Source organism: Modestobacter sp. KNN46-3 (assembly GCF_011039295.1).
Genome location: NZ_JAAKGN010000024.1, coordinates 1 through 43,550, shown reverse-complemented (window position 1 = coordinate 43,550; position 43,550 = coordinate 1). Strand labels below are relative to the sequence as shown.

General features: G+C 74.7%; 50 protein-coding genes and 1 riboswitch. Of the genes, 26 read left to right on the top strand and 24 right to left on the bottom strand.

All coding sequences use genetic code 11. The features are described 5' to 3' along the window. Together G5C62_RS08130 and G5C62_RS08125 are read right to left on the bottom strand one after the other, a co-directional pair. On the bottom strand, positions 1-766 hold a 766-nt coding region (locus G5C62_RS08130), incomplete at its 3' end, for an amidohydrolase family protein (protein WP_206330522.1). Next, positions 763-2,055, bottom strand: coding sequence for a PTS transporter subunit EIIC (locus G5C62_RS08125; RefSeq protein WP_164700593.1), 1,293 nt, complete (start codon positions 2,053-2,055; stop codon positions 763-765). The genes G5C62_RS08130 and G5C62_RS08125, both read right to left, overlap by 4 nt. Positions 2,056-2,267: 212 nt before the next feature. On the opposite strand from G5C62_RS08125, the gene G5C62_RS08120 reads away from it, so the two are divergent. Genes G5C62_RS08120 through G5C62_RS08110 form a run of 3 tightly spaced genes read left to right on the top strand, consistent with a single transcriptional unit; the run spans position 2,268 to position 3,485 of the window. Next, positions 2,268-2,498 (top strand): PTS transporter subunit EIIB, encoded by a 231-nt coding sequence (locus G5C62_RS08120; protein ID WP_164700592.1) that lies wholly within the window; start codon positions 2,268-2,270, stop codon positions 2,496-2,498. Beyond that, positions 2,495-2,971 (top strand): glucose PTS transporter subunit IIA, encoded by a 477-nt coding sequence (locus tag G5C62_RS08115; protein ID WP_241175778.1) that lies wholly within the window; start codon positions 2,495-2,497, stop codon positions 2,969-2,971. Before G5C62_RS08120 ends, G5C62_RS08115 begins: the two co-directional genes overlap by 4 nt. Positions 2,972-2,987: 16 nt before the next feature. Then, positions 2,988-3,485 (top strand): PaaI family thioesterase, encoded by a 498-nt coding sequence (locus tag G5C62_RS08110; RefSeq protein ID WP_241175777.1) that lies wholly within the window; start codon positions 2,988-2,990, stop codon positions 3,483-3,485. Positions 3,486-3,577: 92 nt separating this feature from the next. Here G5C62_RS08110 and G5C62_RS08105 read toward each other — a convergent pair whose 3' ends face one another. After that, complete coding sequence (locus G5C62_RS08105) at positions 3,578-4,090, bottom strand: VOC family protein (RefSeq protein WP_164700591.1); 513 nt, start codon at positions 4,088-4,090, stop codon at positions 3,578-3,580. A 55-nt stretch (positions 4,091-4,145) separates the two neighbouring features. Beyond that, on the bottom strand, positions 4,146-4,754 hold the full coding sequence (locus G5C62_RS08100; protein WP_164700590.1) for an ATP-dependent Clp protease proteolytic subunit: 609 nt from the start codon (positions 4,752-4,754) through the stop codon (positions 4,146-4,148). Positions 4,755-4,927: 173 nt separating this feature from the next. Here G5C62_RS08100 and G5C62_RS08095 point away from each other — a divergent pair, with 173 nt between their 5' ends. Both G5C62_RS08095 and G5C62_RS08090 read left to right on the top strand, forming a co-directional pair. Further along, entirely contained in the window at positions 4,928-5,536 is a 609-nt protein-coding gene (locus tag G5C62_RS08095) for a GNAT family N-acetyltransferase (protein ID WP_164700589.1), read from the top strand. A 125-nt stretch (positions 5,537-5,661) separates the two neighbouring features. Beyond that, positions 5,662-6,960 (top strand): Nramp family divalent metal transporter, encoded by a 1,299-nt coding sequence (locus G5C62_RS08090; protein WP_036335991.1) that lies wholly within the window; start codon positions 5,662-5,664, stop codon positions 6,958-6,960. Between the two features lie 3 nt (positions 6,961-6,963). On the opposite strand, the gene G5C62_RS08085 is transcribed toward G5C62_RS08090, so the two are convergent. Next, positions 6,964-7,347 (bottom strand): VOC family protein, encoded by a 384-nt coding sequence (locus G5C62_RS08085; RefSeq protein WP_241175776.1) that lies wholly within the window; start codon positions 7,345-7,347, stop codon positions 6,964-6,966. A gap of 107 nt (positions 7,348-7,454) precedes the next feature. On the opposite strand from G5C62_RS08085, the gene G5C62_RS08080 reads away from it, so the two are divergent. The 3 genes from G5C62_RS08080 to G5C62_RS08075 are packed head-to-tail and all read left to right on the top strand — an operon-like array spanning position 7,455 to position 8,732. After that, complete coding sequence (locus tag G5C62_RS08080; protein WP_241175775.1) at positions 7,455-7,964, top strand: DUF5701 family protein; 510 nt, start codon at positions 7,455-7,457, stop codon at positions 7,962-7,964. Continuing rightward, entirely contained in the window at positions 7,850-8,131 is a 282-nt protein-coding gene (locus tag G5C62_RS27990; protein ID WP_241175779.1) for a DUF5701 family protein, read from the top strand. Before G5C62_RS08080 ends, G5C62_RS27990 begins: the two co-directional genes overlap by 115 nt. Positions 8,132-8,177: 46 nt before the next feature. Further along, positions 8,178-8,732, top strand: coding sequence for a dihydrofolate reductase family protein (locus tag G5C62_RS08075; RefSeq protein ID WP_164700588.1), 555 nt, complete (start codon positions 8,178-8,180; stop codon positions 8,730-8,732). A 91-nt stretch (positions 8,733-8,823) separates the two neighbouring features. On the opposite strand, the gene G5C62_RS08070 is transcribed toward G5C62_RS08075, so the two are convergent. Next, the gene (locus G5C62_RS08070) at positions 8,824-9,303 is read right to left on the bottom strand and encodes a hypothetical protein (RefSeq protein ID WP_164700587.1); all 480 of its coding nucleotides are present in this window, start codon (positions 9,301-9,303) and stop codon (positions 8,824-8,826) included. Between the two features lie 60 nt (positions 9,304-9,363). Further along, the gene (locus tag G5C62_RS08065; RefSeq protein WP_164700586.1) at positions 9,364-10,959 is read right to left on the bottom strand and encodes a methyl-accepting chemotaxis protein; all 1,596 of its coding nucleotides are present in this window, start codon (positions 10,957-10,959) and stop codon (positions 9,364-9,366) included. Positions 10,960-11,245: 286 nt separating this feature from the next. Between G5C62_RS08065 and G5C62_RS08060 the strand changes: the two genes are divergently transcribed. After that, positions 11,246-12,025 carry an SDR family oxidoreductase gene (locus G5C62_RS08060; protein WP_164700585.1) on the top strand — a complete coding sequence of 260 codons (780 nt, stop codon included), beginning with the start codon at positions 11,246-11,248 and terminating at the stop codon, positions 12,023-12,025. 167 nt (positions 12,026-12,192) lie between these two features. On the opposite strand, the gene fabG is transcribed toward G5C62_RS08060, so the two are convergent. The 5 genes from fabG to G5C62_RS08035 form a co-directional block, all read right to left on the bottom strand. Further along, a complete protein-coding gene (gene fabG, locus G5C62_RS08055) occupies positions 12,193-12,948 on the bottom strand; it encodes a 3-oxoacyl-ACP reductase FabG (protein ID WP_164700584.1) in 756 nt (251 codons plus the stop codon). Between the two features lie 101 nt (positions 12,949-13,049). Continuing rightward, positions 13,050-14,459: a DUF6297 family protein gene (locus G5C62_RS08050; RefSeq protein WP_164700583.1), complete on the bottom strand. Its 1,410-nt coding sequence runs from the start codon at positions 14,457-14,459 to the stop codon at positions 13,050-13,052. A gap of 162 nt (positions 14,460-14,621) precedes the next feature. Continuing rightward, positions 14,622-15,299 (bottom strand): ABC transporter ATP-binding protein, encoded by a 678-nt coding sequence (locus G5C62_RS08045; protein ID WP_164700582.1) that lies wholly within the window; start codon positions 15,297-15,299, stop codon positions 14,622-14,624. Next, the gene (locus G5C62_RS08040; RefSeq protein WP_164700581.1) at positions 15,299-15,928 is read right to left on the bottom strand and encodes a TenA family protein; all 630 of its coding nucleotides are present in this window, start codon (positions 15,926-15,928) and stop codon (positions 15,299-15,301) included. Before G5C62_RS08040 ends, G5C62_RS08045 begins: the two co-directional genes overlap by 1 nt. Further along, positions 15,925-16,533, bottom strand: coding sequence for a TenA family transcriptional regulator (locus G5C62_RS08035; protein WP_164700580.1), 609 nt, complete (start codon positions 16,531-16,533; stop codon positions 15,925-15,927). The genes G5C62_RS08040 and G5C62_RS08035 overlap by 4 nt, the downstream gene beginning before the upstream one ends. 59 nt (positions 16,534-16,592) lie before the next feature. Beyond that, positions 16,593-16,703: riboswitch (TPP riboswitch) on the top strand. Here G5C62_RS08035 and G5C62_RS08030 point away from each other — a divergent pair. From G5C62_RS08030 to G5C62_RS08000, 7 genes are all read left to right on the top strand, one after another. Next, a complete protein-coding gene (locus G5C62_RS08030) occupies positions 16,694-18,037 on the top strand; it encodes a cytosine permease (protein WP_164700579.1) in 1,344 nt (447 codons plus the stop codon). It overlaps the preceding riboswitch by 10 nt. Then, the gene (thiE, locus tag G5C62_RS08025) at positions 18,034-18,660 is read left to right on the top strand and encodes a thiamine phosphate synthase (RefSeq protein WP_164700578.1); all 627 of its coding nucleotides are present in this window, start codon (positions 18,034-18,036) and stop codon (positions 18,658-18,660) included. Before G5C62_RS08030 ends, thiE begins: the two co-directional genes overlap by 4 nt. Then, on the top strand, positions 18,657-19,769 hold the full coding sequence (gene thiO / locus G5C62_RS08020; protein WP_164700577.1) for a glycine oxidase ThiO: 1,113 nt from the start codon (positions 18,657-18,659) through the stop codon (positions 19,767-19,769). The genes thiE and thiO overlap by 4 nt, the downstream gene beginning before the upstream one ends. After that, a complete protein-coding gene (gene thiS / locus G5C62_RS08015) occupies positions 19,766-19,972 on the top strand; it encodes a sulfur carrier protein ThiS (RefSeq protein ID WP_164700576.1) in 207 nt (68 codons plus the stop codon). The genes thiO and thiS overlap by 4 nt, the downstream gene beginning before the upstream one ends. Positions 19,973-20,012: 40 nt before the next feature. After that, positions 20,013-20,798 carry a thiazole synthase gene (locus G5C62_RS08010; protein WP_036335966.1) on the top strand — a complete coding sequence of 262 codons (786 nt, stop codon included), beginning with the start codon at positions 20,013-20,015 and terminating at the stop codon, positions 20,796-20,798. Then, complete coding sequence (locus G5C62_RS08005) at positions 20,795-21,373, top strand: thiamine phosphate synthase (RefSeq protein WP_036335952.1); 579 nt, start codon at positions 20,795-20,797, stop codon at positions 21,371-21,373. The genes G5C62_RS08010 and G5C62_RS08005 overlap by 4 nt, the downstream gene beginning before the upstream one ends. A 146-nt stretch (positions 21,374-21,519) precedes the next feature. Beyond that, positions 21,520-21,960 carry an ATP-binding protein gene (locus G5C62_RS08000; RefSeq protein WP_036335953.1) on the top strand — a complete coding sequence of 147 codons (441 nt, stop codon included), beginning with the start codon at positions 21,520-21,522 and terminating at the stop codon, positions 21,958-21,960. A 6-nt stretch (positions 21,961-21,966) separates the two neighbouring features. Here the strand turns inward: G5C62_RS08000 and G5C62_RS07995 are convergent, their stop codons facing one another. Beyond that, entirely contained in the window at positions 21,967-24,525 is a 2,559-nt protein-coding gene (locus tag G5C62_RS07995; RefSeq protein WP_164700575.1) for a SpoIIE family protein phosphatase, read from the bottom strand. Positions 24,526-24,663: 138 nt separating this feature from the next. Here G5C62_RS07995 and G5C62_RS07990 point away from each other — a divergent pair, with 138 nt between their 5' ends. Beyond that, positions 24,664-25,803, top strand: coding sequence for a hypothetical protein (locus tag G5C62_RS07990; RefSeq protein WP_164700574.1), 1,140 nt, complete (start codon positions 24,664-24,666; stop codon positions 25,801-25,803). Between the two features lie 13 nt (positions 25,804-25,816). On the opposite strand, the gene G5C62_RS07985 is transcribed toward G5C62_RS07990, so the two are convergent. Next, positions 25,817-27,628: a gamma-glutamyltransferase family protein gene (locus G5C62_RS07985; protein WP_036335957.1), complete on the bottom strand. Its 1,812-nt coding sequence runs from the start codon at positions 27,626-27,628 to the stop codon at positions 25,817-25,819. A gap of 165 nt (positions 27,629-27,793) precedes the next feature. Between G5C62_RS07985 and G5C62_RS07980 the strand changes: the two genes are divergently transcribed. Together G5C62_RS07980 and G5C62_RS07975 are read left to right on the top strand one after the other, a co-directional pair. Further along, on the top strand, positions 27,794-28,168 hold the full coding sequence (locus G5C62_RS07980; protein ID WP_164700573.1) for a hypothetical protein: 375 nt from the start codon (positions 27,794-27,796) through the stop codon (positions 28,166-28,168). Positions 28,169-28,751: 583 nt separating this feature from the next. Then, positions 28,752-29,696, top strand: coding sequence for a nucleoside hydrolase (locus G5C62_RS07975; RefSeq protein ID WP_164700572.1), 945 nt, complete (start codon positions 28,752-28,754; stop codon positions 29,694-29,696). Here the strand turns inward: G5C62_RS07975 and G5C62_RS07970 are convergent, their stop codons facing one another. Genes G5C62_RS07970 through G5C62_RS07955 form a run of 4 tightly spaced genes read right to left on the bottom strand, consistent with a single transcriptional unit; the run spans position 29,697 to position 33,334 of the window. Further along, on the bottom strand, positions 29,697-30,677 hold the full coding sequence (locus tag G5C62_RS07970) for a glycine betaine ABC transporter substrate-binding protein (RefSeq protein WP_164700571.1): 981 nt from the start codon (positions 30,675-30,677) through the stop codon (positions 29,697-29,699). Beyond that, the gene (locus tag G5C62_RS07965; protein ID WP_164700570.1) at positions 30,677-31,504 is read right to left on the bottom strand and encodes an ABC transporter permease; all 828 of its coding nucleotides are present in this window, start codon (positions 31,502-31,504) and stop codon (positions 30,677-30,679) included. The genes G5C62_RS07970 and G5C62_RS07965 overlap by 1 nt, the downstream gene beginning before the upstream one ends. After that, a complete protein-coding gene (locus tag G5C62_RS28650) occupies positions 31,501-32,700 on the bottom strand; it encodes an ABC transporter ATP-binding protein (protein ID WP_164700569.1) in 1,200 nt (399 codons plus the stop codon). The genes G5C62_RS07965 and G5C62_RS28650 overlap by 4 nt, the downstream gene beginning before the upstream one ends. Then, on the bottom strand, positions 32,693-33,334 hold the full coding sequence (locus G5C62_RS07955) for an ABC transporter permease (protein ID WP_036335960.1): 642 nt from the start codon (positions 33,332-33,334) through the stop codon (positions 32,693-32,695). Before G5C62_RS07955 ends, G5C62_RS28650 begins: the two co-directional genes overlap by 8 nt. Before the next feature lie 359 nt (positions 33,335-33,693). On the opposite strand from G5C62_RS07955, the gene G5C62_RS07950 reads away from it, so the two are divergent. Together G5C62_RS07950 and G5C62_RS07945 are read left to right on the top strand one after the other, a co-directional pair. Further along, the gene (locus G5C62_RS07950) at positions 33,694-34,116 is read left to right on the top strand and encodes an STAS domain-containing protein (RefSeq protein WP_164700568.1); all 423 of its coding nucleotides are present in this window, start codon (positions 33,694-33,696) and stop codon (positions 34,114-34,116) included. Positions 34,117-34,213: 97 nt separating this feature from the next. Continuing rightward, positions 34,214-34,699, top strand: a complete 486-nt coding sequence (locus G5C62_RS07945) for an ATP-binding protein (RefSeq protein ID WP_164700567.1) — start codon at positions 34,214-34,216, stop codon at positions 34,697-34,699. Between the two features lie 14 nt (positions 34,700-34,713). On the opposite strand, the gene G5C62_RS07940 is transcribed toward G5C62_RS07945, so the two are convergent. Continuing rightward, positions 34,714-35,139, bottom strand: coding sequence for an AAA family ATPase (locus tag G5C62_RS07940; RefSeq protein ID WP_036335963.1), 426 nt, complete (start codon positions 35,137-35,139; stop codon positions 34,714-34,716). A 103-nt stretch (positions 35,140-35,242) separates the two neighbouring features. On the opposite strand from G5C62_RS07940, the gene G5C62_RS07935 reads away from it, so the two are divergent. After that, a complete protein-coding gene (locus tag G5C62_RS07935) occupies positions 35,243-35,590 on the top strand; it encodes a PRC-barrel domain-containing protein (protein ID WP_036335964.1) in 348 nt (115 codons plus the stop codon). Positions 35,591-35,759: 169 nt separating this feature from the next. Next, positions 35,760-36,605, top strand: coding sequence for a hypothetical protein (locus G5C62_RS07930; RefSeq protein ID WP_052090439.1), 846 nt, complete (start codon positions 35,760-35,762; stop codon positions 36,603-36,605). 10 nt (positions 36,606-36,615) lie between these two features. Here G5C62_RS07930 and G5C62_RS07925 read toward each other — a convergent pair whose 3' ends face one another. Both G5C62_RS07925 and G5C62_RS27485 read right to left on the bottom strand, forming a co-directional pair. After that, positions 36,616-37,314, bottom strand: coding sequence for an NYN domain-containing protein (locus G5C62_RS07925; RefSeq protein WP_036332547.1), 699 nt, complete (start codon positions 37,312-37,314; stop codon positions 36,616-36,618). Between the two features lie 178 nt (positions 37,315-37,492). Continuing rightward, positions 37,493-37,888, bottom strand: coding sequence for an SRPBCC family protein (locus G5C62_RS27485; protein ID WP_206330521.1), 396 nt, complete (start codon positions 37,886-37,888; stop codon positions 37,493-37,495). A gap of 190 nt (positions 37,889-38,078) precedes the next feature. Here G5C62_RS27485 and G5C62_RS07915 point away from each other — a divergent pair, with 190 nt between their 5' ends. Next, positions 38,079-38,618, top strand: coding sequence for a GNAT family N-acetyltransferase (locus G5C62_RS07915; RefSeq protein WP_241175774.1), 540 nt, complete (start codon positions 38,079-38,081; stop codon positions 38,616-38,618). Between the two features lie 7 nt (positions 38,619-38,625). On the opposite strand, the gene G5C62_RS07910 is transcribed toward G5C62_RS07915, so the two are convergent. Beyond that, entirely contained in the window at positions 38,626-39,909 is a 1,284-nt protein-coding gene (locus tag G5C62_RS07910; RefSeq protein WP_164700564.1) for a competence/damage-inducible protein A, read from the bottom strand. Positions 39,910-40,058: 149 nt separating this feature from the next. On the opposite strand from G5C62_RS07910, the gene G5C62_RS07905 reads away from it, so the two are divergent. Then, entirely contained in the window at positions 40,059-40,904 is an 846-nt protein-coding gene (locus G5C62_RS07905) for a hypothetical protein (protein WP_164700563.1), read from the top strand. Then, complete coding sequence (locus G5C62_RS07900; RefSeq protein WP_164700562.1) at positions 40,901-41,236, top strand: hypothetical protein; 336 nt, start codon at positions 40,901-40,903, stop codon at positions 41,234-41,236. Before G5C62_RS07905 ends, G5C62_RS07900 begins: the two co-directional genes overlap by 4 nt. Before the next feature lie 9 nt (positions 41,237-41,245). On the opposite strand, the gene G5C62_RS07895 is transcribed toward G5C62_RS07900, so the two are convergent. Both G5C62_RS07895 and G5C62_RS07890 read right to left on the bottom strand, forming a co-directional pair. Then, a complete protein-coding gene (locus G5C62_RS07895; RefSeq protein ID WP_164700561.1) occupies positions 41,246-43,078 on the bottom strand; it encodes a SpoIIE family protein phosphatase in 1,833 nt (610 codons plus the stop codon). Positions 43,079-43,170: 92 nt separating this feature from the next. Then, positions 43,171-43,550, bottom strand: a 380-nt coding sequence (locus G5C62_RS07890) for a hypothetical protein (protein ID WP_206330520.1), incomplete at its 5' end; no start/stop codon positions are given.

The following is a 43,550-nucleotide window of genomic DNA, read 5'->3' as shown; positions in this document are numbered from 1 at the left end:
CGATCAGCTCGACCACCAGCTCACCGCGCGCCGCGGCGGCCAGGCAGGCAGCCACGGGCCCCGGCGCCCGGGACAGCAGCGGCGGCATGCCGTTGAACAGGTGGGTCGCCAAGAGCGGACCGCCGGGGGCCGCCGACCGGATCGCGGCGGTGACCTCGACGGCGGCGGCGTCGGTGTGCCCGAAGCTGGGCACCGCGCCGTGCGCGCGCAGCAGGTCGACCAGCTCGGCCCGGTGTGCGGTCTCCGGTGCCAGCGTCATCGACACGACCGTCCCTCGCCCGGCGGTCAGCAGCTCGGCCAGCAGCGCCGGGTCGCCGGGGACCAGCGCGGCCGGGTCCTGGGCGCCGCACCGGGCGGCGGAGAGGAACGGCCCCTCAAGGTGCACCCCGGCCAGCTCGCCGGCCGCGACGAGCGGGGCCAGCACGGCCAGCCGCTCGCGCAGCACCGCCGCCGGCGCGGAGACCAGGCTGGCCACCAGGGTCGTCGTCCCGTGCGCCCGGTGGTGGGCGGCTGCGGCGCGGACCCCGGCGGCGTCCGCGTCGGGGAAGCCGTGGCCCGCGGCCCCGTGACAGTGCAGGTCGACCAGTCCGGGCAGCAGCAGCGTCTCGGGCGCGGGCGCGGGCAGCTCACCGGTCCAGTCCCGCGCCGGGCCGGCGAACGCGACCCGGTCGCCGGCGACGGCGAGCACACCGTCGTCGACGACCGAGCCGCCGGTGACCAGCCGGCCCCGCAGCACGGGGCCGGCCGGCGCTGGTTCCAGGGTCAAGACCGCGGGTCCTCCGAGGGCGTACCGGTGCCCGGGGTGGCCGCCGGCCGCGGGCCGTCGTCGGTGCTGCCCACGACGGCCTCGGCGTCGTCCTCACGGCCCGGGGTCTTCAGGTTCCACTTCCGGATCACGAACCGGAACACCACGTAGTAGATCGCCGCGTAGCCCAACCCGATCGGGATCAACCACAGCGGCTTGTCCGCCTGCCCGAAGTTGAGCAGGTAGTCGATGGCACCGGCGGAGAAGATGAAGCCGTCGTGGATGCCCAGGGCGTTGGTCAGCGCCAGCGAGGTGCCGGTCAGCACCGCGTGCACCAGGTAGAGCGGCCAGGCGACGAAGAGGAACGCGAACTCCAGCGGCTCGGTGATGCCGGTGAGGAACGCGGTCAGCGCGGTCGACAGCATCACGCCGCCGACGATCTTCTTCTGCTCCGGCCGGGCCTCGTGCCAGATGGCGATGGCGGCGGCGGGCAGCGCGAACATCATGATCGGGAAGAACCCGGTCATGAAGGTGCCGGCGTCCGGGTCACCGGCGAAGAACCGGGAGATGTCGCCGTTGGCGACGAGGCCGTCGGCGCCTTCGTACTCGCCGAGCTGGAACCAGACCACGGTGTTGAGGATGTGGTGCAGGCCCAGCGGGATCAGCAGCCGGTTGACCGTGCCGAAGATGCCACCGCCGATGACGGTGTTGCCGTCGACCGCCTCGCCCAGATCGGTGAGCACGCTGTCGAACGGCTTGTAGACGAAGGACATCAGCACCGCCAGCAGCAGCATGGCGACCGCGGTGATGATCGGGACGAACCGCCGGCCACCGAAGAACGCCAGGTAGGTGGGCAGCTTGATCCGGTAGTAGCGCTGCCACAGCATCGCGGTGAAGATGCCGACCAGGATGCCGCCGAGCACTCCGAAGTTGATCAGCTCCTGTTCCTCGCCCTCGGCGGCGGCGCCCAGCACGATCGGGCTCATCGCCTCGAAGACCTCGGAGAGCACCAGGTAGCCGACGACCGCGGCCAGCGCCGTGGAGCCGTCGGCCTTCTTCGCCCAGCCGATCGCGATGCCGACGGCGAAGATCAGCGGCAAGTTGCCGAACAGAGCGTTGCCAGCCGCCGCGAGGACGGCGGCGACCTCCTCCAGCGCCTCGTACCGGCCGAGCAGGTCGTCCTGGCCGAGGCGCAGGAGGATGCCCGCCGCCGGCAGCGCGGCGATCGGCAGCATGAGGCTGCGACCCAGGCGTTGCAGGCCGGCGAGGCCCCGGCGTTCCTTCGGTGGCGCGGCGGACAGGGCGGTCATGGCGGGCTCCTCGAGGGGCGGGTCGGGGGCGTTCACCGGCCATCCCCGCAGACGTCGACCAACCGGTAACGTCCGGTTATGACCAGTTGTCCCGGGAGGATGGCGGGCACGACCGAGCCCTGTCAACACCCTGGACGTGAGCCGGTCGAGCCGCTTTCCTGGGCGACTCGACAGCCAGCGCCGCGACCTCCGGGTCGCGGAGAGGAGACCTCATGGGCAAGGCAGAGCAGATCGTCGCCGGACTGGGCGGAGCAGCCAACATCGAGGACGTCGAGGGCTGCATCACCCGGCTGCGCACCGAGGTGAAGGACCCCTCGCTCGTCGACCAGGGGGCGCTGAAGCAGGCCGGGGCGCACGGCGTCCTGGTCGCCGGGTCGATCGTCCAGGTCGTCGTCGGCCCGGAGGCCGACTCGCTGGCCGACGACGTCAACGACCTGCTGTGACCGCCGCGGCCCTCGTCGTCGCGGCGCCGCTGGCCGGCACCGTCGTCCCGATGGCCGAGGTGCCCGACCCGGTCTTCGCCGCCTCGCTGGTCGGGGCGGGCGTGGCGGTCGAGCCAGGGGCGGACGCCGGGTCCGTCGAGGTGGTCGCACCGGTGTCCGGGCGGCTGCTCAAGGTGCACCCGCACGCCTTCATCGTGCTGACCCCGGAGGGCCAGGGCGTGCTGGTGCACGTCGGGCTGGACACGGTGAAGCTGAACGGGGAGCCGTTCACCCTGCACGTCACCGAGGGCGACGAGGTCACCGTCGGGGACCGCGTGATGACCGTGGACCTGGCGGCGGTGCGGGCAGCCGGCCTCTCGCCGGTCAGCCCGGTCGTGGTGATGGACGCGGCCGCGGAGACGGTGCCACCGGTCGCCGCGGGCCGGGGCGTGGTCGCCGGTGAACCCCTGTTCCGCTGGCCCGCGGAGGGCTGAGCGCTACCGTCCGGCCGTGACCGAACGGGAACGGACCTTCGCCTGGGGCGATCCGATGCAGACCGCGACGGCCGCCCGCACCGCCGCCGGGCTGGACGTGCTCCGGGCGGTGGTGGCCGGGGAGCTCCCTGGGCCGCCGATCGCCGACACCCTCGGCTTCGACCTGGTCGAGGTGGAGCCGGGCCGCGTCGTCTTCGCGTTCGACCCGGCCGAGTACCACTACAACCCGATCGGCTCGGTGCACGGCGGCGTCTACGCGACGCTGCTGGACTCGGCCACCGGTTGCGCCGTCCACTCGATGCTGCCCGCCGGCGTCGGTTACACCAGCCTGGACCTGACGGTGAAGTTCCTCCGCCCGATTACCCTGGACACCGGCCGGGTGACCTGTGTCGGCACGGTGACCCACCTGGGCGGCCGGACGGCGCTGGCCGAGGCCCGGCTGCTCGACGCGGCCGACCGGCTGCTCGGCACGGCGAGCAGCAGCATCCTGGTCATCCGCCCCCAGCCCGGCTGAGAGCCTCTCCCGGTGTTGATCATCGGCATGTGGCTGTTCGACACGCCGACACGGGCAGCCGCATGCCGATGATCGACACGGGAGGGGAGAGGTCAGGCCGGGACGCTGACGCCGATGCCGCCCTTCGTGTGCGCGCCGTAGCGGGCGATCTCGGCGTCCAGGTCCAGCGGCCGGGTGGTCGCGCCCTGCGCCTCGACGTCCGGGGTGATCAGGTCGGCCGGCAGCAGCCAGGAGACCTCGAACTCGATGCCGTCGGGGTCCTTGGCGTACAGCGCCTTCGTGGTGGCGTGGTCGGAGGCCCCGGCCAGCGCGCCGGCGTCGGCCAGGGCGCCCCGGATCCGGGCCAACTCGGCGAGCGTGTCGACCTCCCAGGCCAGGTGGTACAGCCCGACGGTGCTGCGCCCGGCACCCGAGGGGCCGGCCTGGGCACCGACCGCGAACAGGCCCAGGTCGTGGTCGTTGGTCGACCCCTCGGCCTGCAGGAACACCGCCCGGCCGGCCATCTCCGTCTTCACCCGGAAGCCGAGGACGTCGCGGTAGAAGGCGGCGCTGCGGTCGACGTCCCGGACGAAGAGGACGGCGTGGTTGAGGCGCTGGACGGGCACGGTGCACCCCTGCTGATCGACGAGGACCTCAGTCTGCGCCCACTTACTTGATTCTTCAAGCATGTGCACCCGGGAGGGCGGCCGCGTCACGGAGCACGTGGTCGATGAGGCCGTGCTCCCGCGCCTCGGCCGCGGTGAACCAGCGGTCGCGGTCAGAGTCCCGCTCGACCTGCTCGACGGTCTGCCCGGAGTGGTGCGCCTGCAGCTCGTTGAGCTGACGCTTGAGCCGCCCGAGCATCTCCGCCTGGATGCCGATGTCGGCCGCGGTGCCGCCCAGGCCGGCCGAGGGCTGGTGCATCATCACCCGCGCGTGCGGCAAGGCGTACCGCTTGCCCGCAGTTCCCGCGGTGAGCAGGAACTGCCCCATCGACGCCACCATGCCCATCCCGTAGGTGGCGACGTCGCAGTCGACGAACTGCATGGTGTCGTAGACGGCCATTCCGCCGGACACGGAGCCACCCGGTGAGTTGATGTAGAGGTGGATGTCCCGTGTCGGGTCCTCGGCGGACAACAACAGCATCTGCGCGGCGAGCTGATTGGCGATCACGTCGTCGACCTCCTGGCCGAGGAAGACGATCCGCTCCCTCAGCAGCCGGTCGTAGACGGCGTCTCCCAAGGTCGACGCGGTGCTGGTCTCTGCTGCGCGGAGCTGTTCGCCGGTCATCGCTGACTCTCCTGCTCGACGTCGGAATGGACGAGACCACTCAAGTGCGCGGCGACCGCGGAAGTCGAGGGAGAATGGCGGATTGCGCAGTCGGCGCAATTCTTGCGCTCTCGGTGAATGGCGGTTGACAGCTCGCCCGGCGGCGGCGCGCCCGCCCGTGGTCTGATCGACCGGTGACCGAACCCCCCGTCGTGCGCAAGGCCACCCGCGCCGACGTCCCCCGGCTGGCCGCCACGCTGGCCGCGGCCTACCCCGACTACCGCTGGACCTCCTGGGCACTGCCCGAGGACGGCCGTACCCAGCGGCTGTCCCGCTGGGCGGAGTTGTGGGGCGCGCTGGTGCCGGTGCTGGCCGGGACGGCGTGGGTCACCGACGGCGTCGACGCGGCCGCCGCCTGGGTGGCCCCCGACGCACCGCCGCACGCCGCGGACGTCCAGGCGGTCGTCGACCGGGACCTGCCCCGGGTGTTCGGTGCCCGCCAGCCCGTCGTGCTGGCCAGCGAGCGACTCGGGGCGCTGGGCCGCCCGGACGAGCCGCACTGGTGGCTGCACGCCGTCGGCACCCGGCCCGCCGCCCGGCACCAGGGGTTGGGTGCGGCGGTGCTGCAGCCGGTGCTCGAGCGGTGCGACGCCGACGGGGTGCCGGCCGCGGCGACGGTCTACACCTCGACCGTCGTCCGCTGGCTGCAGCGGTCCGGCTTCGCCGTCACCCACTCGACCCGCACGGCGGTCGACCACGAGCTGCCGATCTGGACCCTGGTCCGCCAGCCCAAGCGGCGCTGACATCGACGGGGACACCGAGGTGAGCCTGACCTGACCCCCGGGGGCCACAGGTCGGCCCGGTCGGCCCCTGCGGGTCGGGCAGGACAGGAGCGACCACCCAGGCTCCAGCCCCCCGCGAGGTCCCCGTGTACCTGTCGAAGACCGAGGCCGCCGTCCTCACCAGCACGCTGCCGCGCACCCTGCCGCGGCCCACCCCACCGGCGCCGAAGGCGAAGCGGCGGCTGTGGCCGATGCTCGGGCCGGCGTTCGTCGCGGCCGTCGCCTACGTCGACCCGGGGAACTTCGCGACCAACTTCTCCGGCGGCGCCTCGTTCGGCTACACCCTGCTGTGGGTGATCGTCGCGGCCAACCTGATGGCGATGCTCATCCAGACGCTCACCGCCAAGCTGGGGCTGGCGACCGGGCGGGACCTGGCCACCTGCTGCCGCGAGCGGTTCCCCCGGCCGGTCACCTGGGGACTGTGGGCACAGGCCGAGGCGGTCGCGATCGCCACCGACCTGGCCGAGATCGTCGGCGGGGCGGTCGCCCTGAACCTGCTGTTCGGGGTGCCGCTGTGGATGGGCGGGATCATCACCGCGATCGTCGCGTTCATCCTGCTGGCCGCCCAGTCGCGGGGGTTCCGGCCGTTCGAGCGGGTGATCACCGGGCTGCTGCTGGTGATCGGTGGGGGCTTCGTCTACACGCTGATCGGCGCCGGGGTCGACCCGGGCGGCGTCGCCTCCGGCATGGTGCCCAGCTTCGCCGGCACCGACAGCCTGCTGCTGGCCACCGGCATCCTGGGCGCCACGGTCATGCCGCACGTCATCTACGTGCACTCCGCGCTGACGCCGGGCCGGTACGGCGACACCGTCACCGCGGGGAGGTCGCACTCCGGACGGCGCGGGCTGCTGCGCGCCCAGCGGATCGACGTCTTCATCGCGATGGGGCTGGCCGGGCTGGTCAACGCCGCGATGCTGGTGATCGCCGCCCAGCTGTTCACCTCCGGTGACGGCATCGAGTCGCTGGAGAGCGTGCACGCCGGCCTGGGCGACCAGCTCGGCAGCGGCGCGGCCCTGGCCTTCGCGATCGCCCTGCTCGCCGCCGGGTTCGCCAGCTCCTCGGTCGGCACGCACGCCGGCCAGGTGGTGATGGCCGGGTTCCTGCGCAAGCACATCCCGGTGCTGGTCCGCCGGCTGATCACCCTCGCCCCGGCGCTGCTGGTGCTGGGCCTGGGCGGCGACCCGACGACGGCGCTGGTCTGGTCGCAGGTCGTGCTCTGCTTCGGCATCCCGTTCGCGCTGGTGCCGCTGCTGTGGCTGACCTCGCGCAAGGACCTGATGGGCGGCTGGGTCAACCGGCGGGTCACCACGCTCACCGGCTCGGTCGTCGCCGCGCTGATCATCGCGCTGAACGGCTACCTGCTGGTGAGCACCTTCCTGGGTTGACGGTCAGTCCACCTCGACGAGGAGGCAAAAAGGGTGACCGGCTGGGTCGAGCAGCACCCGGACGTGGTCCTGGGGCTGGGACTCCGCCCCGGTCGCCCCCAGCGCTACTGCGTCGGCGACGGCGGCGTCGACGTCGCCCACCTGGAAGTCCAGGTGCACCATCGGCCGCTGCTGCCCCTCGACCGGCGGCCAGACCGGTGGCCGGTAGACCGTCGCCAGCTGGAACACCAGGAAGGTGGGGCCGGGCAGCGCGGCGAGGACCGTCGTGCCCGGCTCCTGGTGGACGACGGGCCAGCCGAGCACCGACGAGCAGGACCGTGCCAGCGCGCCCGGATCGGGGGCCTCGACGGCCGGTCCCCACCACATCCCCTGCGTCCGCGACCTCACCGCCGCAGCGTGGTCGCCGGCCGTTGACCGTCAACCGCCGGCGGGAACCCCGCGCCCGCCCGCCGCGTTGACGCCGGACCGCCCGCTGCCCGCCATGGAGGTCCGCCGTGCTGCCGCTCCCCTCGCTCACCGCCCAGGCCGGACGCCTCGTCGAGCTGGGGGTGCACACGATCGCCGGCCTCACCGCCACCGAGCTCTGCGCCGCTGCGGCCGCGGCGGGGCCCCGGGACGGCGCGCTGCTGGTCGTCCACCCGGAGCGGGCGCCGGCGTCCCGGCTGGCCGAGCTGGTCGAACGGGAGGGCAAGCGGGGCTTCGTCGTCCTGGACATGACCGACGTCGACGCGTTCACCCCGACCGAGCAGGCCCCGCTCCCGGACGCGCCGGTCTACCTGGTCGACGGCGTGGAGCGTGGCGACGAACTGCTGAACTGGAGCCCGGACGAGGCGCTGCCGGCGATCACCGCGCGGGGGCGCACCCCGCTCGCCCTCGGCGAGGGCGTGCACTGGCTGCTGCAACAGCCGGAGGCCCTGCAGCGGAACCGCTGCTTCATGACCATCGGTTCCCGGTTGCGCCGGCCGACGGCCGGCTGGACGCCCGGACGCCCGCGCTCTGGCTGAGCAACGGCACCGGCCGGGACGGGCGCGGACGACGCGGAGCCCCCAAGATCGGCTGGTGCTGGGCCGGCAACCGGCACACCTGGCTCGGCTTCGCCTCTGCCGCTGGACGTGCAGCTGTTCCGGTGCCCACCGATGAGAACCGGCGCAGTCAGGCGTCTGTCGGGTGACACCACCACCCCCGCACCAGCCGGGCGAACACCGAGGAGCACCGCCATGGGCGCCATCAAGGTCCACGAGTTCACCACCGTCGACGGGGTGGTCGACGCCCCGATGTGGACGATGGACTACGGCTTCCCCGACGACCTGGCCGCCTCCATCGGCACGCTGACCGGCTCGTCGACCGGCATCCTGCTCGGCCGGAACACCTTCGAGATGTTCGCCCCGGCCTGGTCGACCCGGACCGCGGAGGACGACGAGGGCGCCCCGTTCTTCAACGACACCGGCAAGTACGTCGTGAGCTCGACGATGACCGACGCCGAGTCGGTCTGGCGGAACTCGACCGTGATCGGCGGCTACTCCGCCGACCGCATCCGCGCGCTCAAGGACGAGTCGGACGGCGGCCTGTACGTCAGCGGCAGCGCCACGCTGGTGCGGGCCCTGCTCGCCGACGGGCTGGTCGACGAACTGCACCTCTACGTCTACCCGCTCGCCGTGGGCACGGGGATCCGACTGTTCCCGGAGGGCACGTCCCAGCCGCTCACCCTGGTCGGCGTCGAGGGCCTGTCCAACGGAGTCGCCCACCTCACCTACGGCCCGGCCGCCGGCTGACACGCGGCTCTCGCGCCGTTCCCCGCGCTGCTGCGCCCGTGCAACGGCGCGGGGGCAGACACAGCGGCGCAAGAGCCGCCCGGCTGGCCCGTCAGGCCGGCGGGGCCTCGCCGACCTGGGCGAACAGCGGGACCTCGCTGTTGATCCCGGCCACCGCCTGGTCCGCGCCACCAGCGGACTCGGCGACGGGCGGAGGGACGAGCACCTCGACGCCGTCGCCCTCCGGGCGGGCGGTGGCGGCGGCGAGGATGCCCGGGTGCTCCCGGAGCAGCCGAGCCGCCTCGGCCCGCAGGTCACCCGGGCGGTAGGGGGTCTGCTGGACGGTCACCTCGAATCCCGGGTCGGCCAGCAGGGCCAGCACCCGCTCGGGCGGCTTGCCGTGCCAGCGGACGGTCAGCCGCTTCCGGTCCAGGCTGATCCCCGGGGTGCCGAAGTCCGGCGAGTCCCCGGCCACCTCGCTCAGCCGCTCCAGCAGGTCGTAGATCGCCGTCGGACCGCCCGGGTAGGCCACGAACTCACCGTGCCCCAGTCGCGGCGCCGGCCCGGCGGACGACTTCTTGCGTGCTGCCATGCCCGCCATCATCCAGCTCGACTCTCCGCAGACACCCACCGCCGCTCCCGGCGGACGCGGTCACCAGGTGAACCGGCCGACGCTGCCCCGCAGGTCGCTGGCCATCCGGGACAGCTCGTCGACCGCCACCCGGGTCTGGCCCAGCGCCTGCGTCGTCGAGATGGCCGCCGCCGACACACCGGTGATGTTCGTGGCGATTTCCGTGGACCCGCCGGCCGCTTCCTGCACCGACCGGGACATCTCGTTGGTGGTCGCCGTCTGCTCCTCCACCGCAGAGGCGATGGTGAGCTGGAAGTCGTTGATCGAGCCGATGATCTCCGAGATCCGGCCGATCGCCGACACCGCACCGGAGGTGTCGCCCTGGATGGCCTCCACCCGGCGCGCGATGTCCTCCGTGGCCCGCGCGGTCTCCTGCGCCAGCTCCTTCACCTCGTTGGCCACCACCGCGAAGCCCTTGCCCGCCTCACCGGCCCGCGCCGCCTCGATCGTGGCGTTGAGCGCCAGCAGGTTCGTCTGCTCCGCGATGCTGGTGATCGCCTTCACGACCGCGCCGATCTCCTGCGACGACGTGCCGAGCTTGGTGATCGTCCGCGTGGTGGTCTCGGCCTCGCTCACGGCCTGGGCGGCGACCCGGGCGGCCTCGTTCGCGTTCTGGCTGATCTCCCGGATCGAGGCACCCATCTGCTCGGCACCCGCCGCCACCGTCGCCACGTTCCGCGACACCTCCTCCGCCGCCGCCGCCACCACGTCCGACTGCGCCGAAGTCTCCTCCGCCGAGGACGAGATCTGCACCGAGGACGCCGACAGCTCCTCCGACGCCGCTGCCACCGCATCAGCGGAGGCAGCCACGCTGGAGATCAAGCCGCGCATGCTCTCCAGCGCCTCGTCCAGTGCCGCCGCCGTCCGGCCCAGCTCGTCCCGCTGCGCCAACCCGGTGCCGACCGTCACGTCGCCGGCCGCCAGCCGCTCCGCGCTGCGCCGGAGGGCACCGAGCCCGCGCATCACCGAGCCCGCGACCAGGAGTCCGACGACCACCGCGAGCAGGACACCGACCGCGCAGACGACGATCGTCGTGCGGGTCGCCGCCGAGACCACCTCCTCGTACCCGGCCCCGGTGGTCAGCTCGGCCTCCGCCTCCTCCCGGCCGGCGTCCAGCACCTCTTCGTAGGCCTTGCGCAGCTCCCGGGTGGTGCCCATGGCGAGGGCGATCGCAGCCTCCCGGTCCGTATCCAGCAGGGCGAACTCCGAGTCGATGCTGGCAGCCCATGCACCCAGCCCGGACTCCAGCTCGACGACGAAGGCCCGCTCGTCGGCGGTGGCGGCGGTCTCACCGGCAGTCGCGACGAGACCATTGATCTTGTCCAGACGCTCGGCCACCTCCTCGCGGAAGGGCTCCTCACCGGTGAGCAGGTAACCACGCTCGTCGTTCGCGGTGGCCTTGGCCGTGACCGCGATGTCGTCGAGGGCGTTGATGTAGGGCAACGAGGTGCTCAGCTCAGCGGCCCGGGCGTCCCGCAGTTCACCGAGCTGCTCGACGCCGAGCGCACCGACGGTGACCGCGGTCAGTGCGGCCAACCCCACCGAGGCGAGGATCTTCTGCCGGACCGAGCGGTCGGCGTACCAGTGGCGGATGGTGCTGCGGTGCGTCACGATCATGGCCCGATCTCCTGTGTGTGGTCCACCCGCCGGTGCACCGGTCCGCCCGCGTCATCGCGGGCCCGACCGGTCCTCCCGATACAGGCGCTGCCCGTCTCGGCAGAGACGTGCAGACGCAGATGGTGACGACGGACCAGAGCACTCCGCGGAACGTGGCAGGCGTGTCGCCGGACCCCAGCGGAAGTCCTCACGTGACCAGCAGGAGAGGTCGTCTTGTCGACGGCACCGGACGTCTCGCGCCGGGCTCGTCGCGTCGCCGGCGGCACCGTCGACCAGGCTGGGCCGCATGGAGATCTCCGGAGCACGGATCTGGGTCACCGGCGCCTCGACCGGCATCGGTGCCGCGCTGGCCAGGGAGCTTGCCGACCGCGGGGCCCGGGTGGCGATCAGCGCCCGCAACGCCGAGCAGCTCGCCGAGGTGGCCGGCAGCCGGATGGTCGTCGTCCCGCTGGACGTCACCGACCGGGCGGCCACCGTGGCAGCCGGCGAGCGGGTGCGGGCGGCGCTGGGCGGGCTGGACGTCGCCGTGCTCAACGCCGGCACCTGGTCCTCGTTCCACGTGGAACCGTGGGACTCGCAGCTGTTCGCCGACCACCTTCAGGTCAACGTGATGGGCGCGGTGCACACCATGGAGGCCGTCGTCCCGCAGATGCTGGCCGCCGGGCGCGGCCGGGTCGTGGGCGTCGCCTCGGTCGCCGGCTACCGCGGGCTGCCCGGCTCGGAGGCCTACAACGCGGGCAAGGCGGCGCTGATCAACCTGCTGGAGGGCCTGCGCGGGTCGCTGGCGCCGCGGGGTGTCGTCATGCAGATCGTCAACCCGGGGTTCGTGACCACCCGGCTGACCGACCGGAACACCTATCCGATGCCGTTCAAGGTCGAGGCCGACGTCGCGGCCCGCACGATCGCCGACGGCATCGCCCGGGACAAGGCCGAGGTCGTCTTCCCGGTGCCGATGATGGTCGCGATGAAGCTGGCCCGGCTGCTGCCGGTGCGGGTGTGGACCGGGCTGACCGCCGAGCTCGCCCGCCGCGGCGTGCACGGCGGCCAAACCCGCCGCGCGGGGTGACCGGCAAGGCGGGCGCAGCCGCCACGTGGCGCCCCGCGACGACCAGGTGACCTGGTCCCGCGGGCACCTACCTCACGGTCTGCCGCCAGGTAGGTCCCCGCACGACCAGGTGACCTGATCGTGCGGGGACCCGGCCGCGCCCGGGGGCTGCAGCGTGGGGAGGGCCGTCAGGCGCGGGGGCCGCCGGCGACGTAGATGACCTGACCGGAGACGAAGCCCGCGCCCTCGCTGCACAGGAACGAGGCGGTGTGCGCGATGTCCTCGGGCTGGCCGACCCGGGCGACCGGGATCTGCTTGGCGGCCATCTCCTTGAACTGCTCGAACGGCACGCCCACCCGCTCGGCCGTCTGCGCGGTCATCTCGGTCTCGATGAAGCCGGGGGCGATCGCGTTGGCGGTCACGTTGTACCGGCCGAGCTCGATGGCGAGGGTCTTGGTGAAGCCCTGCATGCCCGCCTTGGCCGCGGAGTAGTTGGCCTGACCGCGGTTGCCCAGCGCCGAGACGCTGGAGAGGTTCACGATCCGGCCGTACTCGGCCTCGACCATGTGCTTCTGCGCGGCCTTGCTCATCAGGAAGGCGCCCCGCAGGTGCACGCCCATGACGGCGTCCCAGTCGGCGACGGTCATCTTGAACAGCAGGTTGTCGCGGGTGATGCCGGCGTTGTTCACCAGCACGGTCGGCGCCCCGAGCTCGGCGGCGATCCGCTCCACGGCGGCCTCGACCGACTCCTCCTCGGCGACGTTCGCGCCCACCGCGAGCGCCTCGCCACCGGCCTTCTGGATCTCCTCGACCGTGCCCGCGCAGGCCGCCTCGTCCAGGTCGAGCACGGCGACGGCCATCCCGTCCTGGGCGAACCGCCGTGCGATGGCCGCGCCGATCCCGCGCGCCGCTCCTGTGATGATCGCCGTCCGCTGCTGAGCCACTGCATCTCCTCGTCGAGTTCGTCGGCGGGCCCAGTCGTCCGGCCCGCCGTCCTGCCCCACTGCTTAGCACCAGGCACGCAGGGCGCCCGCACCCGGCCGGGTCAGTCCGGGGGCCGGGCCGTCCCCACGGCGAGCGCGCCCAGGGCCAGCGACCACAGCAGCCCGGCGCCGACCAGCCACCAGGGAGCGGTGCCGAGCAGCAGCGCCAGGGCGACCGGCGCGGTGCCCAGCAGCCCGACGTCCGGCCCGCGCACCAGCGTGCTGCTCACCCCGACCGGCACCGCGCCCATCGGCGAGGCGAGCACCGGCCCGGACCAGTCCAGGTCCGGGCGGTAGCCGGCGCGCACGGCCGCTCCCGCCCACGCCGGTGCGGTGACCGCGCCCAGCGCCAGCCACGCCACCGGCGCGCCGGCGCCCTGGCCGACGAGCAGCGCCGAGACGCCGCAGACCCCCACGAGCACCGCGGCCGGCACGACGGCCCGGGCCCAGACGACCGCTGCGCCGCCCAGCGGCAGCCCGCGGTCGGCGGCCGGCGCCGCGGACGCCCGCCGGCTCGGCTCACCCAGCGACGTGGCGGCGGTCCACCAGCCGAGGACGACGGTCACCGCCACCAACGCCGGGAGCTCGGCCAGCCCCTCGGTGCGCGCGGCCAGCACCGGCAGCGCCGCCCCGACCGCCAGCTGCCCCCAGCGCCACGGGGACCGGGCCAGCACCGCCAGGTCGCCGGCGACGACCGCCTGCCAGGGGCGCCGCACCCAGCGCCAGGCCAGCGGGCGCCGGGGCCGGCGCACCGTCGTCCCCAGCGCCCGGCCGAGCTCCCGGGTGTCCAGCGAGAAGACCGACGCGGTGGCGTACTGCGCGGTCTCCCCCGAGGCACGGAGCGCACCGGCGGGCAGGTCGGCCAGCCGGCGGTCGGCCAGGGCCAGGCAGAGGACGACTGCCCCCAGCAGCGCACCGAGCAGCCCCACCGCCACCGGCGCCGGCAGCGACCAGTCCCGACCCGCGACGTCCGGCAGGGCCACCCCCAGCCCGGCGACCACGCACCCGGCGACGGCGGGGCCGACCAGGGCCAGCGCGGTCATCGACCCGGCGACCGCGGGCACCCAGCGGCCGCCACCACCGGCCTGCCGGACGACGAGCACCGCGACGGCGGTCACCGCCAGCAGTGCACCGGCCGCCAGCCCGGCGAGGACGCCGGCCGGTGTCCGGTTCCAGGCCAGCACCACCGGGACGCCGACGGCCAGCGCCGCCGCCACCGCCAGGCCGACCGCCCGGCGCAGCTCGCCGCGGAGCAGTCCGCGGCGACCCGCGGGCAGGGGCAGCCACCACACCACGGCCGCCGGCGTGGCGCTGACCGGTCCCAGCCGGGCGAAGAGCGCGGTCAGCCCGGCCGCCAGGGACAGCGCGACCGCCGCCGCGGTCAGCGAACCGGGGAGCACCGCCGCATCGGCAGCCGGGCGGGCGGCGATCTGCTCCCGGAGGCTGGAGACGGCGCCCCCGCAGAGCGCCACGAAGACCCCGGCGGAGGTGAGGCCGGACAGGGTGTCCCCGACCCGGGTCAGCCAGCTGGTGTCGGCCCGGGAGGCCGTCGCCCGGCGGGTGTACCGGCGGACGGCGGTGCCGCTCCACTCCTCCGCCGGCCGCGCCTGCAGCGGGGTCGTCGCCGCCGTGGCTCAGCCCTCCTGCAACGCCGCGACGGCGTGCTCCGGCGCGACCACCGGGCACTCGTCCTCACCGATCACCAGGGCGTGGTCGGCGAGGGTGCCGATGAACGTCGGGTCGTGGCTGGCGAACAGCACCGCGCCGCCGGCGTCCACCAGTGCCGCGAGCCGGTCGGCCAGCGCCCGGCGCATCGCGGTGTCCAGTCGGCGTTCCGGCTCGTCGAGCACCAGCAGGTCGGCCGGTCGCACCAGCGCCCCGGCCAGCGCCAGCCGCCGGCGCTGACCGGAGGAGAGCGCCGAGGGCAGCGCGCCGGCCCGGTCGGTCAGCCCGAAGGCGGCCAGCTCCGCCTCGACGACCTCCTCGGCGTCGATGACCCCGTGGGCGCGGGCGGTGAGCAGCAGGTGCTCCGCACCGGTCAGCGACGGGAAGAACGCGTCGTCGTCCAGCACCCCGGCGACCGCCCGGCGGAAGCCGGCGTCCCGCTCGTCGACCGGGCCGTCGGCGAAACGCACCGTCCCGGTCAGCGGCGGGAGCAGGCCGACCATCGTCTGCAGCACGGTGGACTTGCCCGCGCCGTTCGGGCCGACCAGCGCGATCGCCGTCCCGGGCACGACCGACACCGTCACCGGGGCGCACACCGGCTCGTCGCCGTAGCCGACCGACAGCTGCTCGGCGGCCAGCAGGGCCATCAGCCGGGCTCCGCACCACCGCGCCACGCGGCGTCGAAGAAGCCGATCTCCAGCTCCATGGCCCGGCGGTAGGCGCGCCGCACCGCGGGGGTGTCGGCCGCCGTGTCGTCCAGCAGCCCTTCCAGCGTCGCCGCCAGCTCCTCGAAGGCCGGGTCGGCGTAGGTGGTGACCCACTCGGTGTACGGGGTGGCGGGCCGGCCGGCCAGCGACTGCCCGAGGTGGGCGTACAGCCGCATGCACGGCGTCATCGCCGCACAGGTCAGCCCTGCCCCGCCCAGGGCCGCCGTGGCGAGCAGGAACTCGGTGTAGGCCAGCGTGGCCGGCAGCGGCTCGACCAGGGTCAGGTCGATGCCCCAGCGCGCCGCGTAGCCCTCGTGCAGCCGCAGCTCCTCGCGGACGCCGGCGAGCAGATCGGCGAAGACGTCCAGGGCCGCCCGGTCGGGGCTGTACGCGGCGCCGAGCGCGTAGGCGCGGGCGAAGGACTCGAGGAAGAACGCGTCCTGGGCGACATAGCCGGCGAACCGCTCGCTCGGCAGGGTCCCGTCGGCGATGCCCTGCACGAACGGGTGCGCCAGCGCGACGGCGGCGAGGTCGGCGTTCTCGGCCCGGAGCCCGGCGGCGAGGCTCATGCCGACTGCACCGACGCGTCCCCGACTGCCATGTCCCAGAAGGCCACCTCGGCGGCGACGACGTCGAGGAAGACCGCGTCCCTGCCCCCGCCGACCGCGTCGGCCGCCGCCTCGAGGCCGGCGACGTAACCGGCGAAGCCCGGCACGGTCCAGTGCTCGACGAACTCGCGGTAGGCCGGGGCCCCGGGCAGCGCGGTGGTCCAGGCGTCGAGGTACGTGCGCTCGATGGTCCACAGCGCCGTCAGCGCGACCGGCACCTCGGCGGCGTCCAGCCGCTGCAGCAGCTCGGCGTAGGCCGTGGTGGCGGGCAGCGCGGGGGCGGTGAGGACCAGGCCGCGGTCGGCCGCCTGCTCCTCGAACCAGGCCAGCTCCTCGACCAGCGCGACCAGGCCCCCGGCCAGCACCGCCTGCGCGGGCCGCGGTGCGCGGGCCAGCAGCCGGGCCTGGAAGCGCAGCAGGTCGGCGACGAAGCGCGCGTCCTGCACCAGCCAGGTGTCGAAGGCGCCGGCGGGCAGCGACCCGTCACGCACCGCGGTCAGGAACGGGTGCGCGGTGGCCCCGCGCCAGATCTCGGGATGGCGTTGCAGCAGCTCGGCGACCGGCACGGCGCGGACTCTACGAGGTGGCGTTGCACACGGTGGTTATGGTGGCCCCGTCATGGCGTCGAGCCATGTGCGGGAGCTCGGAGGACCGGGCTGAGAGGGCGGCTGACGCGCCGCCGACCGCTGGAACCTGACCGGGTAATGCCGGCGTAGGGAGCCCGTGTTGAGCACGTCCGGAACCGTCCACACCAGCGCGTCCCACGGGGACGCACCACTGACCCTGACCGAGCCGCCGGCCCGCACGCTGGGCTTCCGCGAGTCCGCGGGCCTGTGGGGCAACCTGGGCATCAGCCTGCTGCTGCCGGTGGCCGCCGTCTACGTCGTCCTGCCCGGGCAGCCGCTGTCGGTCACGCTCGGCGCGATCGTCGTCGGCGCGGTGATCGGCGCCTCGCTGCTGGGGCTGGCCGCCGCCGCCGGTGCCCGCGAGGGGGTGCCGGGGATGGTGCTGCTGCGCGGCCTCCTCGGCCGGCGGGCCTCCTACCTGCCGACCGCGCTGAACCTGGTGCAGTGCATCGGCTGGGCCACCTTCGAGATCGTGATCATCGCCGAGGCGGCGTCCCGGGTGCTGGACGCGCCACGCTGGCCGTTCGTGCTGGTCGCCGGCGTGCTGGCCACCGCGATGGCGCTGCGGCCATTGGGTGTGGTCCGGGTGCTGTCCCGGTACGCGGTGTGGGCGGCGCTGGCCGCGATCGCCTACCTGTTCGTCGAGGTGCTGTCCGAGCCGCGGGCGGCCCTGGACGGCGGCGGCGCCGCGTCGTTCTGGACGGCGACCGACATCGTGATCGCCCTGCCGATCTCCTGGTTCCCGCTCGCCGCCGACTACACCCGGCACGTGCGCAGCGGCCGGGTCGCCGGCACCAGCGCCGCCCTGGGCTACGGCCTGGCCACCGTCGCGATGTTCACCCTCGGTGTGCTGGCGCTGGCGGCCTACGGCAGCTCCGGGCTGGACGTCATCGACGCGCTGCTGGCCGTGCCGCTGGGGGCGTTGGCGGTGCTGGTGCTCATCACGGTGGAACTCGACGAGGCGTTCGCGAACGTCTACTCCACGGCCGTGTCGGCGCAGAACGTGGTGGCCCGGCTGGACCGCCGGCTGCTCGCGCTGGGCGTCGGTGCCACCGCCACCCTGCTCGCGCTGAGCTTCGACATCGTCGCCTACGAGCCGTTCCTCTTCCTGATCGGCGCGGTTTTCGTGCCGCTGATCGGCGTCTTCCTGGTCGCCTACGCGCTGAGCGCCCCCGGCCGGTGGGACACCTCGGACACCGCCCCGGCCCGGCTGGTGTACCTGCTGCCGTGGCTGGCCGGGTTCGTCGCCTACCAGCTGACCCTGCCGACCTTCTTCTCCGGCGTCGGCGCCGGCTGGACCACCTGGTGGACCGCGCGGCAGGCCGACCTGGGCATCGACCCGGCCAACGGCTGGTCGGCCTCGCTGATCAGCCTGGCCGTGGCGGCGTCCCTCACCGCGGTGATCGCGCTGCTCGGCGCCCGCCGCGGGCGGCAACGGGCATGACCTCCCCGCTGGGCCAGCTGCACGTGCTCACCGACGCCGACGGCGGACCGGCCGCGCTGGCCGCGATCGCCGCCGCGGTGGCCGCCGGTGCGCCGGTGGTGCAGGTGCGGGCGAAGGGCTGCAGCGACCGGGTGCTGCACGACTTCGCCCGGGCCGTGGTCGAGCTCTGCCGGTCCGCGGGCACGACGTGCCTGGTCAACGACCGGGTGGACGTCGCCCTCGCCGTCGGCGCCGACGGGACACACCTCGGCGCCGGCGACCTCCCGCTCGCCGCCGCCCGGCGGGTCGCCGGGCCGGGGCACCTCCTCGGCGGCACGGCGCGCGACCCGGAGCTGGCCCGGCAGCTGGTGGCCGAGGGGGCGGACTACCTGGGCGTCGGCCCGGCCTTCGCCACCACCACCAAGACGGGGCTCCCCGACCCGATCGGGGTCGCCGGGGTCGGCGCCGTGGCCGCCGCGGTGCCGGTGCCGGTGATCGCCATCGGCGGGGTCACCGCGGCGCGGGTCGGCGAGCTGCTGGCCGCTGGCGCGACCGGGGTCGCGGTGGTCGGTGCGGTCACCGCCGCCGCTGACCCGGGAGCCGCGACGGCGGAGCTGCTGCGGGCACTGGCGGACGCCCGGTGATCGACGTGGCGGTGGCCGGCGGTGGGCTGATCGGGCTGTCGGTGGCCTGGCGGGCGGCGCAGCGCGGCCTGTCGGTCGCCGTCGTCGACGACGCCCCCGGCGCCGGCGCCTCGGCGGCCGCCGCCGGGATGCTCGCGCCGGTCACCGAGGCCGCCTACGGGGAGGAGGCGCTCCTGCGGCTGTGCCTGGCCTCCCTGCAGCGCTACCCGGCGTTCGCCGCCGAGGTCGAGGCGGCCAGCGGGCTGCCGGTCGGGCTGCGCACCGTCGGCACCCTGGTGGTCGGCTTCGACGCCGACGACGTGCGGGCGCTGGACGCGCTGCACGGCTACCAGCAGGAGCTGGGGCTGGCCGTCGAGCGGCTGACCCCGCGGGACACCCGCCGCCGGGAGCCCGCGCTCACCCCCCGCCTGCGCGGTGGGCTGGCCGTCGAGGGCGACCACTCGGTCGACGGCCGGGCGCTGCACCGAGCGCTGACCGCAGCCGCCGAGGCCGCCGGGGTGCGTCTCGTGCCCGACCGGGTGGCCGGTGTGCAGGTCACCGGCGGGCGGGCCACCGGGCTGCAGCTGGCCGGCGGCGAGGAGCTGGCCGCCGGCACCGTCGTCCTGGCCCTGGGTGCGCACAGCAACACGCTCCCCGGGGTGCCGCCGCTGCCGATCCGGCCGGTCAAGGGGCAGATCCTGCGGATGGCCGGGGCGGCGGGGCTGCTCACCGGCACGGTGCGCGCGCTCGTCCGCAGCCGGCACGTCTACCTGGTGCCCTACGGCGAGGACGGGTTGATCGTGGGGGCCACCACCGAGGACCGTGGCTTCGACGCCACCGTCACCGCCGGCGGGGTGCACGACCTGCTGCACGACGCGATCGAGGTGGTGCCCGGGGTGACCGAGCTGGAACTGGTCGAGACCCTCGCCCGCTGGCGGCCGGGCACCGACGACAACGCCCCATTGCTGGGGTCCAGCACGCTGCCCGGGCTGGTGCTGGCCACCGGCCACCACCGCAACGGCGTCCTGCTCACCCCGGTGACCGGTGACGTCGTCGCCGAGCTGCTGGCCACCGGCGAGCTGCCCGAGCTCGCCGCACCGTTCACCGTCGAGAGGTTCCCCCACCGATGACCATCTCGTTGACCGTCAACGGCGACCCGGTCGAGCTGGCCGACGGCACGACCGTCGCCGCGCTCGTCGCCGACCGCACCAGCGGGCACGACCGGGTCGCGGTCGCCCGCAACGGCGACGTCGTCCCGCGCAGCAGCTGGACCACGACCGAGCTCTTCCCCGGCGACCGCCTCGAGGTGCTCGCCCCCACCGCAGGAGGCTGAAGTGAACGACGGTGAACTGACCGAGGAGCTGGTCCCCGCGCTGGAGCAGGAGGAGGCCACCGACCCCTTCAGCCTGGGCGGGGAGACGTTCACCTCCCGGCTGATCCTGGGCACCGGTGGCCTGCCCAGCCTGGAGGTGCTGGAGCGGGTGGTGCGCGCCTCGGGCACCCAGCTGGTGACCGTGGCGCTGCGCCGGGTGGAGGCGGCCGCGGGGAGCGCGATGCTCGAGGTGCTCAGCCGCTGCGGGGTGCGGCTGCTGCCCAACACGGCCGGCTGCCAGACCGCCCGGGAGGCGGTGCTGACCGCCCAGCTCTCCCGGGAGGCGTTCGAAACCGACTGGATCAAGCTGGAGGTCATCGGCGACGACCGCACGCTGCTGCCCGACGCCGTCGAGCTGATGGACGCCGCCGAGCAACTGGTCGCCGACGGCTTCACCGTGCTCGCCTACACCACCGACGACCCGATCCTCGGCCGGCGGCTGGCCGACGTCGGCTGCGCCGCCGTCATGCCGCTGGGCTCACCGATCGGCAGCGGTCTGGGCATCCGCAACCCCTACAACATCGCCCTGCTCCGGGAGGAGGTCAGCGTGCCGGTGGTGCTGGACGCCGGCATCGGCACCGCCTCGGACGCCGCGCTGGCGATGGAGCTGGGCTGCGACGCGGTGCTGCTGGCGTCGGCGGTGACCCGGGCCCGGGAGCCGGTGCAGATGGCGCTGGCCATGCGGCAGGCCGTCGAGGGCGGCCGGCTGGCCCGGGGCGCGGGCCGGATCCCGCGGCGCTGGCTCGCCGAGGCATCGACGTCGATGCAGGGGCTGCCGGAGCTGTGAGCCTGCCGCGGCTGCTCGTGCTCACCGACCGCACGCAGTGCCGGGGCAGCCTGACCGCCACCGTGGCCGCCGCCGTCGACGCCGGGGCCCGGGCGGTGGTGCTGCGGGAGAAGGACCTGCCCCTCGCCGAGCGGTCGCGGCTCGCCGGGCAACTGCAGGCCCTGCTGGACCCGGTGGGCGGCGTCCTGGTGTGGGCGGGGGCCGCCGGCAGTGCGGGGCGCACCGCCGTCCACCTGTCGGCGGCCGACCCGCTGCCGGCGCCGCGGCCCGGCTGGCTGGGCCGCTCCTGCCACTCCGCCGCCGAACTGACCCGGGCCCGGGCCGAGGGCGTGGACCACGCCTTCCTGTCCCCGGTCTTCCTGACCACCTCCAAGCCCGGCCACGGCCCGGCCCTCGGGCTCCCGGGCCTGGCCGAGCTGGTCCCGCACGGTCCGCCCGTCTTCGCACTGGGCGGCATCGGCCCGGACGACGTCCCCGGCTGCCTCGCCGCCGGCGCCTGGGGGGTCGCGGTGATGGGCGGGGTGATGCGCGACCCGGCCTCCGTGCGGGACCATCTGGCCGCACTGGCCGGCTGAGCGGGCGACGCGCCACTCGACTGGCGCGCCCCACCCCGGAACGGTGAGGTGTACGTCACGTCGAGTTCATGATTAGACCTGCCTCTGCCGAGACAAGACAGGGGTTCGCCGTGTGACTGTTCGCGGCCAGACAGCGAGGAGACCGGGTGACGGGCGAGGGCATCAGCCTTGCGTGGCCGTCGTCCCCTCCACCACCCGCCGAGGCCGGTTGGGAGTGGGCGCTGAGCAGCGTGGCGGAGCTCCCCAAGGTGCGTGCCCAGTTGCGCCGCGGGCTGGCCGAGGAGTCCGGTGGCGACCGTGCGGCCGCCGAACTCGACGAGGCCGTCGTCCTGGCGTTCGACGAGATGGCCTCCAACGCCCTCCGGCACGGGGGTGGTGGGGTGCTCGCCCGCGTCCAGCGGACGCCGCAGGCGTGGTTGATCGAGGTGCGCGACTCCGCAGCCCAGCGCCCTCCGCAGCCGGCGGTCGGGCGTGATCCCAGCCTGGGCGGGCTGGGCCTCTACCTGATCGCCGAGATGGCCGTCGCGCACGGCTGGCACCTCACCGGGGACCAGAAGAGCGTCTGGGCGTTGCTGCCCCGCCGCTGAGCCGGCTCAGTCCGTCAGCGGCAGGCTCGCCGGCACGGTCCCCGGCCCGCCCTCGGGCCACCGCTGCACGTCCCCCCCGTGCAGCCGGACGGCGACCAGCGCGACGTCGTCCTCGGACCCCTGTGGGCGCAACCGGGCGACGACCTGGTCCACCAGTTCCCCCAACGGCAGCTCCCCCAGCTCGGCGAACAAGCCGGCCAGCCGGTCGACCCCGTCGTCCAGCGGGAGGTCGCGTCCTTCGACGAGTCCATCGGTGTAGAGGAGCACCGTCGCGCCCGCGTCCAGCACCACGGCGTGTTCCCGGCGGATCGCGTCCGGGGCCACGCCGAGCATCAGGTCGGCCCGCTCGGTGGCCAGCACCTCCACCTTGCCGTCGGCGTGCCGCACCAGCAGCGGCGGGTGGCCGGCGTTGGACCAGCGCAACCGGGTCTCCCCACGCTCGAGCTCCGCGCCGGTCCACTCCAGGCGGGCCACGGCCGCGGTCGCCAGGGTGCGCAGCTGCAGGCCCTCGATGGCGCCATCCAGGTCGCGGAGCACCTCCATCGGGCCGGCTGCGCTGCGCCAGGCGATCCCGCGCAGCAGCCCGCGCAGCTGACCCATCGCCGCGGCCGCCTTCGTGTCATGACCGACGACGTCGCCGATCGCGAGGATCGTCGTCCCGTCCGGCTGCAGGAATGCGTCGTACCAGTCGCCGCCCACCTGGGCAGCCTGCACGGCCGGGAAGTACCGGACGGCGATCTCTGCGCGGTCCGGCTGTGGTGGGTCGGTGAGCAGGCTCCGCTGCAGGTCCTCGGCCATCCGGCGCTGCTGCTCGTGCAGCGCCGCGCTGTCCAGCGCCAGGGCCACCCGATCCGCGAGTTGCTGGACGACCACGACGTCCTCGCCGTCCATGGGGTCTCGGTCGGCCGAGCGGTAGATGCTCATGGCCCCCACCGTCCGGCCGTGCGCGGTCAACCCCAGGGCGACCGCCGTCGCCGGGGCCAGCGCATCGAATGCGTCGCGCACGGGGCCCGGCGGCAACGTACGGCCGACGGCCTCGGGGACATCAGGGACCTCGATCACCCTGCCGCTGGCCAGCGCGGCCACGAGGGGCGCGGTCGAGGTCAGGGCGGCCAGCCGCAGCTCGGCGTAGCGCGCCGCCATCGGGCGGAGGGCAGGGTCCCGGTGCCAGCTGGCGACGTCGTGCAGCCGGCCACCCTCCTCCATCAGGCTGACGATCACCCAGTCCCCCAGGGCGGGCACGACGCCGAGGGTCAGCTCCTGCATGGCCGCCCACGCCCCCCGGCCCTCGACCAGGGCGGCCGCCACGGCGTCGGAGACCCGGGCGACGAGGGCGAGCCCCTCGGCCCGCCGCCGCGCCGCCTGCTCGGTCCGGTACCGCTCGGTGACCTCGCTGAAGTAGACCGACAGGCCCTCCGGGGTCGGCCAGGCACGCACCTCATACCAGGCGTCCAGAGGTGGCGGGTACCAGGCGTCGAAGGCCACCGGCTCGCCCGACGTCATCGCCTGCCGGTAGTGGATCTCGAACTCACTGCCCACCGACGCGGGGAACAGCTCCCACACGTTGCCGCCGAGCAGCTGTTCGCGGGTGGCACCGAGCAGCTCCTCGGCGCCACCGTTGACGTAGCTGAAGGTCCAGTTCCGGTCCACGGAGAAGAAGGCCGCCGGCATGGACTCCAGGACCCGGGCCAGCCGGGTCTCCCCGTGTCGCTGCTCGGTGGTGTCGTAGGCCGCGCCCAGCAGCCGGACGGCGAGGTCCCGCTCGTCGGGCAGCGCCCGGCCTCGGGCCTGCACCCAGCGGGTCTCTCCGGAGGGCAGCTGCACCCGGTACTCGACCTCGAACTCGGCGCAGACGTCGATGGCTGTCTGCAGCGCCTCACGGACCCGCTCGGCGTCGTCCGGGTGCACCCGGGCGTCGAAGGCCTCCATCGTTCCCGTGAAGTCGTCCCGCTCGTAGCCGAAGAGCTCCAGCAGTCGATCGTCCCAGGACAGCTTGCCGGTGGTCAGGTCCCAATCGAAGCTGCCGATGCCGGCCGCGTCGATGGCCAGACCCCAGCGCAGCCGGCTGACCTCGAACTCGGTGGTGAGCGCGGCCAGCTCGAGCTCGGACGCCGCCTGTGGGGCGAGCTGCGAGAGCAGCGCGACGTCCCCCTCGCTCCAGGACCTCGGTCCTGGGCCGAAGACGGACAGCACCCCCACCACGTGCTGCCGCGCGGGATCGAACAGCGGGACCCCGAGGTAGGACCCGACGTGGCCTTCGCGCACGGCCGGCAGGTCGGCCACCCGGGGATCGGTAGGTGCATCGGTGACGACCAGCGGGGCCCGGGCGGCGACCGTGACCCCGCCCAGCGTGTTCGTCAGCGAGTCCTCGGACCCGATCGTCCGTCGCGGTGTCCCGGAGACTCCCGCGATCGTCTGCACGTCACCGACCACCGCCACCCCGGCCGATGGTGCACGCAACAGCGTGGCGGCCAGGTCGGTCAGGCGCTGCAAGCCCGGCGAGCCGACCGCGGTGGCGGCCACCCGCCGGGCAGCCGTGAGCCGATCAGGGTCCAGCGGCGACATCGCCCAGCACCCCCGCTCCTCGTCCTGCACCGAGGCCGACCCCCCATGCTGCCTGCCGGACCGATCATGCCTGGTGGCGCCGCCCCCGGTGGCGGGGCATGCCGAGCGCCACCCTTGCCGGCGGGGGACGATGACCGGATGCAGGGAACCGCCGCCCCCCGGTCGCAGGACGGCCGGCCGAGGCCGTGGCACCCCCGTTCCTGGCGGGCCCCCCTGCAGCGCACCTGGGCCCGGCACCCGCAGCTCGGCCTGGCCCTGCGGGCCGCGATCGCCGCGACGATCGCCTGGGCACTCACCCAGTTCCTGCCGGGCCCGGCCCAGGAGTACCCCTACTACGCGCCGTTCGGGGCGGTGATCGCCACCTCCACCACCCTGGCCGGCTCGGCCCGGTCCGCCGCACAGTCGGTGGCCGCCATCGCGCTCGGCGCTGCCGTGGCCTTGGCCACCGACGCGCTGCCCGTGCCGATCGCGGCCAGGATCGGCATCGTGGTGTCCATCGGCGTCCTGCTCGCCGGCTGGCACCGGCTGGGCAGCTCCGGCAGCTGGGTGACCACCTCGGCGCTGTTCGTGCTGATCATCGGCGGCGGCGACCCGGTGGACTACGTGCTGGGCTACGCCGGACTCACCTTCTTCGGCGCGTTGATCGGGACGGCGGTCCTCGCCGTCTTCCCGCCGCTGCCGCTGGCTCCCTCGCAGACCGAGCTCGGTCGGCTCCGCGACCTGCTGGCCGCCCAGCTGGAGGACCTCGCCGACGGGCTCCAGCAGGAGCACCCGCCCACCGAGGACGAGTGGCGCGAGCGCATCCACACCATCGACCCGGTGCTGGCGCGGATGCGCGCCGCCGTGCAGCAGATCGACGAGGCCCGCCGGGGCAACCGCCGGGCCCGCCGGCACCAGCAGGACGCCGAGCGGCAGTACGCCCAGGCCCGCGCGCTGGAGCGCCTCACGCTGATGATCGAGGACCTGACCCAGCTGATCGCCGAGACCGAGACCGCCGACCTCTCCCACGTGGCGCTCGGCCCGTCGCTGCGACCGTCCGCGGCCGAGGCGCTGACCGGCCTGGCCGACGTGCTGCGCTCGGTCGACGGGGCGACGGCCGACCCGGACACCACCCGCGGTGCCTATGCCGACCTGCACGCTCTCGAGGCGGAGCTGCGGCGAGCCCGGAGGCACACCGACGACGACCTGTTCGCTGCCAGCAGCATCGCGCTGGCGATCCGGCGCTGCCTGGCCGCGGTCGTGCCCGAGGAGCTGGCCGAGGAGGAAGCCCCGGACTGACCCGACCGAGGGCTCAGCGACCCACTGCGTACCCCTGCATGCCCCGCGGGTTGGCCCCGGCCCGCAGCACGCCGGTCTCCGGGTCGACGGAGACCGCGGACAGCCGGCCCAGCGACCAGGGGTCGGAGACGGTGACCGAGTGGCCACGGCGGCGCAGCTCGGCGATCGTCTCCTCCCCGATCCGGGACTCGACCACGACCTCGTCCGGCGTCATCTCCCGCGGGAAGAACGACGACGGGAAGGCGGTGGTGTGCCAGGTCGGCGCGTCGATGGCCGCCTGGAGGTCCAGCCCGCCCAGCACGTGGGCCAGCCAGAAGCACAGCTGCCACTGCTCCTGCTGGTCCCCGCCGGGGGTGCCGAAGGCGAGGGTCGGCACGCCGCCGCGCAGCGCCAGGGACGGGGTGAGCGTGGTGCGCGGGCGCTTGCCCGGCTGCAGCGAGTTGGGGAGCCCGGGCTCCAGCCAGAACATCTGCGCCCGGGTGCCCAGCGCGAAGCCGAGCGAGGGGATGACCGGCGAGCTCTGCAGCCAGCCGCCGGAGGGGGTGGCCGAGACGAGGTTGCCCCAGCGGTCGACGACGTCGACGTGGCAGGTGTCGCCCCGGGTGGTGCCCCGCGTGTCGACGGTGGGCTCCCCGACGCCCGCGATCGGGCCGGACGAGGCACGGCCGCCGGCGGTGACGAACCCGGGGAGCCGGGGCGGGCGCCCCCCTGGCGAGCCAGGCCGCAGCTCGGTGCTGGCCCGGTCGCTGATCAGCGCCCGCCGTTGCTCGGTGTAGCTCGTGGACAGCAGGTCGTCCACCGGGACCTCGGCCGTGTCCCCGTACCAGGCCTCCCGGTCGGCCATCGCCAGCTTCACCGCCTCCACGCCGGCGTGGACCAGATCGGCATCGGCGGTGCCCGATGCGTACCCGGCCCCGGCCCCTGCTGCCGGGTGGCCGTCCAGCATCGCGAGCGCCTGGAGCAGCGCCGGGCCCTGGGACCACGGCCCGGCCTTCGCGAGCGTCCACCCCTGCCAGTCGAGGGTGACCGGCGGCTCGTACCTCGGGGCCCAGCTGGCCAGGTCCTCACCCGTCAGGAAGCCGCGGTGGGCACGACCGGAGTCGTCCATCACCGGGGAACGGGAGAACTCGTCGATCGCCTCGGCGACGAACCCCGTGTACCAAGCAGCCAGTGCCGCGTCGATCTGCGCCTCTCGGGAGGGTCCGCGCGCTGCGTCGAGCAGTCGGCGGTAGGTCGAGGCGAGGACCGGGTTGCGGAACAGGCGGCCGGCGGTGGGGGGTGCTCCGTCGGGGGCGAGCCAGGTGGCGGCCGAGGTCGGCCAGTGGGTGCGGAAGTGCTCGGAGACCGAGGCGACGGTCGCGGCGACCCGGGGGTGGACCGGGTGGCCGTGCTCGGCGTACTCGATGGCGAAGCGGAGGACGGCGCCCAGCGGCAGGGTGCCGTGGTCGCGCAGGAGGGTCAGCCAGGCGCCGAGAGCGCCGGGCACGGTGGCGGCGAGGAGACCGGTGCCCGGGACCAGGTCGAGACCGAGGTCCCCGAAGGCGTCGATCGTCGCGCCGGCGGGGGCGACCCCCTGACCGGACAGGACCACGGGGACCCCCGCGCCGGCGGCTGCCCGCGGGCTCCGGGCGAAGAGGATCGGCACCTCACCCCCCGGGCCGTTGAGGTGCGGCTCGACCACCTGCAGGGTGAGGCCCGCAGCGACCGCGGCATCGAACGCGTTCCCACCGGCCTCGAGGGTCGCCATGCCCGCGGCGCTGGCGAGCCAGTGCGTCGAGGCGACCATCCCGAAGGTGCCGGCGAGCTCCGGCCGCGTGGTGAACATGTAGCCACCCTAAAGAAGTGTGGCCGGTTCGCACTGCGAGGCGACGGCGGTGTGGCAGGGGTGCTGGGCGCCTCTCGGAGCGGCACGACCTCGTCGTCGTCCGGGGCTCGATGGCGGAGGTCGATGTCGCTGTGCCGGAGGTCGATGTCGCTGTGCCGGAGGTCGATGTCGGAGTGCCGGGGCTCGGGGAGCGCCGGCAGCGTCAGCTGGTGCGTCCGGGGCGCGACCGGCCTGTCCCAGCTGAGGGAGGCGCCGTTCGCGCCACCGCCCCAGGCCGCGGCCCGCCGGCGCACGCCGCGCAGGCGGCTGACCAGCTGCCGCACCGGGGCGGTCAGCCGCGACGGGGGCGCGGCCAGCCGGGCGGGGGTGGTGAGCAGGTCGACGGAGAAGTCGGTGGCGAACTCGATCGCCGTCTCCAGCTCGTGGTCCGGGGCCGGCGGCGCGGACGGGGCAGGGGCGCGCTCTGCCACCGGGGCGGCGGCCGCCGGGCCGGGCGCCGGGCGGGAGACGGACCGGTCCGGCCCGTCGGTCAGCCGGTAGACCGGCAGCGGCGTCGCACGCCAGGCGAGGTGTGCACCGTCGCCGCCGGCGCCCCAGGTGGCGGCGAGGCGGGCCAGCTGACGCCGCCGGGAGCGGGGGAGGCGCACCGGGACGTCGTCGTCCGCGAGCGGGCTGGGACCCATGCCGAGCACGCCGATGGCGAGGCCGATCGCCAGGCCGAACGCCAGGTCGGTGGTGTTGGGCGCCGGGGTGTCGGTGCCGAACAGCCCGAGCCGGCCGGTGTCCCGGGCAGCGGGCAGCTCGGTCGACCGGACCGGTGCCATCTGGATCGCCACGTGCTGCCCTCCCGGGAAGTAGTCGCCGCGGCCGGGGAAGGGGCCGCGGGCAAGGAAGAAGTTACGGACGACGGAGCCCTGGGACCCCCGTTCGGGACACCCCCTCACGACCGCGTGACCCAACCGTTGCCCGACCCCTCCGCAGCGGTCGATGACCCACCTCCGGACCCGGGCACTTGTCGACAGAACCGGACGAAACCGCAGGTCAGCCGGTCGATCGCCGGGCGGTGACCTCGGCCGCCGATCCGGCGCACCGGCGTGTCGGGCCGGTCTGGTGGGATGGGCGGATGCGCACCCCGCTGGTGATCGACACCGACCCGGGCATCGACGACGCACTGGCCGTGCTGCTCGCCCTGGCCAGTCCCGAGGTCGACCTGCAGCTGGTGACGACGGTGCACGGCAACGTCGGCCTGGCCGAGACCACCGAGAACGCGCTGCGGGTGCTGCACCTGGCGGGCCGGTCGGACGTGCCGGTGGCCGCAGGCGCCCGCACCTCGCTGGTCTTCCCCCAGCCGCGGCGGGCCGGCCACGTGCACGGGGAGGCGGGCCTCGGCGGCGTCGTCCTGCCCCCGTCCCCGGCCGCGGTCGACCCCCGGCCCGCGGTCGTGGCGCTGGCGGAGCTGCTGCTGGCCAGCGAGCAGCCGGTGACCGTCGCCGCGATCGGCCCGCTGACCAACATCGCCCTGCTGCTGGGGGTGTACCCGGAGGCGGCGGCGCGGATCGGCCGGCTGGTGGTGATGGGCGGCTCGGCGACCCGCGGCGGCAACGTGACCGCGGCCGCGGAGTTCAACGTGTGGGCCGACCCGGAGGCCGCCGCAGCGGTGTTCGGTGCGGGCCTGCCGACCGTGCTGGTCGGCCTGGACGTCACCCTGCCCACGGTGCTCACGGCAGCGGGGATCGCCCGGTTCGCCGCGGCCGGCCCGGTGGGCGACCGGGCGGCGGCGGTCCTGCAGCAGTACGTCGACCACGCCCGCAGCAGCTACGGCGTCGAGGGGGTGGTGGTGCACGACGCCCTGGCGCTGACCGAGGCGATCGTGCCGGGCACGCTGACGGCGGTGCGCCGGGACATCGTGGTGGACACCGGGCACGGCGCCGGGCGCGGGCAGACCCTGGTGGACCGCCGGACGACGTCGTCCTCGGCCACCGCGGTGGCGGTGGCCGAGGACGTCGACAGCGAGGCGGCGGTGGAGTTCCTGGTCAGCCGGTTGTGCGGGCTGGCCGAGCGGACCTGATCAGGCCGGCTCGACGAGCCCCTCGGAGACCATCCACTCCAGCGCGACGTCCCCGGGCTGCTCGCCGGCCACGTCGACCCGGGCGTTCAGCTCCTGCAGCACGTCGTTGGTCAGCAGCGGGGTGATCTGCCCGAACAGGTCGGCCAGCTCGGGGTGCTCCTCGAAGGTCTCGGTGAGCAGCACCGGCGAGATGTTGTAGTTGGGGAAGAACGCCCGGTCGTCCTCGAGCACCGTCAGGTCCAGCGCCGTGATCCGGCCGTCGGTGGTGAAGACCTCGCCGAAGTTGCACTGCCCTTGGTCGGTGGCCTCGTAGACCGCGCCGGTGTCCAGCGTGCTGACGTTGTCCCGCGGCACGCCCTGCGCATCACCGAGCTCCAGTCCGTAGGTCTCCAGCATCGGCACGAACCCGTCGTTGCGGCTGGCGAACTCGCTCTCCACGCAGAACGTGCGCTCCTCCACGGGCAGCTCGGCGATCTCCGACAGCGTGCTGATCCCGCCGAGGTCGTCGACCGCCTCGCTGCGGACGGCGAAGGCGTAGGTGTTGTTGGCCTCCGCGGGTGGCAGCCAGGTCAGGCCGTTGGCCAGCTCGGCGTCCCGGACGGCCTCGTACTGCTCCAGCGGGTCCGCGATCGGTGCGGCCTCGCCGAGGTAGGAGAGCCACGCGGTGCCGGTGTACTCCCACTCCATGTCGATCTCGCCGTTGACCATGCCCTGACGAGCCGGCACGGAGCCGGGGATGTTGGTCCGGTCGACGACGTCGAACCCGGCGGTCTGCAGCGCGATCACGGCGATCTTGCCGAGGATCAGCTGCTCGGTGAAGTTCTTCGACCCCACCACGATCTCCTCGCCCGCCACCCCCTCGATCGGCTGGATGTCGGCCGGCGCGGACGCCGGGGTGTACTGCGTGGCGGCCTGCAGACCGCACCCGGTGAGCAGGGTGGCTGCCGCGAGCGAGGACGCGGCGGCTGCGCGGGTCCGCATCAGAGTCCCTTCGGTCGGGCGACGTGCTCCACGACGCGACCGAACCAGTCGATGGCCAGCGCGAGCAGGGCGACGAGGACGGCACCGCTGAACAGCAGGCTGTCCAGCGAGAGGTTGATGCCGGTGGTGATCAGCTGGCCCAGCCCGCCGCCGCTGATGAAGGTCGCCAGCGTGGCGGTGCCGACGAGCAGCACCAGGGCGGTGCGGACGCCGGCCAGGATGACCGGGACGGCCAGCGGCAGCTCCACCCGCAGCAGGACGGCGAGGGCGCTCATGCCCATCCCCCGGCCGGCCTCGACCAGGCGGGCGTCGACGCCCTGCAGCCCGACCATGGTGTTCCGCAGCACCGGCAGCACCGTGTAGAGCACGAGGGCCACGACCGCGGACCGGAAGCCGAAGCCCAGCCAGGTGGCCAGCAGCACGAACAGCCCGATCGCCGGGGCGGCCTGGCCGGTGTTGGCCACGCCCAGCACCAGCGGCGTGGCCCGGCGGAACGGCCCGCGGGTGAGCAGCACGCCCAGCGGGATGCCGATCAGCAGCACGATGACGGCGGCGAACAGGGTGAGCTGCAGGTGCTCCAGGATGCTGCGGCCCAGCACGCCCCAGCCGAGCTGGCGCTGCTCGGTGTCGGCGAGCTCGGCGGTCGACCGCCAGATGACGAAGGCCAGCACCCCGGCCAGCACGAGGACCGGCTGCACGAGCAGTCCTCGCCAGGCACCGCGGGCCTCGTCCGAGTCACCGCGGGCCGGCGTCTGGGTCTGGGCGAGCGCGTCGTCGATCTCGGTGTCGGGGTACGCCTCGGTGGCCGCGGGGCGGGGCGCCGTCATCCCTCCACCTCGTCGCGGGTGCGCTGGATCGCGGCCATCACCGTCTCCACCACCATGACGCCGGCGACGCCGTCCCGGCCGGTCACGACGACACCGCCCTGACTGGCGGCGAGCATCGTGTCCAGGGCGTCGTTGAGGGTGGAGCGCAGCCCGACCACCGGGAGCTTCTCGTCCACGGTGTCCGGCACGGTGGCCACCCGGGACAGCTCCGCGAGCGACGGCCAGCTGATCGGCCGGCCACGGCGGTCGGTGACCACGACGTACTTCTCCCCGGCGGCCGACGCGCGGCGGACGACCTCGGCGGCGTCCTCGCCGACCTGGGCCTGCTGGGGGTGGATCAGCTCGACGTCCCCGACCCGGGTCAGGGTCAGCTGCTTCAGGGTCGCGCCGGCGCCGACGAAGTCGGCGACGTACTCCTCCGCCGGGTCGGCGAGGATCGCCTCCGGGGTGTCGTACTGCGCGACGCGGGCGCCGACGTCGAAGACGACGATCCGGTCGCCGAGCTTGACCGCCTCGTCGAAGTCGTGGGTGACGAAGACGATCGTCTTGCCCAGCTCCTCCTGGATGCGGATCAGCTCGTCCTGCAGGCGCTGGCGGGTGATCGGGTCCACCGCGCCGAACGGTTCGTCCATCAGCAGCACGGGCGGGTCGGCGGCGAGCGCCCGGGCGACCCCGACGCGCTGCTGCTGGCCACCGGAGAGCTCACGCGGGTAGCGGTCGCGGTAGACCTCGGGGTCCAGGCCGACCAGCTCGAGCAGCTCGTCGACCCGGGCGGCGATCCGCTTCCGGTCCCACTTGAGCATCCCCGGGACCAGCCCGATGTTGGTGCCCACGGTCATGTGCGGGAAGAGCCCACCGGCCTGGATGACGTACCCGATCCGGCGGCGCAGCTGGTCGGCGTCCTGCCCGGTGACGTCCTCGTCGCCCAGGAAGATCTTGCCGCTGGTGGGCTCGACCAGCCGGTTGAGCATCTTCAGCAGCGTGGTCTTCCCGCAGCCCGAGGGCCCGACGAACATGACCATCTGACCGGCCGGGATGTCCAGGTCGACCGAGTCGACGGCCGGCTTCCCCTGCCCGGAGTAGCTCTTGGTCACGCCCTCGAGCCGGATCGACACGCCGCTGACCTGGCGCTCGGTGCTGGCGGGTGCGGCTGCGGCTGCGGTGGCGCCGCCGCGCTCAGCGGTGGTCTCAGACACGGATGCCCCTCGAGGTGGTCAGGCGACCGACCAGCACCAGCACCACGTCCAGGACGAGGGCGAGCAGGACGATCGCGATGGTCCCGACGAGCGTGGCGTTCAGTGCGTTCGCACCGCCCAGCCGGGAGAGTCCGGAGAAGATGAAGCTGCCCAGGCCGGGGCCGAGCACGTAGGCGGCGATCGCGGCGATGCCCATGACCATCTGGGTGGAGACCCGGATGCCGGCCAGGATCACCGGCCACGCGAGCGGCAGCTCGATCCGCAGCAGCGTGCTCATCCGGCTCATCCCGATGCCGCGGGCCGACTCCACCAGCGAGCGGTCGACGCCGGCCAGGCCGACGACGGCGTTGCGCAGGATCGGCAGCGCCGCGTAGAACGTCACCGCCAGCACGGCCGGGGTGATCCCGAACCCGAAGGGCGCCAGCAGGATGCCCAGCAGCGCGAAGGAGGGGATGGTCAGCCCGATCGCCGAGAGTCCGTTGGCCAGCCCGGTGAGCCGCGGGCTGCGGTAGGCCAGCACCGCCAGCCCGATCGCGATCACGGTGGCCAGCAGCACGCACTGCACGACCAGGCTGACGTGCTGGAAGGCCTGGAAGGCGATCAGCCCGCGCCGGTCGACGAGGTACTCCCACATCGGCCCACCCCCTCTCCGCACCCAGGCCACGCTGGGCCGGGTGGTCGTCGTCCTGATGGCGCCGCACTCGGTCTGGCGAGGACTCGGGCGGCCTGGTGGGCGTGCACCCCCGGCGCGCACGGCGCGTCTGCAGGGGTGCTCCACCGCCGGACGCGGGCCCTACCGCACCGGCGGCCTCATTTCGACCGTGTGTCACCGTGTCACACCCGTCCCACGGATGCGAGCTCGACAGGTGACGAAGTGATGACCTTCCTGACCGGGTACGGCGACTGGCGTGCCTCGATCGGGGTAGTGACTCGACCCGGCCCGCTCCGCGGGCACGTGCCGACGGGAGACGATCGGTGGCGGACACTGCGCACGTGTCCCGGTCTGGAGGAGGACCCATCAAGACGGTCAGGTCGGCAGCCGACGAGGCGCCGTTCCAGGTGCGGCTCGCCGACGGCCCGGAACCGGGGCAGGTCATCGCCTCCGTGTCCGGCGAGCTGGACGCCGCCAGCAACCCGCTGCTGCAGCAGACCCTGCTGGCCGCGCTGCGCCAGGCGGAGCGCCTGCTCACCATCGACCTGTCCGGGGTCACCTTCTTCGGGTCCGCCGGGGTCACGGCGTTGGTGTGGGTGAGCCAGCACCCGGAGGCCGCCGGCAAGCACGTCGGGGTCATCGCGACCAGCCGCATCGTCACCGGGCCGCTGGAGCTGACCGGCCTGCTCCTGCGGCTGGACGTCCAGGGGATGCCCGGCGTCGCTGAGCTGGACGGGGACGAGGCGGACCAGGCGCGGCGCTGACCGTCCCCACCCGGCACGTGACCCCCCGTGCTGCACGCCGTTGGCGTCTCCGCCACCATGGTGGCGGCGAGACACCAGCCGGCGAGAGGACCGAAGAGTGAGTGCACTGGTCTGGCCGGCGGCCGACGTGCCCCACGAGGACGGCGACGTCTGGCGGTGGGAGCTCCCGACGGTGCACGACGCGTCCCGGGTCCGGATGGACCTGCGGGCCCGGCTCGCCCACCCGTCCCTGGCCGCCCGGTCCACCGAAGACGCGCGTGAGGGACTGCTGTTGGTGTTCGAGGAGCTCAGCTCGAACGCGCTGCGACACGGTGGCGGTGCGGTGGTGGCAGTGATCGTCGCCGTCCCGACCGGCTGGCTGATCGTGCTGACCGACGGCTCGCCCGACGCCCCGCCGCGCCCCGCGGTCGACCGCGACCCGGCGTACGGGGGGATGGGGCTGCCGATGGTGGCCCAGCTGTCGATCGACTACGGCTGGTGCAGCGACGCCCAGCGCAAGCACGTGTGGGCCCGGCTGCCCTCCGGGCTGTCCGCCGCCGCGGTCCCCCGGCCCCGCTCCTCCTCCGGCCCGGCTGGGGCCTGACGGGGGGCAGGGGTTCAGCTCCGCACCACCGTCACCTCGCTGAACCCCTCTGCGGTGCTCGGCGCGGTGAGCCGCCCGGCCGCGCTGTACAGCCCGACCAGCGGCACCCTCGCCCGCCCCTCGCGGGCCTCGTTGCGGGCCCGGCAGGTCTCCAGCGGGACGTCGAGGAACACCGCCCGGGCCGGGACGCCTGCGGCCGCCGCCAACGCGACGAGCGGCGCCCGCTCGGCCGGCGACGGCGAGGTGTTGTCGACGACGACGCTGGCGCCCTGGGCGAGCAGGGCGGCCACGGTCCGCTGCTGACGGGCCTCACGACGCCGGGCGTTCGGCCAGTGGTCCTTGCTGACCACCGCGTGCGTGCCGGCCAGGTGCTCGGTGACCCACCGGGACTTGCCCGACCCCTGCAGGCCGACCATCACCACGAGCTCCTGGCGTGCCATGGCCCACCCGGTACCCGCCCCGGCCCAGGCAGTCGCTGCGGGGTTGCGCGGCCACGGCACCGGGCATGGAGGGGCATCTGTCCCGAGACCCCAGGAGGGCCCCGTGTTCCCGGCCGAGAACATCCGTGACTGGCGCACCCTGAACGTCGTCGACCCGGACGGGAGCAAGATCGGGACGCTGGAGTCGGTGTACGTGGACACCACCACCGACCAGCCCTTCTTCGCCGCGGTCGTCACCGGCTTCATCGGCCGGCGCCAGTTGACCTTCGTGCCGCTGACCGGCGCCACCGTGGCCCCCGACCACATCCGGGTCACCGTGTCCAAGGACCTCACCAAGAACGCGCCGTCCATCGACACCGACGGCGAGCTCACCGTGGAGCAGGAGCCCGACGTCTTCGCGCACTACTCGATGCCCTACACCGGCGGCGTCCGCCGGCTGGCCCGCCGCTAGCCGTACCGACCGGGACGCCGGTGCGGTCCGCCGCTACTGCCCCAGCACCGGTTGGTCACCTCCTGTTCACGCAGGAGTCCCCCAGTTGTCAACTGTTCGTCGACCGACCTACTGTGCTCGGGGACCTGGGTCGCCGCTGCGATCGGGGCGTCGACTGCAGGGACCCACCATGCTCACCGTCATCCGGCCGCGGCGTCTGCTCGTGGTCCTGGCCGGGGTGAGCCTCCTGCTGGGAGCCGTCAGCCTCGTGCTGAACCTCGTCGTGCTCGGCGCCGACACGCCGGGCCAGCTGGCGGCGGGGATGCGCTCCGGGGTGCTCGACCTGCTCAGCGTCAACCGGGAGGCGAACCTCCCGACGTGGTTCTCCTCGGCCCTGCTGCTGGCGGCCGCTGCATCGGCGGCCGGAGTGGCCGCGTGGGCCCACCGGACCCGCGACCGCTGGCGGTGGCACTGGACGGTCCTCGCCGCGGCGTTCTGCTACCTCTCGGTCGACGAGCTGCTGCGGTTGCACGAGCGCGCCAACCACCAGGTGGGCAAGGTCGTGGAGACGAGCGGGGTCTTCACCTTCGGCTGGTGGGTGCTGGCCGCCCCGCTGGTGGTCGTCTTCGCCGCCGCGTACGTCCGCTTCCTCCGCGGGCTCCCCGGACGGATCGGGCTCCTCATCGTCGTGGCGGGGACCCTCTACGTCGGCGGCGCCATCGGCATGGAGGTGGTGGGCAGCTGGCTGGCCGACGACCGCGGGATGCTGTCCGCTCCGTACGTCCTGGCCACCACGGCCGAAGAGGTGCTCGAGATGCTCGGCGTGGTCGTCTTCCTCTACGCCGTGACCACCTACGCCAACTCCCGGATGAGCGTCGTCGACGTACCGGCCGAGAGCGCCGCCACGCGGCTGGACGAGGCTGCGGACCGCGGTGGTCGAGGTCGGCCCGATGACGCTGCGCGCACCACCGCCACGGCCCCGGGCGTCTCGGAGTTCGGCGACGACACCGGGATCGGCGGCACCCGCGCGGCCTGACCGGCCTCCGTCAGCCTCGGCGGGCGGCGAAGAGACCGGCGGCGTCCCGCAGGCTCTTGGTCGGGCGCAGCCAGGCGCCGTCCGTCGGCAGGGCGTCCAGCCGGACGCGGTCCAGCGGCTCGACGAACGCCCCGGGCACGTCCTCGATGTCGACGAACTGCAGCAGCTCGGAGCTGATCGCGTAGCCGGCGACCTCGCTGAACGCGACGACGACCACCTCGGTGCCCGCGCGCGCCAGGTCCTCGAGCGGCTCGGCGAAGTTCCGGCCGTCACCGGAGAAGACGACCAGGCGGCGCAGCTGGTGGCTGTGCGCCCGCACGCTGATGTGGTCGAGCATCGACTGGTCGATGTCGTCGTCGGGCTGGAGCTTGGGCCGGGCGAAGACGGCGTAGCCGAAGCTGCGCAGCGCCTCCACCCAGCGCTGCAGGGAGGTGGCGTGCTGCGGCGGCACGTTGGCGAAGACGCAGGCCTCGACCTCCGGCGGCTGTACCGCCCCGAGCTCCTCGGCGCCCTCGACGAACCACGCGGCGATCGCGTCGAACCGCGGCCGGGACGCCGCGGTCGGGCGCGCGCCGATCACGTTCGCCAAGGTCATGTCGATGTTCGGTGCGTCCCACACCAGCAGGTCCAGCGACGGGCGCGGCCCCTCGGACGAGAACCCCTCGTGCCCGTCCACCGATCCGGTCGCGTCGTCGAGGATCTCGGTCATCGGCCCAGTCTGCCGGTCGGGGTCCACCGGCGGGACCGGTGGGCGCACGACCGCGGTGGGCGTGCCGCCCGGGGCCGTCGCCCGACGCCGACGGCGGCCGGTCACCGGGCCGCTCCGACGCACCGACGACAGCACCGCGACCAGCTCACCCCGGCACCGTACGAGACGCACCGGACGCTCAGGTCGTGATGGTCACCAACCGCTTGATCGCCAGCAGGGCCAGCGGGGCGTAGCCGAGCACCAGGGGCGCGAAACCGCTGATCCGCAGGCCGGTCGTCGTCCCGCCGTCCGGGCCCGCGCTCACCCAGTGCGCCAGCCCCAGCCGGGTCGGCCCGACGGTGACCTGCCAGCTCCACCACCGCGCCGCGTCGGACACCTCGTCGACGACGAACGGAACGGAGGTGTGCAGCGGGTCGTGCACCCGGCCGGTGACGCCCTGGGCGATCCGGGGGGCGGTGGCCTCCACCCGGCTGATCTGCGGGGACCACTCCGGCCAGCGGGCGGGGTGCACGAAGCGGTCCCACACCTCGCCGGGGTCGGCCGGGCCGGTGGCGTGCAGGGTCACTGTGGTCACCCCGGACGGGTGCCCGCCCAGCTGCCGACTGACACCCGGGCGGGCTGACGACCGGGGTCCGCCCCCGAGAGTGACCCAGGCCGGTCCATCCGCGCCCGACCAGCATGCCCCGCGCCCGCCCACCGCGCAGGTCAGGTTCCACGTGGAACCCCGGCTCAGCGCCGCCCGGGCCGGACGCGAGGATGGCGGCGTGCCCGGGTCCTCCCCCTCACCGGTCCTCCGCGCGATGACGGCGGACGACTGGCCCGCCGTCCGCGACATCCACGCCGCCGGCATCGCCACCGGCCTCGCCACCTTCGAGACCGGGCCACCGACCTGGGCGGCCTTCGACTCCTCCCGCCTGCCCGGTCACCGGCACGTGGCCACCGACGGCAGCGGCACGGTCCTCGGCTGGGTGGCGTGCACCCGCGAGTCGCCGCGGGCGGCCTACGCCGGCGTGGTCGACCACTCGGTCTACGTCGCATCGCACGCAGCCGGCCGGGGCATCGGGCGACTGCTGCTGCAGCGGCTGATCGACTCGACCGAGGCCGACGGCATCTGGACGATCCGAGCCGGGGTGTTCCCCGCCAACACGGCCAGCCTGGCGCTGCACGAGCGGCTCGGGTTCCGGGTGGTGGGCCGTCGTGAACGGATCGGCCGCCGGGTCGTCGACGGGCGGGCGAGCTGGCACGACGTGCTGTTCCTCGAGCGCCGCAGCCGGGTGGTGGGCCGGGACGGCGACCCGGCCTGACCCGCCGTCAGGCCGCGGGGCCGCCGAGCAGGAGCTGGCGCAGCAGGTGCAGGGCCAGCGTCGTCGTCCGCTGGCGCACCGCCTCCCGTGACCCGAGCAGGGTCAGCGAGCGGGCGGCCGCGCCGTCCGGGCCGGCGGCGGCCAGGTGGACGGTGCCGACCGGCTTCTCCGCCGTACCGCCACCCGGACCCGCGATCCCGGTGACGCCCACCCCGACGTCGGCGCCGAACCGGCGCCGGGCGCCCTCGGCGAGCGCGGCGGCGACCTCCGGGCTGACCGCACCCGCGGCGGCCAGCATGCCGGCCGGCACGTCGAGCAGCTGCGTCTTGGCGTCGTCGGCGTAGGCCGCCACCCCGCCGAGCACCCGGCGCGACGAGCCCGGCGGCGCGGTGAACCGCGCGGTGAGCAGCCCGCCGGTGCACGACTCGCCGATGCCCACCGTCCACCCACGCTCGTCCAGGGCGGCGGCGACCAGCTCGTCCACCGTGGGGCCGCCGCTGAACAGCGTGTCGCCGAAGTCGGCGGTGACCGCCTGCACCAGCCGCTGCTGCGCCGGCTCGGCGTCCGGGCCGTACCGGGTCACGATCTCCAGCTCGCCGTCCCGCAGGCAGGTGGTGACCTCCAGGTCGGTCAGCTGGTCCTCGACCCGGCGCAGGGTGGCCGCCAGCTCCGACTCCGGCGTGCCCCACAACCGCAGCGTCGACTGGCGCAGCTCGGTGGCCCCGGCCAGCGCCCGGCGCACCGGCTCGGCCTCCAGCGCCGCCGGCCACATGCCCTGCAGCTCCGACGGCGGCCCGGGCAGCACCAGCACCGGGGGGCCGGTCCGGCCGTCGGCCACCGGGACGACGAGGCCCGGCGCCGTGCCGACCGGCTCCAGCACGGTGGCGCCCGCCGGGACCTGCGCCTGCTTGGCGACCCCGGCCGCGGTCGACGCCGGGTCCATCCGCCAGCCGCGGCGGGCGCTGAGCCGGGCGACCACCTCGGCGATCCGCTGCTCCAGGGCCGGGTCCAGCGCCGAGGGCCGGCCCTGGAAGTCACCGACCAGGGCGGCGGTCAGGTCGTCGGCCGTCGGCCCCAGCCCGCCGGTGGTGATCACCAGGTCGGTGCCGGCACCGGCCAGGAAGCCGAGGGCGGCCCGCAGGTCCTCGGGCCGGTCCCCGACGACGACGACCGAACCGACGTCGACGCCTCGGGCGCGCAACGCCTCGGCCAGCCACGGCCCGTTGCGGTCGGCCACCCGGCCGGTGAGCACCTCGGTGCCGGTGACGACGATGCCCGCGCGTGCTGCCACGGGACCGACCCTAGGCGGGCGGCCGGACCACGGCGCGGGGGCAGGCTCCCGGTGGCCCTCCGCGGCTACGGTGTCCAGCGCCCTGCCCCGCCGTCCAGCCCGGTCCGACCAGGCCGTCGGCGCCTCGGCGCACCCCACGAGGAGGACACGTGAGCCAGCCGCACCCGCCGATCCCCGAGCCACAGCCGCAGCCGGGACCGGCACCGACCGGCGCGACCCGGCACTCTGCCGACGAGCCGGCCGGGGACCAGCACGCCACCACCGGGCACCCCGTCACCGAGCACGCCGTCACCGAGCACCCGGCCACCGAGCCCGCGGTGACCGGCACGACCGACGATCCACGCACCCAGTCGATCCTGCTGCCGCCCAGCCAGCGCCAGACGGTCGAGCCGGAGCAGCCGGACGCCGGAGCGCACGGCAGCCACCCGCCGTACCACCCCTCCTACGACCCGCCGACCGCCGTGCACGGGACCGGCGCGGTCGACGTCGGCCCCGGGTCCACAGCCACCCCGCCACCGGTCCCGGGCCCGGCCACCACCCCCGGCACCGCACCCGGCACTCCGTCAGCAGGCGCGCAGGACGGCGGGTCCTCGTCGTCCTCGGTCCGTTCCCGCCTCGCCGCCGTCCGCTCCTCGGGCCGGCCCGGCAAGGAGCTGGTGGCCCTCCTGCTCGGCGTGCTCGGGCTCGCACTGCTCGAACTGGGGCTCAACCTCGACTTCGTCAACCAGTCGCTGTGGGACGTCGTGCCCACGTGGTCGGCGTTCGCCACCGTCGCCGCCCTCGTCGCGCTGGTGCCCTCAGCCGTCGCCCTGGCCGGGCGGCGGGAGTCCGCCCGGACGGCGTGGCGGGTCGGGGCCGGTGGCCTGGTCGCCCTCGCCGCCTTCTGGGTGCTGATCGCCCTCCCGCTCGTCGCCAGCGACCGCGGCTTCTGGCTCACCGCCGCCCTGGCCGCCACGGGCGCCGCGGTGGTGCTGGCCCCGGGCCGTCCCGAGTGACCCGGGGCCGCGGCTGGTTCCTCGGCGCCGGGGTGCTGGCCCTCGCCTCGTTGGGGTTGCCGTGGTCCGGGCAGGTGTCCGGTGCCGGGCACCCGGCGCGGGTCGCCGTCCTCGCTGCCCTGGCCCTGGCGGTGGTGGGGCTGCGCCGCCGGCAGGACCAGTGGCTCACCGCCGCGCTCGCCGCCGCCGGCGTCGGGCTGCTGCTCGGCGGGGTCGACGCGTCGTCCGGCCGGGTCGCACTGGCCGCCGCAGCGACCTGCCTGGTCCTCGGCTGCCGGGCCGCCGGGCACCGCCTGGTCCCGTCCCGGTGGGCCGGGGGCACGGCGGGCTGAGCACGGGCACTACCCTCGCACCCGCACCGCCAGCACCGCGACGTCGTCGTCCACGGAGCCGTCGAGCTCCGCGAGCAGCCGATCGCACAGCTCCTCCAGCGGGAGGTGCGCCCACTGGGCGAGCGCCTGGGCCAGCCAGGCCGTGCCGTCGTCCAGCACGGCGCCCCGGCGCTCCACCAGCCCGTCGGTGTAGAGGACGACCGTCGAACCGGGCACGAGCAGCTGGGTGTGGTCGCTGCGCAGGACGGACGGGTCGACGCCCAGCAGCAGGTCCGGCTCACGCTCGAGCACGGTGACCGTGCCGTCGGGCTCGAGCAGCAGCGGCGGTGGGTGCCCCGCGTTGCTCCAGCGCAGCAGCCGGTCGCCGGTGCCCACCTCCTCGACCGTGGCCAGGACGCCGGTGGCGAGGGTGGCCACCTGCAGGTCCTGCAGCGCCCGGTCCAGCGCGCTGAGCACCGCACCGGGGGCGCCGCGCCGGCTGTGCGCGACGCCCCGGAGCACGTTGCGGACCTGTGCCATCGCCGCCGCCGCGTGCCGGTCGTGCCCGGTGACGTCCCCGATCACCAGGGCGAGCCGGCCGTCGCCCAGCAGGAAGGCGTCGTACCAGTCCCCGCCCACCTGGGCCAGCGACGCCGCCGGCAGGTACCGGACGGCGACCTGCAGGTCGTCGGCCTCGGGCGGCTCGGTGAGCAGGCTGCGCTGCAGCGCCTCCGCCATGCCCTCGACCACGGCGTGCTGGGCCCGCTCGTCCGCCCGGGCCCGGATCCGCTCCAGCGCCAGCGCGGACTGGGCGGCCAGCGCGTGCAGCAGCTCGAGGTCGCTCTGCGCCAGTGCCGGGGGGTGCATCCAGCCCACGCTCAGCGACCCGATCCGCCGGGAACCGCTCTCCAACGGCACCGCGGCCCAGGCCTGGACGCCGGTCGCCGCGGACAGCCGGGCCAGCTCGGGCGAGAACGCCTCGGTGGCCGCGCGGTCGGGCAGGACCACCCGCGCCCCCGTGCGGGCCGCGACGCAGCTGGGGTAGGGCCCGTCCAAGGGCAGCACCGTCTCCGGGCCGACGCCGACCGGGGCGATGCCGTCGGTGAGCACCAGCCGCAACCGGCCCTCGCCGTCGCAGACCCCGAGCACGCCGCCGTGGGCGCCCAGCACGACCAGGCCGCGCTCGTTGACCACCCGGGCGAGGTCGTCGAGGGTCTCCGCCCGCCCCAGGGCCAACGCCACGCCGGAGAGGGCGGCGAGTCGGCGCGCGGTGTCCGCCTCGGCCTGCCGGGCGGCGCGGAGCTCGGCGCCGCGGGCGAAGAGGTCGCTCTCCACCTCCAGCACCCGGCGGTGCCAGCGCTGCCCCCGGCCGCTGGGGTGGTCGGACATGGCCTGCTGGCGCACGTAGTCGGTGATGTCCTCGACCCGCTGGAGCAGGTGCCGGCAACGCCCCTCGTCGTCCGGCACCGGGACGCTGATCAGGCTCCAGAACCGCTTGGTGAAGCCACCGGAGCCGTCGGGGATGTCGAACTCCTGGACGGGCAGGGTCTGCGGGCGGCAGGTGTCCCGGGCCCGCTCCAGGGACGCCCGGATGCGGCTGCCACTGGCGTCGGGGGCGGTCGAGTCGGGGTTGCCGGGGAACGCCTCGAAGACCGGCCGCCCGACCAACTCGGCCAGGGTCCGACCGGTGTTGGCCAGGTAGGCCGGGTTGGCGTCGACGATGACCAGCTGCGGCGTCAGCACCAGGTAGGGGGTGGGCATCGCGGCGAAGAGCGCCGCGTGATCAGGGGACGACACCGCCAGGTGCGCGCCAGGACCCCCGTTGCCGATCGGGTTGTCCGACCTGTTCGCCCCCGCGCTCATGACCCTGGATGCCCCCCATGGCCACTGCCTCGTCGGACCGGGCCTGTGGCGGGCAACATACCGGCGCGGGACCTCGCCGGGGGGCGCCTCGCTCAGTCCTTGCTGGGCTTGCCGTTCCCGTTGCCGTTCCCCGCGCCGTTGCCGTTCCCGTTGCCGTTCCCGTTGCCGTTCCCCGCGCCGTTGCCGTTCCCGTTGCCGGTGGGCGGGGCGGACGTCTCCGGGTCGGGGGTGGTCGCGCCGTCGTCCGTCTCGTCCTCGGCCGGCTCCTCGGTGTCGGGCACCTCGGTCTCGCCGCCCTCGGCCGACCCACCTCCCTCGGCCGGTCCCTCCTCGACCGTCTCGCCGGTCGTCGCGGCGATCGACGAGGTGCTCGCCGGGCGACAGCTGCCGGCGGTGCAGCGCACCGACACCCAGAGCTTCTGGCTGCTGCCGGACGCGGCTGCGCTGGCCGGGGCGTCGTCGGCCACCGAGG

Bases quoted from the DNA above. Each gene is read 5' to 3' on its own strand.
- G5C62_RS08125 (WP_164700593.1), bottom strand. From the start codon at position 2,055: ATGACCGCCCTGTCCGCCGCGCCACCGAAGGAACGCCGGGGCCTCGCC.
- G5C62_RS08120 (WP_164700592.1), top strand. From the start codon at position 2,268: ATGGGCAAGGCAGAGCAGATCGTCGCCGGACTGGGCGGAGCAGCCAAC.
- G5C62_RS08100 (WP_164700590.1), bottom strand. From the start codon at position 4,754: ATGACCGGCGAACAGCTCCGCGCAGCAGAGACCAGCACCGCGTCGACC.
- G5C62_RS08075 (WP_164700588.1), top strand. From the start codon at position 8,178: ATGGGCGCCATCAAGGTCCACGAGTTCACCACCGTCGACGGGGTGGTC.
- G5C62_RS08070 (WP_164700587.1), bottom strand. From the start codon at position 9,303: ATGGCAGCACGCAAGAAGTCGTCCGCCGGGCCGGCGCCGCGACTGGGG.
- G5C62_RS08065 (WP_164700586.1), bottom strand. From the start codon at position 10,959: ATGATCGTGACGCACCGCAGCACCATCCGCCACTGGTACGCCGACCGC.
- G5C62_RS08060 (WP_164700585.1), top strand. From the start codon at position 11,246: ATGGAGATCTCCGGAGCACGGATCTGGGTCACCGGCGCCTCGACCGGC.
- G5C62_RS08045 (WP_164700582.1), bottom strand. From the start codon at position 15,299: ATGGCCCTGCTGGCCGCCGAGCAGCTGTCGGTCGGCTACGGCGACGAG.
- G5C62_RS08040 (WP_164700581.1), bottom strand. From the start codon at position 15,928: ATGAGCCTCGCCGCCGGGCTCCGGGCCGAGAACGCCGACCTCGCCGCC.
- thiE (WP_164700578.1), top strand. From the start codon at position 18,034: ATGACCTCCCCGCTGGGCCAGCTGCACGTGCTCACCGACGCCGACGGC.
- thiS (WP_164700576.1), top strand. From the start codon at position 19,766: ATGACCATCTCGTTGACCGTCAACGGCGACCCGGTCGAGCTGGCCGAC.
- G5C62_RS07995 (WP_164700575.1), bottom strand. From the start codon at position 24,525: ATGTCGCCGCTGGACCCTGATCGGCTCACGGCTGCCCGGCGGGTGGCC.
- G5C62_RS07990 (WP_164700574.1), top strand. From the start codon at position 24,664: ATGCAGGGAACCGCCGCCCCCCGGTCGCAGGACGGCCGGCCGAGGCCG.
- G5C62_RS07985 (WP_036335957.1), bottom strand. From the start codon at position 27,628: ATGTTCACCACGCGGCCGGAGCTCGCCGGCACCTTCGGGATGGTCGCC.
- G5C62_RS07980 (WP_164700573.1), top strand. From the start codon at position 27,794: ATGTCGGAGTGCCGGGGCTCGGGGAGCGCCGGCAGCGTCAGCTGGTGC.
- G5C62_RS07975 (WP_164700572.1), top strand. From the start codon at position 28,752: ATGCGCACCCCGCTGGTGATCGACACCGACCCGGGCATCGACGACGCA.
- G5C62_RS07970 (WP_164700571.1), bottom strand. From the start codon at position 30,677: ATGCGGACCCGCGCAGCCGCCGCGTCCTCGCTCGCGGCAGCCACCCTG.
- G5C62_RS07965 (WP_164700570.1), bottom strand. From the start codon at position 31,504: ATGACGGCGCCCCGCCCCGCGGCCACCGAGGCGTACCCCGACACCGAG.
- G5C62_RS07955 (WP_036335960.1), bottom strand. From the start codon at position 33,334: ATGTGGGAGTACCTCGTCGACCGGCGCGGGCTGATCGCCTTCCAGGCC.
- G5C62_RS07940 (WP_036335963.1), bottom strand. From the start codon at position 35,139: ATGGCACGCCAGGAGCTCGTGGTGATGGTCGGCCTGCAGGGGTCGGGC.
- G5C62_RS07930 (WP_052090439.1), top strand. From the start codon at position 35,760: ATGCTCACCGTCATCCGGCCGCGGCGTCTGCTCGTGGTCCTGGCCGGG.
- G5C62_RS07925 (WP_036332547.1), bottom strand. From the start codon at position 37,314: ATGACCGAGATCCTCGACGACGCGACCGGATCGGTGGACGGGCACGAG.
- G5C62_RS07895 (WP_164700561.1), bottom strand. From the start codon at position 43,078: ATGAGCGCGGGGGCGAACAGGTCGGACAACCCGATCGGCAACGGGGGT.